Origin of the sequence: Amycolatopsis sacchari (genome assembly GCF_900114035.1) — a bacterium.
In the GTDB taxonomy this organism is placed as follows: domain Bacteria; phylum Actinomycetota; class Actinomycetes; order Mycobacteriales; family Pseudonocardiaceae; genus Amycolatopsis_E; species Amycolatopsis_E sacchari.
Map to the genome: position 1 here is coordinate 222001 of NZ_FORP01000006.1, position 55813 is coordinate 277813.

The following is a 55813-nucleotide window of genomic DNA, read 5'->3' on the forward strand; positions in this document are numbered from 1 at the left end:
CGTGAACAGCACCTGCTTCGGCGCCGCGGCGCTGTAGTCGCGGCCGCTCTGCGTCGCCTTCTCCGTCAGCGCCAGGTCGATCCGGTAGATCATGACCAGGCCGATGCCGTTGAGCAGCGCGACGCTGGGCAGGATCAGCGGGTCCGCGTACGGGGCCCAGCGGCGCACCGCGAAGTGCGCGACCCCGAACAGGCCGAGGTAGGCCAGGCCGTACCAGATGATGGAGAAGGACAGCTCCTGCTCCTGGTTGGCCTGCACCAGCACGAACGCGCACGTCACGATGAACGCGGCGAAACCGAGCATGGCCAGCTCGGTACCCCGCCGCGTGGGCAGCTCCCGTTGCGGGTTGCTCTGGTAGATCGCGGCGGCGGAGTCGGGCGTCGCCTGGCTCATCAGCCACCGCCACCCGGCGGGGGCGTCGTCTGGCAGTCCGTGCCCGTCGGCGCCGGCGACGTGCCCTGGTCGGCCGGCTGGGTGGTGCAGTCCTTGAGCGTCTTGTAGCGCAGGAAGTTGTTGATGTAGTCGCGCGCGGCCTGCAGGGTGTCCTTCTTGACGCCGTTGCGCACGGCGTTCTGCGCGTCCTGCTGCAGCTGCGGCACGGTCAGCACGTCGCACAGCGAGCCGCCCGGCGGGCACGAGCCCTCCGCCTCCTGGTGCAGCTGGACACCCAGGATGCTGCCCGGCACGCCGCGGAAGATCGCGACCTCGTTGTTCGGGCCCTCGCCGACGTAGTACTGGCTCAGCACGAAGTACCGCGTGGCGATGCCGCCGGCGCCCAGCAGGACCAGCACGAGCAGGATGCCGACGAACCAGCGCCAGCGCCTGCGGCGCTTCGCCTTCGGGTCCGGCTCGGGTTCGGAGAGCTGCTGCGGCGGGGGCGGCGGGGGCGCGGTGAGCGCCCTGGCGCGCGCGGCGGGCGAATCGCCCTGGTGGTACTCGTCGCTGCCGTCACCGGCGGCGCCGCCCACGATCGGCGCGTCCTCGCCGAAGTCCACGTCCACCACGTCGGCCACGATCACGGTCACGTTGTCCGTGCCGCCGCCCTTGAGCGCCAGCTCGATCATCCGGTCCGCGCAGTCCTGCGGGTCGGGGATCTGGATCGCCTCGGCGAGCGTCTCGTCGCTGACCATGCCGGACAGCCCGTCCGAGCACAGCAGGTAGCGGTCCCCGGCACGCGCCTCGCGCACCGTCAGGCTCGGCTCGACCTCGTGCCCGGTAAGCGCTTTCAGCAGCAGGGACCGCTGCGGGTGCGTCGCCGCCTGGTCCGCGGTGATCCGGCCCTGCTCGAGCAGCTCGTTCACGAAGCTGTCGTCACGGGTGATCTGCGAGAACTGCCCGTTGCGGTAGAGGTAGGCGCGCGAGTCCCCGACGTGCACCATGCCCATGCGCGAGCCGGAGAACAGCATCGCGGTCAGGGTGGTGCCCATCCCGTCCAGGTCGGGGTCGTTCGCCACCAGCTCCGAGATGGCCGCGTTCCCGCCCGAAACCGCGTCTCTGAGCTGGGAGAGCAGGTCGTCGCCGGGCTCGTCGTCGTCGAGCGGGGCGAGGGACGCGATGACCACCTTGCTGGCGACCTCACCCGCGGCATGGCCACCCATGCCGTCGGCGAGTGCGAGCAGGCGCGGTCCCGCGTAGACCGAGTCCTGGTTGCTCGAACGAACCAGGCCACGGTCGCTTCGGGCCGCGTAGCGAAGAACGAGTGTCATGGGCGAAGCTCGATCACCGTCTTGCCGATCCGGATGGGGACACCGAGTGGAACTCGGAGGGGTGCAGTGACCTTAGCCCGGTCGAGGTAAGTCCCGTTTGTGGAGCCCAGGTCTTCCACGTACCAGTCATTACCCCGCAGGGAGATCCGCGCGTGCCGCGTCGACGCGTAGTCGTCGTCCAGCACCAGCGTCGAATCGTCGGCCCTGCCGATGGTGATCGGCCTGCCGTCGAGCGCTATCCGGGTCCCCGCCAGCACCCCGTGCGTCACGATCAGCTGCCGGGGGGTCTTGCCCGACCCCTTCGGCCGCTGCTTCTCCTTGCCCCGTCGCAGGCCGGGGATCGCCACCTTCAGCCCGGAGGCCGCGTACAGATCGGACCGCACCACCCGCAGCGCGGCCAGCACGAACAGCCAGAGCAGGATCAGAAAGCCCACCCTGGTGAGTTGAACGACCAGCTCTGGCACCTGTTGTGTCAGCTCCCGCCTTCTGTGCTCCCACCCGTGACACCGGTGCGCCACGGGCCCCCGCCGGAGGTAATTCTGCGGGACAGGGGATACCAGCTTCCCAGCGGCTCGGCCAACGGAGGCAGACAGGTGCCCGTGCTGCCGTCCGGATCAGGCCTGCGTGCGGAACACCAGGGACGAGTGGCCCACCCGGATCACGTCACCGTCGGCCAGCTGCCAGGTCTGGACCGGCGTGCCGTTGACGGTGGTGCCGTTGGTGGAGCCGATGTCGGCGAGCGTCGCGCTCTGGCCGTCCCAGGTGATCTCCAGGTGCCTGCGGGACACACCGGTGTCCGGCAGCCGGAAGTCCGCGTCCTGCCCGCGGCCGACCACGTTGCCGCCCTGCTTCAGCGAGTAGGTGCGGTTCGAGCCGTCGTCGAGCTGGAGGGTCGCCTGCAGCTGGCGGTTGCCGCCCTGCACCGCGGGCGGGGCGTAGCCCTGCTGCGCGTACGGGTCCGGCGCGCCCTGCGGCTGGCCGTAGCCGGCCTGGTCGTACCCCGCCGGCGGGGCCTGCCCGTAGCCCTGGTCGTAGCCGCCCTGCGGCGCCTGGCCGTAACCCTGGTCGTAGCCGGGCTGGCCGCCGTAGCCGCCCTGCCCGTACCCGCCCTGGCCGTAACCACCCTGGGGCTGGCCGTAGCCGCCCTGGTCGTAACCGCCCTGGGGGGCCTGCCCGTACCCGCCCTGGTCGTAGCCGGGCTGACCGCCGTAACCGCCCTGGTCGTACCCGCCCTGCGGCTGCTGGCCATAGCCCTGGTCGTAGCCCTGCTGACCGCCGTAACCCTGGTCGTAGCCGGGCTGTCCCTGCTGTCCGTAGCCGTACTGGCCGCCGTGCTGGCCGTACGGGTCACCCTGGTCGTATTGGCCGTAGCCGGGGGGCTGGCTCATTGCTGGGTCTCCTGCGTTGCTGGGTCGAGCTGGCCGTCCTGGACCCGGACCGCCACGCGCGCTGACGTCCGGGTCGACGGATGAACGGATCTTGAATTGTCCAGTATGCAGCGCCTCGTTGCGCTCGAGCGAGACTACGACGTCACCATAGGTGTCCCAGCCGTGCTCGGCGAGGTGCTGCCCCACCGCTTCGGCGAGCACCCCGGTGACGCGTTGTTCGTCGCCGGCCATCCGGTCGTGGTCGGCCGGACCCAACGACACCACGTAGTGGTTCGGGGCCAGGAGCCTACCGCCGGCCAGCTCACGGACGTTGTCCTCGCTCTCCCGTTCCAGGGCTTGCGCCACTTCCTGGGTGACGACGTTGCCGCCGAACATGCGCGCGAAGGTATTGCCCACCAGGCTTTCCAGGCGTCGATCGAACCGTTCAACGCGGCCCACCGGGACTCGTAGCCTCCTTCGCACGTGTGCTTTCGCATCGATCCTATCCGCATCCGGGCCTACGGACACGGCCCCCGGTGAAACCCCTCGAACCGGCCTGATACAGTTTCCTGGCTGCCGCAGTTGAGGCACTCGGGGCGAGTGGCGGAATGGCAGACGCGCACGGTTCAGGTCCGTGTGTCCGAAAGGACGTGAGGGTTCAACTCCCTCCTCGCCCACCCTGTTCAGACCCCCGGCGAACGCCGGGGGTCTTTCCCGTTGTCCTTATCACATCTGGGGGGCGACCCCCCAGACCCCCACGGTGCGTGCTCCTCGCCTTTGGTGGGTGGTGCTTGTTGTCTGGACCAGCTGTGGTTTTTGGTGCTGTCGGGTGCGGTGGGGGGCGGTACGGTTTGGGGGTGCAGAACCAGTTCGGTGGGGAGGCCGAGTCCGTTGTCATGGCACGTGACATCGGGGAGGTGCACTTCCATGAGGTTCGGCGAGGGGCGGCGTTGTGCCAGGTGCCGGTGGTGCCGGCGCACTACACCGACAACGAGCGGCCGCTGGGGGAGCTCGACGAGTGGTTTGCCGCTGGTGGCGGGCCTCGCGTCGCGATCGTGCGTGGGGCGCCCGGGTCGGGGCGCACCACGCTGGTCAACCACTGGGTCGGGCGGCACCGGCACGACTATCCCGACGGGCGGTTCTTCGTGCGGCTCGCGAGCGGGCCCGACGGCGCCGACCGGGAGCGGGCCGCGCTCCGCGAGCTCCTGCTCGCCACCAGCCACCGCCCCGAAGAGATCCCGGCGAGCCTGGACGGACGGGCAGGCTGGTGGCGCTCCTGGACCACGGGCAAGCGCGTCGCCCTCGTCATCGACGACGCGTTGACCGCCTCCCAGGTGCACAGCCTCCTGCCGGGAGAGGGCGCCTCCGCGGTACTGGTCACCGAGGCGGGCCGCCTCACCGGGCTGCTCGCGTCCGCGACGGCCACGCTCGTCGACGTCGACCCGATGGCCGATTCCGCTGCCCGCGAACTCCTCGGCCGGCTCGTGGGCGCGGAGCGGATCGCGGCCGAGCCCGAGGCCGTCGACCGGCTGCTCGCGCGCTGCGAGGGTTCGACGATCGCGTTGTGCGTGGTCGGGGCGCTGCTCAAGGAGTTCCCGGACCGGCCCATCGCCCGGCTCGCCGACAAACTCGCGCACGACGAGCGCGTGCTCCGCGAGCTCTCCCGGGACAGCAGCCTGTCGGTCGCCGTGGTGTTCGACGCCGCGTACGAGCGGCTCGGCGAGCAGGCGCGGCGCTGCTACCAGGCGCTGGGCGCACACCCGGGAACCGGTGAGGTCTCCGTCGACGCCGTCGCGGCCGTGCTCGCGGAACCGGCCGACGACGTGTCGGACGCACTGCAGGAACTCGTGCACGCCAGGCTGGTGAGCACGCCCGAGGAAGACCGCTACCTGATGTCCGGGCTGGTGCGGCGGCACGCGCGGACCAAGGCCGTCGACAGCGACCGGGTGCTGCGCGGGTTCGTCCAGCACTACCTGACGCGCACGGTCGCGGCGGCCGCGTTGCTCATGCCGGACCGGGTGTGGCACCGCGCGCTGCTGCCCCGCGTCACCGCGTCCGGCACGGCGTCGTCCGCGGAGCAGTGGCTGGACGTCGAAGGGCAGAACGTCCGTGCCGCGGTCGAGGTCGCCTCGCGGCTCGGCCTGCTCGACGAGGTCTGCCGGTTCGCGGTCGCGTTGTGGCCCTACTACGAGCGGGGTGGCCACACCCAGGACATGGTGGCGGTCAACGAACTCGGCCTCCGCGCCGCCGGAGCGCGCGGCGACGACCTGTGCCGCGCGGTGCTCGGGTTCCAGCTGGGGTTCGCCCACCTGCAACGCGAGGACACCGACCGCGCCATGGCAGTTCTGCGCGAGGCGCAGGATGCCGCCAGGCGCGCCGGTTCGCTCGAGGCCGAAGCCACCGCGGTCGAGTCGCTCGCGCTGGCCCACCTCGCGCGCGGGGACGCCGAAGCGCTCGGCCTGCTGCGCCGCAACGTCGAACTCGCCGCCGCCACCGCTGACCCGCGGCGTCTCGCGCTCGCCCGGCTCCACCTGGCCAAGGCCGTGCCGCCCGCGGAGGCCCTGCCGCTGCTGGACCAGGCGGCGGAGGGACTGCGGACGGAGGAGTACAACCTCGCGAAGATCGACCTGTGGCGCGGCCGCAAACTGCGTGAGGCCGGCCGGCTGACCGAGGCCGCGCAAGCGCTCGACCGGGTCGGGGCCGGCCACCGCGAGCGGGGTGAAGCGCTGGTCGAACAGGCGGAGCTGGCACTGGCGCTGGGCGAAACCGAGCGTGCCGCGGAGAAACTGCGGGAGGCGGAGGAGCTGTTCCGCCGCCACGGGCTCACCGCGCTCGCGCGCTCGGTGGCCGATCGGCCGGTTTGATCAACGTAGTTTCGGCGCGGTAGCGCTGTCCGCCCACCACGACCGTCAGCGGGCCCGGAACCGCCGAGTGCAGGAGTGCGGCCGCGAACGCGGCGACGGGTCCGGTGACCGGGTCGAGCCGGATGAGCGCGCGGTCGGCCGTGCCGACGAGCCAGCTCGTGGCGGTCAGCCGGGCGACGGCGAGCCGGCAGCCCGGCAGGTTCGCCAGCGTCCGTTCGATCCAGTGCTCCGCGTCGCGGGGGCGGTCGTGGACGAGGACGTCGGCGAGGTCGAGCAGCCGGACGTTCGGTTCCTCCGTGTCCACCACGAGGTGCCCGTCGGGGCACGGTGCGTCGGGGTCACGCAGCACCTCCGCGGGGAAGCAGGTGACCGTCGCCTCGTCGTCGCCCCAGCGCACCTGGACGAGCTGGGCGTGTGCCCGGGGCACCCGCACCTCCGGCACGGGCAGGGCGCGGATCTCCGCGGAGTACCGCGGTGGTGCGAGGTCCAGCCAGCGGTAGATGGTTTCGCGCAGCACGGCCGCCGACTTCCCGGGCAGTGACGTCGTGAGCCCGGTGATCTCGGTCAGATCAACGGGTTCCCGGACGGCCCGTTCCAGCTGCGGACCTGGCGGGGCGTGCGGGTCCAGCCGTGGTGCCACCTCCAGCAGCCTGCCGATCGGGGACCGCGGGTCCACGGCGTCCGCCGGGGCGGCGGCGAGCAGCAGCGGTGTGCCGAGCGCGGCGGAGTAGAAGCTGACCGAGCCGTGGTCGCCGATCGTCACGTCCGCGGCGACGAGCGCCGGGCCCCACAGCCGTTCGCTGGGCAGCACGAGCACGCCGGCCCGTGCGCAGTCGGCCAGCCAGCTGTCCACCTGCCAGCGCGAATGCCGTCCGGCGATGTTCGGGTGCAGCGCCACGGCGAGCCGGTAGGTCCCGAGGTCCAGCCCGGCCGCGAGCCGCGAGACCAGGCCGGGATCGCTGCCGTACAACGAGTTCGCGCCCCACGTCGACGACACGAGCACGAGCCGCTGGTGCGGGCGGACGCCCAGTGCCTGCCGGTAGGTCTCCCGCAGTGGGCGGCTCGCGACGAGCCGGTCGAAGCACGGGTCGCCCGCGACGAGTGCGGCGCCGACGGCCTCGGGACAGGCTTCGGCGAGGCGCGTGAGCTGCTCGGCGTGGGAGAGCACGATGACCGACGGCACCGGCCTGCCGCGGTGCAGCAGCCACGGGCTCGACAGCCCGAAGACGCTCCTGGCCCCGTCCGATTCGAGGTACTTGTTGTAGCCCATGCCGTGCGGCACGACCATGAGCGGCGCGGTGATCTCGTGCAGGTCCCCGCCGTAGCTCGCGGCGATCGCGAAGTCCGGCCGCTGCCGCAGCGCCTGCCGCCACGGCAACAGCCGGGTGATCCCGGCACCGGCGAGGAACGTGTCCGTGCCCGCGGTGAACGCGCTCGAACCCGGGCACGTGAACACGGTCTCGACGCGGGGGTCCTCGGCGAACAGCGGGAGGACGTCGAACAGCCGGGTCGCCGCGGTGGTGTTGTGCACCACGGCCAGTACGGTCCGCTCGGCGCGGACGGTGCTCCAGCTGTCGACCGACACGACGGCCCATCCTAGAACGGGGTCACGGCGTCCAGGTGGTGTTGGCGCCGCAGAGGACGATCGCCGGGAGGGCGCCGGGGACCTGACCGGCCAGCCAGGCGGCGAACGGCGTGGCCGCGGCGGGTTCGACGGCCAGGCGGAACTCCTGCCACAGCACGGTTTGCGCGTCGAGGATCTGCTCGTCCGTGACGCGGAGCGCGTGGACCGGGTGGCTGGTCAGGATCCCGAAGGGCACTTCGCCGATCCGGGTCGCGCCGAGCGCAGACGAGGCGACCGAGGTGGTGTCGGCGTCGACGGGGTGGCCCGCTTCCAGTGCCCGGTTCAGGCAGTCGCAGTGCTCCGGTTCCACCGCGACCGTCAGGCGCCCGCCGCCCAGTGCGATCCCGGCCGCGAGACCGCCGCCGCCCACCGAGACCGCGATGGAGTCCACCTCCGGCACGTCCTCGACCAGTTCCGCCGCGACAGTGCCCTGTCCCGCGACGACGACGGGATCGTTGTAGGCCTCGACGTAGCGGGCACCGGTCACCTCGAGGGCCGCGGCGGCCGCCTCCGAGTAGGTGTCGCCGGCGCGGACCAGCTCGGCGCCCGCCGCCTCGATGCGCTCGGCCTTGCCGTCCGGAATGGACTTCGGGGCGTACACGGTCGCGGGCACGCCGAGGATCGAAGCCGCCGTCGCCACGCCGATGCCGTGGTTGCCGCCCGACGCCGTCACCACGCGTTCCGGCAAAGGACCGCTGAGCAGCGCGTTCAACGCACCCCGCAGTTTGAACGAGCCCGTCCGCTGCAGGTGCTCCAGCTTGAGCACCAGCGGCCGCCCGTCGAACTCGGTGCGCAGGACGGGCGTGCGGCGGACGTACGGGCGGATCCGCTCGGCGGCGGCCGAGACCTCGGAGGCGAGCGTGGCTGTCATACCTCCACTCTGCGCGCCGGAAGCCATTAGCGGATAACGCGGTTCGCTAAGCAGACTTCAGCGATACTTACGACGTGCTGCACGCCGAACGACTGCGGATCCTCGTCGAGGTGGCGCACGCCGGTTCGATCGCGACCGCCGCCCGGCGGCTGGGGTTCACGCCGTCGGCGCTGTCCCAGCAGCTCGCGCGGCTGGAGCGCGAGGTCGGCTGTGCGCTGCTGGAACGCCGTCCTACGGGTGCCTCGCTGACCGAGGCGGGGCGGCTGCTGGTGACCCACGGCGAGGTCGTCGCGGGCGAACTGCGTGCCGCCGAGCAGGCGCTGGCGGCGCTGCGCCGTCAGCCGGTCGCGGACCTGGGCATCGGCACGTTCGCCACGGCCGGTCAGGTGCTGCTGCCGCCCGCGATGCGGGCGTTCCGGACTGCCCACCCGGACACGAGGTTGCGCCTGATCGACCTCGAACCGCCGGACGGCTACGACCTGGTGGTGTCGGGGGAGCTGGACCTGTTGATCACGCACCGCTACCCGGGTGTGGCGCTGCCCCCGGTCCGCGGGCTGGCGCGGCAGCCGTTGCTGGCCGACCGGTTGCGGGTCGTGCTGCCCGCCGACCACCGGCTCGCCGGGGCGCCGCGGCTGCGGTTCGAGGACCTCGCGGACGACGACTGGGTGTCCGGCGACGGGAACGCGCCGAGCCGGATCTGCTTCGAGAGCCTGACCGCCGAGACCGGCATCCGGCCGCGGGTGGCGTACGAGACGCGGGACTACGCGGCGATCCTCGCGCTGGTGCGGGCGGGGCTGGGGGTGGCGTTCGTGCCGCAGAGCCTGCTCGGCAGCGCGGCGCGGGACGGCATCGTGGTGCGCGACCTCGACGGGCGGCGGCCCGTGCGGGAGATCTTCACCGTGCACCGCGCCCGCCCTCCCGGGCAGGTGACCACGATGGTCGACCTGCTCCGGGAGGTGGTGCGGAACAGCCGCCCGTAGGGCGTCCGTTGAGGGTGGCGGTGGGGAAGCGGCTGGCCGCTAGCCGACCTCGACGAGGTCCACCACGAAGATCAGGGTCTCGTTGGGCTTGATCACGCCGCCCGCGCCGCGTTCGCCGTAGGCCAGGTGCGGCGGGATGACCAGCTTGCGCCTGCCGCCGACCTTCATGCCCTGCACGCCCCGGTCCCAGCCGGGGATGACGTGCCCCTGCCCCAGCGGGAAGCGCAGCGGCTGCCCGCGGTCCCACGACGCGTCGAACTGCTCGCCGGTCGAGTGCGAGACGCCGACGTAGTGCACGGACACGACCTTGCCCGCGGTGGCCTCCTCGCCGTCGCCGACGCTCACGTCGGTGATCTCCAGGTCCGCGGGCGGCGGGCCGTCGGGGCGGTCCACCTCGGGCTTGCTCAATGCCATGGTCACTCCTCGTTCTCGGCTCGCTGCACCGTATCGACCCGGTGTCCCGATCGCATTTCCAGTGGTCTCTACGCTCAGGGCATGGACTGGTCACTCCGCACGCGTGCGATCGCCGCGGGCCGCCCCGCGGCTCCGGGCGAGCCGTTGAACACCCCGCTCGTCGCGACGAGCACGTACGTCGCGGGTGGCGACTTCACCTACGCGCGCGAGAGCGGCACGCCGACGTGGGTGGCGCTGGAGGAGGCCGTCGGTTCGCTCGAAGGCGGCTACGCCACGGCCTTCGCCTCGGGGATCGGGGCCATCGCGGCGGTGTTCGAGCTGTTCCCGATCGGCGCCGGCGTGGCGGTGCCCACGGTCAGCTACTCCGGCACGCGCGGACTGCTGGAGCACGCCGAAAAGCAGGGCCGCTTCACCGTGCGGCAGCTCGACCCGGAGGACACCGCGGCGTGGCAGGCGGCGGCCGACGAGGTCGACGTGCTGTGGATCGAGTCGCCCACCAACCCGATGCTGCAGCTCATGGACTACGCGGCGCTCACCGGCCGCCGCGCGAAGGTCGTGGTGGACAACACGTTCGCCACCCCGCTCGTGCAGCGGCCGCTGACGGAGGGCGCGGACGTCGTCGTGCACAGCGCGACGAAGCTCATCGGCGGGCACAGCGACCTCCTGCTCGGCGTGACCATCGCCAAGGACGAGACGCTCGCGCGGGAGCTGCGCGACGCGCGCACGCGGAACGGGGCGACGCCCGGCGCGCTGGAGGCGTGGCTCGCGCTGCGGGGCCTGCGCACGATGCCGGTCCGGCTCGCGGAGCAGTCCAAGACAGCCGCGCTGCTGGCCGAACGGCTGTCGCAGCACGAAGCGGTGACCCGCGTCCGGTACCCGGGGCAGGGAATGATGATCGCCTTCGAACTGGCCGACGCCGAGGCCGCGGACCGGTTCTGCGCCTCGCTCGAACTGATCGTGCACGCGACGAGCCTCGGTGGGGTGGAGAGCCTCGTCGAGCGGCGGTCGATGTACGCGGCCGAATCCCACCTGCCTGCGGGCTTGATCCGCTTCAGTGTCGGGCTGGAAGATCCAGAGGACCTCTGGCGGGATCTGGAGCGGGCACTCGGCTGAGCTTGGAGCGGTGATGAAGGTCCGGACGCTGGCACTGGCGCTGGCGCTGCTGCTGCCCGCGACCGCGTGCTCGGCGGGCTCCACCGCGTCGGTGAGCGGCGGGCCGGACACCCTTTCGGTCGGGTTCGCCGCCGAGCCGCAGAACTTCGACTTCACCCGCACGGACGGGACGGCCATCCCGCAGGCGTTGCTCTACAACGTCTACGAGGGCCTGGTGAAGCTCGACGCGAACGGTGAGATCGTGCCGCTGCTCGCGAAGTCCTGGACGATCAGCCCCGACCGGAAGACGTACGACTTCGAGCTGAGGCCGGACGTGCGGTTCAGCGACGGGGCGCCGTTCTCCGCCTCGGACGTGAAGTTCTCCGTCGAACGCGTCAAGACCGACTGGTCCATCTCGATCAAGTCCAAAATGGACGTCGTGGACCACGTCGAGGTCGTGGACCCGCTGCACGCGCGCGTCGTGCTCAAGAAACCGAGCAACGGCTGGCTGTTCGACATGACCGGGCGCGTCGGCGCGATGTTCAGCCCGACCGGGGTCGCGGACCTGGCGAACAAACCCGTCGGCACCGGGCCGTACGTGGTCGCCGAGCGGCGCCGCGGTGATTCGATCGTGCTGCGGGAGAACCCGGGCTACTGGGGCGCGAAACCGGCGTACCGGACCGTCGTGCTGAAGTACATCAAGGACCCGACTGCGCTGAACAACGCGTTGCTCAGCAACGGGATCGACGTGATCTCCACGATCACGGCACCCGACTCGATCCCGCAGTTCGAGGCCGACACGCGGTTCACCGTCCTGCAGGGCACCACGAACGGCGAGGTCGTGCTGTCGTTCAACGGCACCCGCGCCCCGCTGAACGACGTCCGCGTGCGCCGCGCGCTCACGCTCGCGATCGACCGGAAGGCCTTGCTCGACACGGCGTGGGCCGGCCGGGGCACGCTGATCGGCAGCATGGTGCCGCCCACCGACCCCTGGTACGAGGACCTGTCGACGTACTACCCGTACCGCCCGGACGAGGCGAAGGCGCTCCTCGCGCAGGCCGGGCAGCCGAACCTCTCGCTGCGGCTGCGGATCCCGAACCTGCCGTACGCGGTGTCGGCCGCGCAGGTGGTGCAGTCGGACCTGGCGGAGGTCGGCGTCAAGGTGTCCATCGAGCCGCTCGACTTCCCCGCGGTGTGGCTGAAGCAGGTGTTCACCGACCACGACTTCGACCTGTCGATCGTGCAGCACGTGGAGGCGCGGGACATCACGACGTTCGGGAACCCGAAGTACTACTGGGGTTACGACAGCCCCGAGGTCCGGCGGCTGCTGGCCGAGGCCGACGCGGGCACCCCGCAGCAGCAGGTGGACGACATGAAGCGCGTCGCGCGCACGATCACCACCGATGCCGCGGCCGACTGGCTGTTCCTGTTCCCGAACGTCGTGGTGGCGAAGAAGAAGGTGACCGGGCTGGCGCCGAACCAGGTCAGCGAGTCCTTCGACCTCACGGGTCTGGGGCGCGCATGACCGCGTTGCTGCGCCGGACGGCGATCCTCCTGGTAAGCGCTTTCATCGCGTCGATCGTGGTGTTCGCGTTCCTCGCCGTGCTGCCCGGTGACCCCGCGCAGGTCGCGCTCGGCGTGAACGCGACGCCGGAACTGCTGGCGCAGACGCGGCACGCCTTCGGGCTCGACCGGCCGCTCGTCACGCAGTACTTCAGCTGGCTGGGCGGGGTGCTGCACGGGGATTTCGGGCGCTCCTACGTCACCGGTGAGGCGATCGGGCCGCAGCTGGCCGACCGGCTCGGCGTGACGTTGTGGCTGGTCGGCGCGGGCATGCTCGTGGCGCTGGTGCTGGCGGTGCCGTTCGGCACGCTGGCCGCGACGTGGCACCGCCGGGCGTCCGGCGCGGCGATCTCCGGGGTGTCCCAGCTGGGTGTCGCGGTGCCCGCGTTCCTCGCCGGGATCCTGCTGGTGCAGGTGTTCGCGGTGCGGTTGCGGTGGCTGCCGTCGGGCGGCTGGACGCCACCGGACCAGGACGCCGGCGAGTTCCTGCGCGGGCTCGTGCTGCCCGCGCTTTCGCTCGGGCTCGTGCAGGGCGCCGTGCTCACGCGTTACGTCCGTTCGGCGGTGCTGGACACGCTCGGCCAGGACTACCTGCGCACGGCGCGGTCCAAGGGGCTGCGGCCGTATCCCGCGTTGCTGCGGCACGGGTTGCGCAACGCGGCGGTGCCGGTCGTGACGGTGCTGGGGTTGCAGCTGACGACGTTGCTCATCGGCGCGGTCGTGGTCGAGCGGGTGTTCGTGCTGCCGGGGCTGGGCAGCATGCTGCTGGACGCGGTGTCGTCGCGTGACCTGCTGACGGTGCAGGGGATCGTGCTGGTCCTGGTGGTGCTGGTGCTGCTGGTGAACTACCTGGTGGACGTGCTGTACGTGCTCATCGACCCGAGGTTGCGGGTGAGGCGGTGAACCGGAACCTGTGGGCGGGCTCGGTGCTCGTCGGGCTGGTCGTGCTGGCGGCGCTGGTGTCGTTCGTGTGGACGCCGCACGATCCGCTGCAGGTCGACGCGGCCGTCCGGCTGTCGGGGCCGAGCGCCGACTTTTGGCTCGGTACCGACAAATTCGGCCGGGACGTGTTCTCGCAGCTCATGGTCGGGGCACGCACCACGCTGTACGTCGGGGTGATCGCGGTCGGCGTCGCGGCGGTGGTCGGGACGCCGCTGGGCATCCTCGCCGGGATGTCGCGGCGGTGGCTCGGCGAGTTCGTGATGCGCGTCAACGACCTCGTGCTCGCGTTCCCCGCATTGCTGCTGGCGATCATGTTCGGCGCGGTGTTCGGGGCGAGCACGGTGACCGCCATGATCGCCATCGGTTTCGCCACGATCCCGTCGTTCGCGCGGATCGCGCGCTCGGGGACCTTGCAGGTGATGAGCACCGAGTACGTGCTCGCGGCGCGGTCAGCGGGGCGGTCGCGGCCGTTCGTCGCGCGGCGGCACGTGCTGCCGAACATCGCGGGGCTGGTGATCGTGCAGTGCTCGGTGTCGTTCGCGATCGCCGTGCTGGCCGAGGCGGCGTTGTCGTTCCTCGGGTTCGGCACGCGCCCGCCGACGCCGTCGTGGGGGCGCATGCTGCAGGAGTCGCAGGAACTGCTGGCGGTGCAGCCGCGGCTGGCACTCGTGCCGGGGATCGCGATCGCCATCGCCGTGCTCGGGTTCAACCTGCTCGGCGACGGGCTGCGTGACCGCTTCGACCCACGACTGGAGCGCCGATGATCACCGTCGATGGGCTTTCCGTCTTCGCCGGGGACAAGGCGCTGGTGCGGAACGTGTCGTTCGAGGTCGGCGCGGGTGAACGGGTGGGGCTCATCGGCGAGTCGGGCTCGGGCAAGTCCCTCACCGCGTCCGCGGTCATGGGCCTGCTGCCGGAGGAGCTGCACGCGACGGGCTCGGTGGTGTTCCACGGGAAACAATTGCTGTCGGCGAGCGAGCGCGAGCTGTCGCGGCTGCGGGGGAACGACCTGGCCATGGTGTTCCAGGAGCCGATGTCGGCGCTCAACCCGCTGATGCGCGTGGGCCGTCAGGTCGCGGAGTCGATAAAGCTGCACAACCGCGGAGCGCCCGCGCGGGAGACCGCTCAACGGCTGCTCGAGTCGGTGGGTCTGCCCGACGTCTTCCGCGCGTATCCGCACCAGCTGTCCGGCGGGCAGCGGCAACGCGTGGTGCTCGCGATCGCGCTGGCGAACGACCCGGCGTTGCTGATCTGCGACGAGCCGACGACCGCCCTCGACGTCACCGTGCAGGCGCAGGTGCTCGACCTGATCCTCGTCGGCGTCGCGGAGCGGTCGAGCGCGCTGCTGTTCATCACGCACGACCTCGCCGTCGTGGCCCGCGTCTGCGAACGGCTGCTGGTGATGCTCGACGGGGAGATCGTCGAGGAGGGCACCACGCGGCAGGTGCTGACGGAACCGCGGCACGAGTACACGCGGAAGCTCCTCGCGGCGAGCGACCTGGAGGCGGCGTGATCGAGTTGCGTGACGTGCACCGGCGGTACCAGCGGGTGCACGCGCTGCGCGGGGTTTCGCTGACCGTCGAAGCGGGGCAGCGGTTCGGGATCGTCGGCGAGTCCGGCTCCGGCAAGTCGACGCTGGTGCGCCTGCTCGCCGGACTAGACCGGCCGACGTCCGGTGAGATCTCCTTCCAGGGCAAGCGGATCGACGACCTGCCCGAACGCAGGCTGGGGTTCCTGCGGTCGGAGTTGCAGGTGGTCTTCCAGGACCCGATGGGTTCGCTCGACCCACGGATGCGCGTCCGCGACATCATCAGCGAACCGCTCGGCCGCACGGACCGGGCCCGCGTGGCGGAAATGCTCGCCGCGGTCGGCCTGCCCGCCGACAGCGGCGACCGCTACCCGCACCAGTTCTCCGGCGGACAACGGCAGCGCATCTCGATCGCCCGCGCGCTCGCGCCCCGGCCGAGCGTCCTCGTCGCCGACGAACCGGTGAGCGCGCTGGACGTGTCCGTGCGCAAGCAGATCCTCGACCTGCTCGCGGACCTCGTCGCCCGCTTCGACCTGACGCTCGTGTTCGTCTCGCACGACCTCGGTGTGGTACGCCGGATCTGTGACACGGTCGCGGTGATGCGGCACGGGGAGATCGTGGAGCGGGGCGAGGTCGCCACCGTCTACTCCGCGCCCCGGCACCCGTACACGCGGGAGCTCATCGCGGCCGCGCCGAACCTGCACGCGGAACTGGAGCGGCTGAGAGGGCGATGATGTTCGAGAGCGCGGTCGACCTGCTGGCGCACTACCGGGCGGGCACCCTGTCCCCGGTCGAAGTGACCGAAGCGGTGCTGGCCAGGATCGACCGCCTCGAACCGCGGTTGCACGCCCTGTACGCCTACGAACCCGAGCAGGCCCGCGCGGCGGCGAAGGAGTCGGAACAGCGGTGGCGTTCGGGGCGGGCGGCCGCGCTCGACGGGATTCCGTTGACGCTCAAGGAGAACATCGCCACCCGCGGCACCCCCGTTCCGCTCGGCACCGCCGCCACCGAACTGGTCCCCGCGGCCGAGGACGCTCCCGCGGCGGCCCGCGTCCGGGAGGCCGGTGGCGTGTTGCTGGCGAAGACCACCATGCCGGACTTCGGGATGTTGACATCCGGACTTTCGAGCTTCCACACCCCGACCCGCAACCCGTGGGACCTCGACCGCACGCCGGGCGGGTCGAGCGCGGGCGCGGCGGCGGCCGCGGCGGCGGGGTACGGCCCGCTGCACGTCGGCACGGACATCGGCGGCTCGATCCGGTTGCCCGCGGGGTGGTGCGGGCTCGTCGGGTTCAAGCCGAGCTTCGGGCGCGTGCCCGTCGACCCGCCGTTCCTGGGGCGCGTGGCCGGTCCGCTCACCCGCACGGTCGCGGACACGGCGTTGCTGATGGGTGTGCTGTCGCGGCCGGATACGCGTGACCACCTGAGCCTGCCGCCCGCCGAACTGCCGTGGACGGACCTGGCCTGCGAGGTCAAGGGCCTGCGGATCGGGCTGCAGCTGGAGCCGGGCGCGGGGCTGGCGGTGGAGCCGGAAATCCGGGCGGCGGTCGTCGAAGCCGCGCGGCTGCTGGAGTCGGCGGGTGCGGTCGTCGAGCCGCTGGAACCGTTCCTGACCCGCGAAATGCTCGACGGGCTCGACACGTTCTGGCGGGTTCGCGCCTGGTGCGACCTCACCGCTCTGCCGGAGGAGCGGCAGGCGAAGGTGCTGCCCTACATCGCGGAGTGGGCACGCGGCGGGGCGGACGTTTCCGGTGTCGCGGCCTACCGCGGCTTCTCGCAGATCGACGCGATGAGCGTCGCCGCGCTGCGGGCCACCGAGGTCTTCGATTTCGTGCTGTCCCCGACGTGCCCGGTGTCCCCGCCGCCCGCGGACTGGGCATCCCCGACCAACGACCCGCGACGCCCGTTCGAACACATTCCGTTCACGGTGCCCTACAACATGTCAGGACAACCGGCGGTGTCGCTGAACTGCGGATACACCTCGGAGGGCCTGCCGATCGGCCTGCAGCTGGCCGGACGGCGCTTCGACGACGTCGGCGTGCTCCGCCTCGCTGCAGCATTCGAAGGAATTCGCGGACCGCAACGCTCCGCCCAGGTGTAATCGGCGGCGGAAATTGAGACCATCGTCGGTATGCGCATGGTCTACACCGGAGCTGACGAAGAGGACTTCGTCGACGCCCGCCAGCGCCTGCTCGTCGAGCTCGACGCGTGGTCGCAGATGCGGCAGCGGGTGGTCGACCCCGTGGTCGCCGGTGCCCTGCTCGACTACCGGTTCGAGCGGGACGGGCTGCTCGGCCGGTGGACCCGCGAGGTGCTGCGTGGCGCGCTGCTGACGTGGTTCCCGCGCAAGGTCGTGCTGCTCGACCCGCACTCGTCGGCGGTGCTGTCGACGATCGAGGCGCTGCTGGACTTCTTCGACGACGCCGACCTGTTCGACGACCGCAGCGACCCGCCCGAGGTGCTGCGGGTCTTCCTGCGCGGGGTCGCGGACCGCTTCGACGAGGCGATGCGCGAGCCGGCGAACTTCGGTCTCGCGAAGTTCTGGGCGGTCGTGATGGCCGAGCACGGCGTCGACCCGCTGGACGAGTTCGAGGCGCAGGAGTTCATCGACCGGGTGCAGCAGGGGGAGGTCGAGGTCGACCAGGACCTGCTGCACGAGATCGCGTACCGGCACTACGAGGGTGACGCCGAGGTCGAGCCGCTGGAGCCGACGCCGGTGCTGGCGCTGGCGTCCGAAGAGGAACTGGCGGCCGACGCGGCGGAAACCCGGGTGGTGCGGCGCCTGCGCCGCTTCGTCGACTGGGTCGGCGACGGGCGCGAGCTGGCCGCGAAGGGCAGGCTCGCCGAGCCCGACGCCCGAGACCTCGCCGAGCGGCTGGACGAACCCGACCCGGGAGACCTGGTCTCGCTGGCGAAGACCGCCGGCGTCGTCCGGGTGCTCAAGGGCAGGCTGGTCCGGGTGAAGCGGGCCGCGCCGCTGCTCGCCGATCCGCTGGCGCTGTGGCGGGTGGCGGTGCCGCACGTCATCGCGGGCTACGGCGGTCCGGTCCGCCGCGCCGCCGACCGGCACCTGGCCTACGAACTGCTCGAATCCATCCAGGCCGACAACGACTGCGCCACGGTCCCCATGCTCGTGGAGATCCTCGACGACCTCGGCGAGCTGAGCTGGCGCTGCGCCGACGCCGGCCCGGTGCTGCGGGTGCTGGACCGGCTCGCGGAGTTCGGCCTGGTGGAGCTGTTCCCGGCGACCGAGGAGCACTACGAGGACCTGCTCGACTTCGCCGGGGTGGACTCGGTGGACGACGTGCCCGAGGAGGAACGGCAGGTCGTGCGGATGCGCCCGCTCGGCACGCGCGTGATGTACGACGCCAGGGTCCGCGCCGGTATCCCGACGCTCACCCTCGACGACCTCGCGAGCGAGACGGCGGAGGTGTTCCTCGCCCGGGTCGGTCCGCTGTCGCAGGAGGCGTTCGAGGAGGGCGCGCGGCGGTGGTTGCGGGCGCGGGCGCCCGAGCGGGCGATCGCGGAGCTGACCGAGCTGGCCGCCCGCACGGACGACTTCGGGCACCGGATGCTCGCGTTCCAGCTGCTCGCCGAGTACGGCGAGGACGGCGTGGGGGCGATCTCCTCGCTGCGCGACCACTCCGCGGCGGGCCCCGCGGCGCTGAGCTGGCTGCTCGACGCCGGGCTGATCGACGCGAGCGAGGTCAGCGGCCGCGAACGCACCTACACGATGGTCGACGTCCTCGCCGCGGGCATCCGCTCGGCGGGCCGCAAGAAGGCGCTGGAGGAGTTCGCCGCGCAACCCCGCCCGGCGCAACTGCTGTTCCTCGCGGACGCGACGATCTGCGGCCACCCGCGCACGCGCGAGGTGCTGGAGTCGATGGTCGTCGCGCACCCGGACCGCATGGTGTCCAACGCGGCCCGCAAGGCGCTGGACTGGCTCCACGAGCCGGGCTGCTGAAGGTCAGGGCTCCAGCGCGGCCGCGAGCGCGAGCACCCGCCGTGCCTCGTCGACGTGCAGGTTCTCCACCATGCGGCCGTCGACCGTCACCACGCCGCGGCCCGCCGCCTCGGCTTCGTCGAACGCCTCGATGATCCGGCGCGCCCGCTCGACCTCCTCCGGAGACGGGGCGAAGATCCGGTTGCACGGCTCGATCTGCGACGGGTGGATCAGCGTCTTACCGTCGAAGCCGAACTGCCTGCCCTGCCGGCACTCCGCCTCGAAACCCTCGGCGTCCCGCACGTCGTTGTAGACGCCGTCGAGGATGACCTTCCCCGTGGCGCGCGCGGCGAGCAGGCACAGCGACAGGCTGCCCAGCAGCGGCGCCCGGCCCGGCACGGACTCCGCGTGCAGCTCCTTCGCCAGGTCGTTCGTCCCCAGCACCAGCACGGTCAGCCGGTCGCTCGCCGCCGCGATCTCCTCCGCGTGCAGCACGGCGACGGGCGTCTCCAGCATCGCCCAGATCGCCGTGCGGTCCGGCGCTCCGGCACGCGCCAGCGCCTTCTCGACGTCGTGCACGTCGCGTGCCGAGTTCACCTTGGGCACGACCACCGCCGCCGGACCGGCCTGCGCGGCGGCCCGCAGATCCGCGTCGTGCCAGGCGGTGTCCAGGCCGTTCACGCGGATCGCCACCTCGCGCCTGCCGTAGTCGCCGGACGCGGCGGCGGCACACACGCGCTCGCGCGCGGCGTCCTTCGCGTCCGGGGCGACGGCGTCCTCCAGGTCCAGGACGACCCCGTCGGCGGGCAGCGTCTTCGCCTTCTCCAGTGCCCGCTCGTTCGCGCCCGGCATGTACAGCACGGACCGCCGCGGTTTCAGCTCGGTCATGCCAGCACCCTAATGGGCTCTGACACGCGCAAATCCTCTGAGTAGCACCGTTCGGCCTGCCGTCACCCGTTTAGTCGCAGGGTCGGACTGAAGTCCGATGACCGCTCATCGACCGGCCACCGACCGTCGGGCGCCGCCGATCGCAGCTGGTCCGCCAACCCGAAGACCCGCGGGCCGCGCACTGGTACTCAATTCATGTGCCAGTTTTCACGAGGGGGAACGGCACGCAGGACCAAGCAGGCAAAAGGAGGCGGACTCGTGGCGGTTACACCAGGGCACACCGGGGATGCGGTGGTGGCCGGCGAAACCCGGTCTTTTCCCACCCGCGTGGTGCCGCCGGTCGAGCTGCCGGCGAGCACTTCGTACCTCGCGGGCGCGGCCGCCGCGCAGCTGGGCTGGAAGGGCGTCGTGCTGCCCGAGGTGACCATCCTCGGCCGCCGGGTGTGCGTGGTCGCACGCCTGCGCACCGACGTGCACGCCGAGCGCATCGCCTGCGGCATCGGCCCGGTCGCCGACCGCACCACCGTCGCGACGTGGACCTGGCCCGAGTTCGCGCCGACCGCGCCCCCGCCCGCCGCCGACATCGTCGGGGTGCTGTCGGTGGCCCGCCACTGGCGCACGGGCATGGCCGCGACGGTGCCGTTCGCCCGCTACGGCGAGGCCGCGATGGTGCTGCCGTCCTCGGCGGTGCTGAGCAAGGACTACGTGGACAACTGCCTGCCGCGGGCCCGCTCCTACGGCCTGTCCGTCGTGTCCGCCGACGCCGACGCCACGGTGGCGCTCGACCTGTCGGGTCGCCGCGAGCAGCCGCTGCTGCCGCAGGACCCGGTGTCGCGCTGGATCAACGAGATGGTCTACGAGCAGCTGCTCGCCTCCTACGACCTGCCGGTGGCCTGAGCGCCGCATAAGGTGGCCTCATGCGAGTGGTGATCGCCGGCGGGCACGGGAAGATCGCGATGCACCTGGAGCGGCAGCTGGCCGCGAACGGTGACCAGGCGGTGGGCCTGATCCGGAACCCGGACCAGGCGGCCGACCTGCGGGACTCCAGTGCGGAGCCCGTGGTGCTCGACCTGGAGAGCGCTTCCGTCGAAGAGGTCGCCGAGGTCCTGAAGGGCGCCGACGCCGCGGTGTTCGCCGCCGGCGCGGGCCCGGGCAGCGGCATCGCCCGCAAGGACACCGTGGACCGCGGGGCCGCGGCGTTGTTCGCGGCGGCGGCCGAGCGGGCCGGAGTCCGCAGGCACGTGCAGATCGGCTCGATCGGGGTCGGCAAGCCGCCCCGCCCCGGTACCGACGAGGTGTTCGCCGCGTACCTGGAGGCGAAGGCCGCCGCGGAGGACGACCTGCGCGGGCGCGACCTGGACTGGACCATCCTGCGTCCCGGCCGCCTCACCGACGAACCGCCGACGGGCGAGGTCCACCTCGCCGACGAGGTCGACTACGGCGAGATCTCCCGCGAGGACGTGGCCGCGGTGATCATCGCGATCCTCGAAGAGGGCCGGACGTTCCGCCGCACCCTCGAACTGGTCGGCGGCAACACCCCGATCGCCGAAGCGATCGCGCGGATTTAGGAGCCGAGAACCCTTTCCAGATAAGGGTTGCTGAAGACACCGGCCGGGTCCACTTCGCGGCGTACGCGGACGAAGTCGTCGAAGTGCGGGTACAGCTTCTGCAGCGCCGTGGCGTCCAGGTCGTGCATCTTCCCCCAGTGCGGGCGGCCGCCGACCTCCGCGACGATCGCCGCGAAACCCGCGAAGTACTCGCGGTAGGGCATGCCGACGAACTGGTGGATCGCGATGTACGCGGAGTCCCGGCCGTGTGCGGTGGACAGCCAGATGTCGTCGGCCGCGGCGACGCGGACCTCCACCGGGAAGGCGACCGGGTTTTCCAGCCGTGGCACCAGAGCCCGCAGTTCCGCCAGCACGTGGTGCAGCGACTCCCGCGGCACGGCGAACTCCGACTCGACGAACCGCACCCCGCGGTGCGTCGAGAACACCCGGTGCGACACGTCCGCGTACTCCCGCGACGACAACGCCGCCGACGCGAACCGGCCCAGCGAAGGCATCAGCCGTGGCATGAGGCGACCCGTCCGGCACAGCGTGCCGAACGCGACGTTCTCCATGATCTCGTAGTCCACGAACTCCCGGAGCCGGCTCAGCGGCCGCCGCTCCGCTGTCCGGTTGTTGCGCTTGACCAGCGCGTTCTTGCCGTATGGGAACCAGTAGAACTCGAAGTGGTCGTTCTCCTCGGCGAAGGTGTGGAAGCCCTCCAGCACCTGCTCCAGCGGCTCCGGCCCTTCCTGCGCGTGCAGCACGAACGACGGTTCGCACTGCAGGGTCACCGTCGTGATCACGCCGAGCGCACCGAGGCCGACGCGCGCGGCGCTGAACAACTCGGGCCGTTCGTCCGCCGAGCACTGCACGACGGAACCGTCCGCCAGCACCAGTTCCAGCTCGACGACCTGGGTCGCGAGGCCGCCGAGGCGCGCGCCGGTGCCGTGCGTCCCGGTCGAGATCGCGCCCGCGACCGTCTGCGCGTCGATGTCCCCGAGGTTCGTCATCGCGAGCCCGAGCCGGTCGAGCTCTGCGTTGAGCCGCTTCAGCGTGGTCCCCGACCGCACGGTGACGCGGTGCGTCCCGGCGTCGACCGCTGCGATGCCGGTCCACTCGTTCAGGTCAATCGCGTCGGTTTCGGCGACGGCGATGGGGGTGAACGAATGCCCGCTGCCGCGCGGCCGGACGCGGTGTCCCGCGGCCGCGGAAGCGGCCACGACCTCGGCGATCTCGGCCACGCTGCGCGGCGAATGCACACGCTGGGGGTCGGCGGTCGCGGTACCCGCCCAGTTGCTCCACCGGTTCATCGCTTGCCCGTTCGTGTCGGAATGGCAGAAAGGTAAGTGAAAGATATTCGCTTTTCAACCCCGGTTGTCGTACCGTACTTCGCATGACCTCGCCGGACGTCTTCGACCTGGCCACGAAGGATCTCGATCCGCCACTGGCCGTCGTCGACCTGGCCGCGTTCGACGCCAACGCCGAGGACCTCGTGCGCCGCGCGAACGGTACCCCGATCCGGCTGGTCAGCAAGTCGATCCGCTGCCGCTACCTCATCGACCGCGCGCTGGCCAAACCCGGTTTCGCGGGGCTGATGTGCTACTCGCTGGCCGAGGCGCTGTGGCACGTCGAAAACGGGACCAGCGACGACATCCTCGTCGCGTACCCGACCGTCGACCACGGCGCGCTGCGCAGGCTGGTCCGCGACGAACGCGCCCGCGAGACCGTCACGATCATGATCGACTCGGTTGCGCACCTCGACGTCGTGGACGCGGCGGCGGGCCACGACCACCCGCCGGTCCGCGTCTGCCTGGAACTCGACGCGTCGTGGCGGCCGTTCGGGCTGGTGCACGTCGGCACGCGCCGGTCCCCGGTGTTCAGCCCCCGCCAGGCCGCGGACCTCGCGCGGAAAGTGGTGGCGCGCAAGGGTTTCCGGCTCGTCGGGCTGATGGCGTACGAGGGGCAGATCGCCGGGTTCCCCGACGCGACCGGGTCCCGCACCGACGGTGCGGTGCGCTGGATGCAGCGCCGCTCGGCCGCGGAACTCGCGCGGCGCCGGGCCGCGGCCGTGCGCGCGGTCCGCGAGGTGGCCGAACTGGAGTTCGTCAACGGCGGCGGTTCGGGCAGCATCGAACTCACCAGCGCCGAGCGTGCGGTCACCGAGGTCGCCGCGGGGTCCGGCCTGATCGGTTCGACGCTGTTCGACGGCTACACCCGGTTCCGGCCGCGACCCGCCGCGTTCTTCGCACTACCGGTTGTCCACAAGCCGACCAACAACATCGCCACGCTGTTCTCGGGTGGTTACATCGCGTCCGGGCCGCCGTCGAAATCGCGGCTGCCGGCGCCGTACCTGCCCGCCGGGCTGGAGCTGCTGCCGCTCGAAGGAGCGGGCGAGGTGCAGACCCCCGTCCGCGGAAAAGCGGCCCGTGACCTGCGGTTGGGCGATCGGGTGTGGTTGCGGCACGCGAAGGCGGGGGAGCTCGCGGAGCGGTTCACGCACTACCACATCGTCGTCGACGGCCAGGTGGTGCGCACCGTCCCGACCTACCGCGGCGAGCAGCAGAACTTCGGCTGACCCACCCCGGTTGTCCACAGGGGTGTGGACTACTCGCCCAGCCGGTTCGCGAGGTACAGCTTGATCACGTGCTTGGTCTCGTCGACGATCTCCTGATCGCCCTGCGGGTCCCGCGCGAAGGCGAACTTCAGCAGTGCGTCCGCCATCTCGATGGCCACCGAGACCGCGAGCGCGAGCCGCTCGCCCGGCGTCTCGATGTACCTGCGCACCAGCTCGGTCAGCGAGTCGGCGATGACCTTGTTGTTGTCGCGGCTGTCGTCGAGCAGCTGGCGGTCCACCACGTCACCGAAGTGGACCTTGGCGAAGCCGGGCACCGTGCGGTGCATGTCGAGGTAGATGTCCAGGATGGAGTCGACCACGTCCCACCAGTGCGACGGGTCCTCCGACGCGAGCCGCTCGCTGACCACGGCCATGAACCGGTCGAGGTTGCGTTGCGTCAGCGCCTGCACGACCGCGCGCTTGTCGGGGAAGAACTGGTACAGCGAGCCGACCGCGACGCCCGCGCGCTTCGCGATCAGCGTCGTGGTCAACGCGTCGTACCCGATCTCGTCGATCAGCTGGGCACTGGCGTCCAGCATCTGCTCGACCCGCTTCGCACTGCGCTGCTGCACGGGCTGCCGGCGCAGCGGGGTCGCCTGGGTGTCCGACACGTTGTGCTCCTCCTGTGCTTCTGAACTGCGACTTTAGCGTGCCGAAACGCTTCCCCCCGGTTGAGGGAACGGGCTATCGTATGAGAACTTTTCATGTTTGCTCGGCGAAAGGTCGTGCGGCAGTGGAAAACCTGATCTTCCCGGCGGATTTCGTGTGGGGCGTGTCCACCTCAGCCTTCCAGATCGAGGGGGCTCCCGGCGAGGACGGCCGTGGTCCGTCCATTTGGGACGGTTTCGGCCCGGAGCCCGCCGGCGACGCGACCGACCACTACCACCGCTACGCCGACGATGTCGCGCTGATGGCGGACCTGGGGGTGGACGCCTACCGGATGTCCTTCGCCTGGCCCCGCGTCCAGCCCGGTGGCTCCGGCCCGGCGAACCCCCGTGGCCTGGCCTTTTACGACCGCCTCCTCGACGAGGTGTGCGCTGCCGGGATCGCGCCGGTCGGCACCCTCTACCACTGGGACCTCCCGCTCGAACTGGAGGAAGCGGGCGGCTGGCTGAACCGGGACACCGCCTCGCGGTTCGAGGACTACGCGGCGATCCTCGCCGACGCCTTCGCTGATCGGGTGAAGATGTGGATCCCGCTCAACGAACCCGTGGTCACGACCGTCTACGGGTACGCGATCGGCGAATACGCCCCCGGCAAGGCATTGCTGCTCGACGCGCTGCCGACCGCCCACCACCAGCACCTCGCCCACGGGCTCGCCGTGCGGGTGCTGCGTGCCGCCGGCGCGACGAGCGTCGGCACCGCCAACCACCACTCGCCGGTGTGGCCCGCGAGCGGGAGCGAAGCCGATCGCGCGGCCGCGGACTGGCTGGACGCGCTGCTCAACGGGCTGTTCGCCGATCCCGTGCTGCTCGGCCGCTACCCGGAAGAGCTACTGCCGTACCTGCCGCCGGACTGTGCCGACGACCTGCCCGTGATCGCGCAGCCGCTCGACTTCTACGGGGTCAACTACTACGAACCGCAGGGCGCGGCGGCCCCGGGCGAGGGCAACCCGCTGCCGTTCGAACTACGCCCGATCGAGGGTTTTCCCCGCACCACCAACCATTCGCCGATCGTGCCCGATGGGTTGCGGGAGCTGCTCGTCCGCTTCGCCGCGAGGTACGAACTGCCACCGGTCTACGTGACCGAGAACGGGTGCAGCTTCGACGGGGTGCACGATCCCGAGCGCATCGACTTCCTCGAACGGCACCTCGCGGCACTGCGGGCGGCGATGGACGCGGGGGTCGACGTGCGGGGCTACTTCGTGTGGTCCCTGCTCGACAATTTCGAGTGGTCCAAGGGCTACGCGCCGCGGTTCGGGCTCGTGCACGTGGACTACGAGACGCAGCGCCGCACGCCGAAGGACTCCTTCGCCTGGTACCGGGAACTGGTGAGCCGATGACCGAAACGCAACTGCCCGCGGCGCTGGCCGAACCGGTCACCCGGGTCCGGCCCGGCTGGACGACCCTGTTGTTCCTCGCGAACATCGGGCTCTGGCTGGGGATCTACGCGCCGATCCAGATCCTGCTGCCCGAACAGGCCGAGCTGCTCGACGCGGCGGACAAGGAACTGGTGTTCGGGATCGTCACCGGCGTCGGCGCGGTCGTCTCGCTGATCGCGAACCCGCTGGTGGGCCTCGCTTCGGACCGCACGCGGTCGCGCTTCGGCCGGCGGCACCCGTGGACGCTGCTGGGGGCGGCCGTCGGCGCGGTGGGTCTGGTGGTGCTGGCGCTCGCGCCGAACGTCCTGGTGATGACCATCGGCTGGTGCGTCGTGCAGGCGGGGCTCAACGGGATGCTCGCGACGCTGACGTCGGCGGTGCCCGACCGGGTGCCGGTGGAGCAGCGCGCGCACATCGGTGGTCTGGTCGGGATCAGCCAGATGCTGGGCACGGTGCTCGGCGCGGTGCTGGTGACGGTGGTGGTCACGAGCCTGCCGGGTGGTTACGTCGCGTGCGCCGTGCTGGTGCTGCTCGGTGCGGCGGTGTTCGTGTTCCGGACCCCCGACCTCGCGCTGCCGAGGACTTGGCGACCCCCGCACGGCTGGCGGCAGGTGCTGGCGGAGCTGTGGGTGTCACCGCGTGCCCACCCGGACTTCGCCTGGGCGTGGAGCTGCCACTTCCTGATCAACCTCGGCAACAGCCTCGGCACGTTCTTCCTGCTGTACTTCCTCAAGGACGCCGTCCACTACCCGGATCCGGACACCGGCCTGCTGATCATGATGGGCCTCTACGGCGTGGCACTGGCGATCGGCGGGGTGGCGGTCGGGCACCTGTCCGACAAGACCGGCAGGCGCAAGCCGTACGTGTACCTGTCGGTGGTGGTGATGGCCGCGGCGGCGTTCGCGCTGACGACGTGGCAGACGTGGCCCGCGGCGCTGGCGGCGTCCCCGCTGCTGGGCGTCGGCTTCGGCGCCTACTGGGCGGTGGCGCTGGCGATCCTGACGCAGGTCCTGCCGAAGGCGCAGGACCGCGCGAAGGACCTGGGGGTCATCAACATCGCCAACCTGCTGCCCCAGGTCATCGCGCCCCTGCTGGCGACCGTCATCCTGGCCGACCTGGGTGGCTACCCGGCGCTCTTCGCGGCCGCTGGCCTCGCGACGCTACTGGCCGGAGGCGCCGTGGCGGGGGTGAAAACAGTCCGTTAGCGCGTTCCCCTTTGGCGCAGGTAACGGGACCGAACGGGCCCCAGGCGAGCTCGGCCGGCACCACGTCTCGGGACGCTCACGTTGGAAGGTGCACACCCAACGGAGGTTCCATGAGCGACAGCCAGCACCCGACGCGGTTCGGGGTGTTCCACCCGCCCTTTCACTCGCGCAACGAGAACCCGACGCTCGCGCTGCGGCGTGACGTCGAGTTGATGGAGTACCTCGACCACCTCGGTTTCGACGAAGCCTGGATCGGGGAGCACCACAGCGGTGGGTACGAGACGATCAGCTCGCCCGAGGTGTTCATCGCGGCCGCCGCCGAGCGCACGCGGCGGATCCGGTTCGGCACCGGCGCCATCACGTTGCCGTTCCACCACCCGCTGAACGTCGCGAACAGGATGGTGCTGCTGGACCACCTCACGCGCGGTCGGACCATGCTCGGTGTCGGTCCCGGTTCGCTCCCGGCCGACGCGCACATGCTGGGCGTCGACCTCGGCCGGGCGCGCGACATGATGGAGGAGTCGCTCGAAGCGATCGTGGCGCTGCTCGACGGCGACGAACCCGTGAACCGGAAGACCAGCTGGTTCGAGCTGCGGGACGCCCGGCTGCAGTTGCGGCCCTACACGCGCCCGAGGTTCGAGATCGTGGTGACAGCGGTCGCCTCGCCCTCGGGGCCGAGCCTGGCGGGGAGGTTCGGCGCCGGTCTGTTGTCGGCCGCCGCGACCCAGCCCGAGGGGTTCAACGCGCTGGCCTGGCACTGGGACGTGCTGGGGCAGCGAGCGCGGGAGTTCGGCCAGACCGTGGACCGGAGTTCCTGGCGCCTCGTCTGCCCGGTGCACCTCGCGGAGACCCGCGAACAGGCCGCGGCGAACGTCGCGGCCGGGCTCGAGGACTGGGTCCACGGCTACGTCACCAAGCTGACATCGGCGGCGCTGCCCGACATGAGCGGGGTGAGCGATCTGGTGGAGGCCGTGCGGCAGAGCGGGTTCGCCGTGATCGGCACCCCGGACGACGCGATCGAGCAGATCAACCGGCTCACCGAACAGTCGGGCGGATTCGGGTCGTTCGTGATCTTCGAGGGCAACTGGGCCGACCGGGCGGCGACCCTGCGTTCGTACGAACTGTTCGCCCAGCACGTCGCACCGGTCTTCCAGGGGTCACTGGACAGCCTCCGGGCGAACTACGACTGGGCCACCGCGCTGAAACCCCAGTGGGAACGCGAGTCGCAAGCGGCCCAGTCCGCGGCGTTCGCCAAACACGAGGCCGCGCCAGCGGCCGACTAGGAAGCTGCGCCCGTGTTGGTCCAACGTTCACGTGCCCAGCGCCCGGCAGGGTGAGGAACTCGCACCGTGGGGGTCCGGGGGGTCGCCCCCCGGAAACGATGACCGGCCCGCTCCGCCGCGAAACGAGCGCAGCGAGTGAGTGGGAGTGGGCCCGCGGGCCGGTGCCGGTCGGGGGAGGGGAGTGCAACGGCACCGGCCCGCGGAGTTTCGGGCCGCCCTGTCAGGGGCGGGTATCGGGGCCACCCGGTCAAGGGCGGGGCGGTCGCAAGCTGCGGTCTGCAATTTCGCAACCAGCGACCATGGTGATCAACATAGCGGCGGAGGGGACTGTCCGCCAGAGTCTGGAGCCAGGTTTTTACGATTAATCGACGAGCGGTCAGTGCGCTGCGACCTGCGGTATAAGCGCGTGGCGTCCCGTGGTTTCCGCCTGCGTGGGCTTCGGGGCGCGGGTCTGGGCGGGGACGTTCGCCCTGGTCCGGCGCCACGTGCGCCGCAGGTCCTGCTGGGGAGCGAGGCCGCCGGCGACCAGGTGCTCGTGGGCCACCTGCCACACCGAGCACGGCGCCTTGCAGCGGTGCCACCGGGTCGAGCAGGTGGGGCAGTCGCCCCGCTCGTCCGGTTCGTGCGCCGAGAGCATCGCGCGCCAGCCTTCGGTCAGCCGGGGGAGCTCCGAGCGGGCGACCGACACCAGCGAGTCCGTGTCGGCGCGGGTGGCGAGGTCGGCGAGCATGTCGAGCCGCTCCCACACCGCGTTGCGGAGCACCTGCCCAAGAATCTGGTCCACTTCAGAACTACCTTTCCGTCAGCTTCGCAGCTTCGTTGAGCGCCGCCCGCAGCTGGCCGAGCTGGCCCGCGGTCAGCCGCGCCGTCTCCCCGGGCGGTCCCACCAGCACCACCTGGTCGTCCTGCACGAGCACCGTCACACAACGTTCCCGGTTGATCATGTCGCCGCACTGCACGCGCCACACCAGCTGGCCGCCCTCGTAACGGCGCACCTGCGCGGCACGCGGGTCGGTCACGGCCGGCACCGCGGAGCGGGCCGCCGTCCTCACCGCCCCGACGCGGTGGTGAGCCTGGGCGGCGGTCGCACGTGCTGCCGGGATCGAGTCCATGAACTCCACCGCGTCAACTCCGCTCTGTCGGTCTCGGGCCTGTCCGGGTCTTTCGGTTGCTCTGTGTGATCGCGGGGTGTGCCCGCTCGCTCACGGAGAACTGAGAACTAGATTGCGATGAACCAGACGCGAAGAGAAGCCGCTGCGGCACGGGAGCGGCGACCGGCCCGGGGTACACGGTGAACGGTCAGGAGAGTTCGGCCGGGCTGATCAGACTCGGCAAAGTGGCTTTCGCGCGGTTGAATGAGAATGCCTACGCTGCGAATCGACGCCCGACGTGAACGGTGAGGGGGCGCAATGGACGCCAGTAGCACTGGGGACGCCCGGCAGGGCCACCCGATCAGCGCTGATGTCTGGGAGAAGCGGGAGATGCGCGAAGCGCTGGCCGCGCGCGAGATCAGCGCGGTCTACCGCAACCTCCGCAAGGAGGGCATCTCCCAGCGCCAGATCGCCGCCCTCACCGGACAGTCGCAGTCCGAGGTCTCGGAGATCCTCAAGGGACGGCAGGTCATGGCCTACGACGTGCTGGCCAGGATCGCGGACGGACTGGGCGTCCCCCGTGGATACATGGGCCTCGCCTACGACGAGGCCACCGAGATTCAGGTCGTCGGCGCGGCCGACGAGCAGCAGGCTGAGGAGGACGAGTCCGTGAAACGGCGGAACTTCCTCGCGCATGCCGCCCAGGTCACGATGGGGGCGGCGGTCTTCGGATCGTCCCCGCAGGCCTGGGGGGCGGCTCCCGCGAGGACGCCGGCGCCGGGCCACATCGGCATGACCGACGTGCGCCAGGTGGAGGCAGCGACGAGGGCGCTGCGGGCACTCGATTACCAGTACGGCGGCGGGTTCTGCCGGGACGCCGTGGTGGCGCAGCTGTCGTGGGGGCAGCAGATGCTGGACTCCTCGGCGACGACCCCGGTGAAGTCGAGACTGTTCGTGGCGCTGGCCGACCTGCACAGCCTGGCCGGCTGGACGTCGTTCGACACGGGCCTGATGGACTCGGCCCGCGGCCACTTCGCGAACGCGCTGGAGCTGGCGAAACAGGGCGACAACAACCCGCTGGTGGCCAACATCCTGTACCGGATGGGCCGCGTCTACCTGCACCAGGACGCCCCGAACGACGCGCTGAAGCTGTTCCAGCTGGGGCAGATCGCGGCGCAGGAGTCGGGTTCGGAGCTGGCCATCGCCGTGCTCGCGGCCAACCAGGCGTGGGCCTACGCGATGATGGAGAACGAGGACCAGGCGCTGAAGCTGCTGGGCCTCGCCAAGGACGAGTTCGCCCGCGCGAACCTCGCCGAGGCCGAGGACTGGGTGAAGTTCTTCAACGAGACCGACGTCTACGCGATGATCGGCACCGTGCACACGGTGCTGGCGCGCAGCGTGGACCTCAAGCACACGAAGTACGCGATACCGGCGCTGACCAGGGCAGTCGATGCCTATGGCGAGGACATGCAGCGCAGCAAGACCTTCAACCTGAGCGCGCTGGCGACCAACCACCTGCTCGAGGGCGACATCGACCACGGCGCCCGCGTCGGGCGGGCCGCGCTCGAAGCGGCCGAGGGCCTGAAGTCCGCCCGCGTGCGGGACCGCATGCAGCCGCTCAAGGAAGAGGCGGAGAAGCGGAAGAACAACCCGGACGCGCGCGACCTCGCCGAGCGGCTGGGCATCTTCTTCGCCGCCTGAACCTGCCGCGAAAGGTGGGTGCACGACCATGCCTACCGCGACTCTCGATGGCCGTTTCACCAGGGAAAAGCTGGCCGGTGCGCTGACCGCGGCGGCCGGGCTGCTCGGGCTCGACCCGAGCGGTGCCCGGCTGCTGCGGTTCACCAACAACGCCGTCTACCGGCTGGCGAGCGCACCCGTCGTGCTGCGCATCGTCGGCTCCCGCGCGCTGCGGCACCGGGTCTCCCGGGTGGTGACCGTGGCGCGGCACTTCGAACGGCACGGGGTGCCGGCGATCCGCCTGCTGCCGGGTGTCGAGCAGCCGCTCGTCGTGGGCGAGCACCTCGTCACGGCCTGGGAGTACGTGCCGCCTGCCGCGCGCAGGGCGTCCGCGAAGGACCTCGCGCTGCTGCTGCGGCGCGTGCACGAGCTGCCCGTGCCCGACGGCGTGGGCGAGTGGGCGCCGCTCGCCGACGTGCGGGCGCGGGTGGCCGACGCGGAGGAGCTGGACCCGGGCGACCGGCGGTTCCTGCTGCGGCGCTGCGCCGAGGTCGAAGCGGCGCTCGGCGAGCTGGAGTTCCCGCTGCCCAGCGGCCTGATCCACGGCGACGCGCACCCGGGCAACGTGATCGTGGGGCCGGACGGGCCGGTGCTGTGCGACTTCGACTCGACGACCCACGGGCCGCGCGAGTGGGACCTGACGCCGCTCGCGGTGGGCCGTGAGCGGTTCGGGGACCCGGCGGGCCGGTACCGGATGCTGGCCGACGTCTACGGCTTCGACGTGGCCGCCTGGGACGGGTTTCCGGTGCTCAGGGCGGCGCGGGAGCTGAAGCTGACGACGAGCGTGCTGCCGATCCTGCGCAGCCACCCCCAGGTGCGGGCGGAGCTGCGGCGCCGGCTGGACGACCTGCGGGCCGGGCGCATGGCCGATCCCTGGGCGCGTTACCGCTAGCCGCAGATCGAGACCGTTCGGTGACATTCGCCGCTGACAGGGGACCGCTCGTCGTTTGTGCAAATGCACGTGCATTGAGTAATAAATTCGGCTCGACTAGTCACCCTGATCGGGCGAGTTGCTACTCCCCGCTTGCAAATTGCGGCTACAGGGTGTTATGAGACGGGCGCCCGGGTCAGCACGACGGCGAAGCCGAAGGCCAGCCCCATGACGACGAGCTCCAGGCTCGCCCACGAAGCCAGCGCCGTCCGCTCGTGCCGGACGATCCGGGGCATCAGCCGCCACCGCAGGTTCGCCGCCAGCACGCCGATGGCCACCGCGCACACCACCTTCAGCAGCACCAGCTGCCCGTAGGCCGTGGTGAACAACGCGGGGAAGAACCCGATCGTCGGGTTCAGCAGGATCTCGACGGCGGCGTTGAACAGTCCGGTGACCACGGTCAACGCCAGGCACAGTGTCGCCAGCCTGGAGAACCGGGGCAGCGCGTGCGCGAGCAGCGTCCGGGTGCCGACGAGCAGCACGACCATCGCGCCGAGCCCGCCGGTCCAGGCGACGGCGCTCATGACGTGCAGCTCCATCGAGATCATCGTGTAGTCGTGGTAGTTCCAGTTCGCCGCGTGCCCGGTGACCGGCAGCGGCAGCAGGGCGAACAACGCGAGCCCCACCCGCACCTCGGCGGGCACCTTCTCGCCGTGCCGCAGCGTGAGCACGCCGAGCCCCGCGTGGGCCAGTGCGAGCCCCGCGACGACGAGCAGCGCCTTGCCCGCGCCGATCTGCCCCACGTAGGCGGCGATGTCGCCGAAGGACACCGTCTTCGAGCGAGGGCGGAACTCCACGGTCTGCAGCAGCAGGGTGACGATCGCCGCGGTGGCCCAGACCAGTGCGCTCGCCACCGCGGCGGGCCGGGCCAGCGCGAGCACGGGTTCGGTGAGCTTCGGCCGGTCGTACCCGACCAGCACCGACAGCAGGCCGAGCCCGACGGTCGCCACGGCCGCGAGGTCGAGCAGCACGCGGACGACGGGGATGGCGACCGAGACCACCGCGCCCGCGTCCGTGACGCCCGGCACCGGGCCGGTGGCCGTCAGCGCGACGCCGACGAGCACACCGGCCAGCGCGGCGGCGACCGTCGCGACGGCGGTGGAGTACCGCGTGGGCGAGGTGGTCTCGGTCTTGCTCACTGCGTCTTCTCCCGACCCGTCCTGAGCGCCAGGGTCAGCCCGATCGCCAGCAACACGACCGCGCCGAGGATCCACACCCACACCGGGACCCCGCTGCCGCCCGAGCCGTCGTCGGACTGCTGCGCGGCTCCGGTCGCGGCACCGGCGGTCGCCGGGGTGCCGTTACCGGCCTTGGTGAGGGTGAACGTGTACTCGCCCTCCACCGGGTGCCCGTCCGCGGACAGGATCCGGTAGCCGACGGTGTACGTCCCGGCCGGGCCGAGCGGCCGCACCGGTGCGCTCACGACATTGCTGTTGATCTCCACCGTGCCTTCCGCCCACTGCGAGCGGTCCGGGCCCAGCACCGACACCTGGTTGATGTCGCCGCCCTGGACCGGTGCGTCGAAGGTGAGCGTGATCCTCGCGGGCCCGGTGTCGAGCGCGGCGCCCTTCGCCGGGTCCGTCGAGATCAGCACGTTGTGGGCGAGCGCCGGGGTGGCGGTGGCGACCAGCGCCGCCACCGCCACCACCAGCACGGTCAGTGCCTTGCGCATCTACTTCGCCGTCCTGCGGCTCCGCAGCACGGCACCGGCGCCGGCGCCGAGCCCGAGGGCACCGACCACGAGCCCCGCGCCGCCGAGCCAGCGGGCGGTGGTGTCGGCCGACGTGGTGCTCGCCGCCTCACCCGTGGTCGAGGTGCTCGCGGTGTGCGCGTCGTGCCCGTCGCCCGAGGACGCCGCCGCCAGGTGGACGGTCGGCGCGGGGTGTTCCGGCTCCTCGCCGCCCGGGGCCTCGACCTGGTCCCAGTTCACGACCTGACCGTTGTCGTAGGTCTGGATCGCGGGCAGGACCAGCTCGTCCACGTTGGACGGCAGCGAGTACGCGGTGATCTCGAACTCCTGGAACTGGCTCTCGCCCTTGGCGATGCCCGAACCCGGCTGTGCGGTGAACACGACCTTGGTGACCGGCTCGGTCACGTCGAGGTTCTTCCCGTCCTTCACGGGCGTGGGCAGCGTGGTCTTGACCACCTCGGCGGTCCAGCCCGGGACGGGCTTGTACCGCACCGAGCTGATCCCGTACTCGGGCTTGATGTCGATCTCGACCTTGGTGGTGCCCGCGTCGGCCTCCTCGTTGGGCACGCGGAACACGATGGCGCCGCTGCCGCCCTTCTGGGGTTCGGCGCCGTAGATGTTGGCGGTGACGTGCGCCGACGCGATGCCGGCGCCGAGCAGGCCAGCGGCGCCGAAGGCGGTCGCCAGCACGGTCGCGCGCAGTGCGCGGTGGTGGGACATGGGGTGTTCGCTCCTGAACATGACGAAGGGATCCGGCGTGCGGGTGACACGCCGGTGAGGTGACAGGGGTTCAGGAGCGGGCGGGCGGGCCGCGCCGCCCGTGCACCCGCCGCAGCAGCACCGAGACGAGCGGCACGTCCGGCGCGGGAACGGGCACCGGCACCGGGCCCGCGGCGACCGGCGCCGGGTGCCACACCACGGGCAGCAGCAGCCACAGCCGGGCGACGCCGACCCGCAGCATCGACTCGGCGTGCGAGAGCAGCCCGGCCGTGAGCGCGGTGGCCACGGCGTGCGCGAGGTACATGCCCGGTGTGGCGGTGCCGTGGTCCATCAGCCCGGTGAGCACGAGGTGCATGGCGAGCTGCGCTGTCCCGAGGACGGCGAGCACGCCGAGCGGCCCGCGGGTCCGTTCGGCCAGCGCCGAGCCGATCCAGCCGATCAGCGCGGTCAGCAGGAGCGTGAGCGCGGTGTCGGGCAGGCCGCCGTCGGCGAGGGCGTGCGCGGTGATCGCGAGCCCCGCCGAGGAGAGGGCGAGCAGCGCTCCGCGCGCGACGCGCGACGCGCCGTGTCGTGCCCGGGGCCTGTTCACCGGCCCAGCGTAGGAGACCGTCGCAAAGCCGCGGTAAGCCCGTGCCGTGTGGTGAACCCAACGTTTGGGTACATCCCGGAAAAATTGTGCACAACTGTTGTCTTCCCTGGTCAGCCGTCGTCCTTGTGGGTGACACGCGCGGTGCTGACCAGGGCGGGAAGTTGCTGATCACCGAGGAATGAGGAACGGTGATCAAGCCAAGAACCGGCTCCTTCGCTACGCCGAAAGAGTGACAAACCGGAGGGAGGCCGCCCCGCGTGAACCTGTTCGACTACATCGCGGACCGGTGGAGCAGACTGTCGCTGCAGGCCTGGCTGCACGTGAGCGAGGTCGTCCAGGCGACCGTCGTCGCCGCGGTGCTCGGGGTGCTGATCGGCGTGGCGGTGTACCGCAGCCCCATCGGCTCGGCCCTCGCCACGGCGCTCGCGAGCACGATCCTCACGATCCCGTCCTTCGCGCTCATCGGCCTGCTCATCCCCGTCGTGGGCCTGGGTGTGGCGCCCAGCGTCATCCCGCTCGTCGTGTACGCGCTGCTGCCGATCGTGCGCAACACCATCGTGGGACTGTCCGGAGTGGACCCCGCGGTGACCGACGCGGCACGCGGCATCGGCATGAACCGCCTGCGCGTGCTGACCCGCGTCGAGCTGCGGCTGGCGTGGCCCGCGATCCTCGCCGGGATGCGCGTGGCCACGCAGATGCTGATGGGCATCGCGGTGATCGCCGCCTACGCCAAGGGGCCGGGCCTGGGGTCGGAGGTGTTCTCCGGGCTCACGCGCGCGGGCAGCGCCAACGCCACCAACCAGGCGCTGACCGGCACGATCGGGGTCGTCGTGCTGGCGCTGATCCTCGACGGCATCTACGTCCTCATCGCCCGTTTCACCGTTCCGAGGGGTGTCCGTGTCTGAAACGATCGCCAGTCCGTCGTCCGCCGCGGCGGAGAACGCCGTCTCCGGCGTCGAAATCCAGCTCGAGCACGTCACGAAGCGGTACCCCGGTTCGCGGCAGCCCGCCGTCGACGACGTCACGATGACCATCCCGGCCGGCAAGATCGTGATCCTCGTGGGGCCGTCCGGCTGCGGCAAGACCACGACGATGCGGATGATCAACCGGCTCATCGAGCCGACGTCGGGGAAGATCACCATCGGCGGCGAGGACGCGCTGAAGCTCAACCCCGACCGCCTGCGCCGCAAGGTCGGCTACGCGATCCAGCAGGCGGGGCTGTTCCCGCACTTCACCGTCGCGCAGAACATCGCCGTCGTACCGGGGCTGCTGGGCTGGGACAAGAAGAAGGTCAACGACCGGGTCGAGGAGATGCTGGACCTGGTCGGGCTCGACCCGGCGCAGTTCCGCGACCGCTACCCGCGCCAGCTCTCCGGCGGTCAGCAGCAACGCGTCGGCGTGGCGCGGGCGCTCGCCGCGGACCCGCCGGTGCTGCTGATGGACGAGCCGTTCGGCGCGGTGGACCCGATCACGCGCGGCAACCTGCAGGACGAGCTGCTGCGCCTGCAGTCCGAACTGCACAAGACCATCGTGTTCGTCACGCACGACTTCGACGAGGCGGTCAAGCTCGGCGACAAGATCGCGGTGCTCGGCCCGCAGTCGAAGATCCTGCAGTACGACACGCCGGACGCGATCCTGGCCAACCCCGCCGACGACACGGTCGCCGGCTTCGTCGGGGCCGGCGCCTCGCTGAAGCAGCTGACCCTGCTGCGCGTCCGCGATGTGGAGCTGCGGCAGAGCACGGTGACCGCGAGCGTCGCCGACGCGCCGGCCGACCTGCACCGGAAGCTCACCGAGCAGAACGAGAAGTACGCGCTGGTGCTCGACCAGCGGCGGCGCCCGTTGCGCTGGGTCCACGTGCGTGACCTGCGGAACGCCTCCTCGCTGGCCACGGCCGGCAAACCGCTCGGTGACTCGGTCAGCCTCCAGTCCACCCTGCAGGACGCGCTGGAAGCCATGCTCGTCGAGGGGGGCGCGGTGCCGGTGACCGGTCAGCGCGGCGAGTACGCCGGGATGATCGAGATGGACACGGTGATGGCGGAGATCCAGCGGCTGCGCGAGGAGCACACCGAGTCATGACCACGACCGTAGAAAGCGGTTTCTCCACCGAGTCGGGCTCGCGCCGCGCGGAACGCGGGCGGTTCATCGCCCAGCCGGTCGCCGTCGTGCTCATCGTCGGTGCCGTGCTCGCCTGGGCGCTCACCCGCGACAACGACGCGATCGAGGCGGAGAACCTCAACCTCTCCACGCTGCTCGCCGACACGTGGCGGCACCTGCTGATCACCGTCGCCGTGGCGGCGATCGTCGTCGGGGTCGCGGTGCCGCTCGGCATGCTGCTCACCCGTGGCTGGGCGCGCCGCGTCGCACCGGTGTTCCTGACCATCGCCAACATCGGCCAGGCCGCGCCCGCGCTCGGCATGATCGTGTTGTTCTTCCTGTGGACCAACTGGGAAGGCTTCTGGTGCGCGGTGCTGCCGCTGGCCTTCTACTCGCTGCTCCCGGTGCTGCGCAACACGATCGTCGGCATCGAGGCCGTCGACCCGGCGCTCACCGACGCCGGCCGCGGCATCGGGATGTCCGGCGCGGGGGTGCTGTGGCGCATCGAGATGCCGCTCGCGGTGCCGCTGATCCTCGCCGGGCTGCGCACGTCGCTCGTGCTGGCCGTCGGGACCGCGACGCTGGCGTTCTTCGTCAACGGTGGCGGGCTCGGCGAACTCATCGACACCGGTTACAAGCTCAACCGGATCCCCGTGCTCATCACCGGTGCGGTCCTCGCGGTCGGGCTCGCGCTGCTGGTCGACTGGGTGGGCGCGGTGCTGGAGGAGGTTTTCGGACCGAGGGGGCTCAAGTGAAGCACCGGCTGAAGGCGTTGTTCGGCGCGGTCCTGCTCGCGTCGTCGCTCACGGCGTGCGGGCTGAACGTCAACGCCGCACTGCCCTACGACGTGAAACCCGGCACGATCCGCCCGGTGCCGAGCCTGGAGGGGCTGACCGTGACGGTCGGCTCGAAGGACTTCACCGAGAACATCATCCTCGGCTACCTGGCCGAGCTGGCGCTGTCCGCGGCCGGGGCGAACGTCATCGACCTGACCAACATCAGCGGGTCGAACAGCGCGCGGCAGGCACTGCTCAACGGGCAGATCGACCTGTCGTGGGAGTACACCGGCACCGGCTGGATCTCCTACCAGGGCAACACGCAGCCGATCCCGGACGAGCAACGCCAGTACGACGCGGTCAAGGCGGCCGACGAGCAGCAGTTCGGCATCACCTGGCTGGACTACTCGCCGCTCAACGACACCTACGCCTTCGGCGCGCGTGAGGCCTACGCGGCCGAGCACAACCTCAAGACCAATTCGGACATGACGGCGTTCCTCAAGGAGCACCCGGACCAGGCGGTGTTCTGCGTGGAGACGGAGTTCGCCAGCAGGCAGGACGGCATGCCGGGCGTCACGAAGACCTACGGGTTCCCGACCACGACGGTCAAGACGTTCGGCACCGGGGCGATCTACTCCGCGGTGGCGAACAACACCTGCAACTTCGGCGAGATCTTCACGACGGACGGCCGGATCGCCGGGCTGAACCTCCGGGTGCTGGACGACGACAAGAAGTTCTTCCCGCAGTACAACGCCGCGGTGACGATGAAGAAGTCGTTCCTCCAGGCGCATCCCGCGCTGGCCGACGTGCTGGTGCCCGTCGGCAAGGCGATGGACAACAAGCAGATGGTCGAGCTGTGCAAGCAGGTCGACGTGGACGGCAGGGACGCCGGTGAGGTCGCGCGCGACTGGATGGTGTCGAAGGGCTTTATCAAGTAAGGCCGAGGCGGCGAAGGATTTCGGTCTCCAGCCGCTCCAGCTCCTTCGCCACCGCCTGGTGCGCGGCCTTGCGGCGGGACGCGGGCATCCGCTCCGCCGCGCGGACGGCCGCGGTGAGCTGCTGCAGCGTCGCGTGCGCGTCGGCGGCGAACTTCCGGTCGTCGTCGCTCGCGCGCTCGGCACCGCGGAGGTCGGCGAGCGCGTCGGACACCCCGGCGATGCGCGCGAGCAGGCCGGCGCCGCGGCCGGTGAACTCCGGCAAGCGCTCGACGGGCACCCCGATGCGCCGGGCCTGGTACCGGTCGTAGCCCTCGCGCACGGCGGCCGCCACCTTGATGGCGACCGGCGCGAGCACCGGTGCCACCGCCGGTACCACGACCTTGGCCACGGAGACGGCGTTGCGGGCCCTCTTCGGTGTGAGGCCCTTCTCGACGGAGTCCTTCTTGCGGCTCATTGGGTAAATGTAGCGGCGCGGAGCGCCTCCGTTGAGGGTGGCGGTGGGGAAGCGGCTGGCCCTACTGCATAACGGACGTCCGGACCTTTCTGTCGGTGGGTGCTTCTACAGTGGTTCACGTGGAAACAGAGGTGCTGCTGGATGCCGGAGCGGTGAGCCGTTGCCGGCGTCGCGTGCACCTCGAAGCCGATCCGGCGATGCGCGGTGTGCCGCTGGCGCCGCCCGATCCGGCCGCCGAGCAGCGCATCGCCGACGCCGCCGCGCATCGCGAGGTGATCAGGAAGCGCCTGGTGGAGGCCGTTCCCGGGGCCGGCTGGGTGACGGTGCCGCGTGATCTTCCCGCCGAGGACCGGGTGCGCGTCACCGAGCGGGCGCTGGCCGACGAGGCCGAGTTCATCTGGGGGGCGCTGCTGCCGCCGGACCGCGAGGGTCACCGCCGGGGCGGCGCGGAGCTGCTGGTGCGTTCCGACGGCGGGTACCTGCCGGTGCTCGTGGTGCGCCACCGCGTCACCGATCCGGGCACGGGCGCGGTCACCACCCCGCCGACGGTGCTCGATCCGGGGCGCGCGGTCGTCGACGAGGAGCGCAAGGTCCGTTCGCACGCCCGTGACCAGCTGCGCCTGGCCCACCTGCGCCGGATGCTGCAGACGCTGGGCAGGGCGGCGCACCGGCCGCTGGGCGGGGTCATCGGGCTGGACGCCGACGTGGTGCTGTGGCACGACCTGGCGGCGCCGACGTGGCCGGGCGGCCGCAGCGCGCTCACGGAGTACGACAGCCGCTTCGCCGACCGGGTGGCCGTCGCGCTCGCGGCGGCGAACGGCGAACCCGAGCTGGCGGAGCCGTCGCGGGTGCTGGAGTGCCGCACGTGCCCGTGGTGGCCGACGTGCGAGGCGCGACTGCGGGCGGAGCGGGACGTGAGCCTCGTGGTCCGCGGTGAGGACGCGATGGAACTGCGCCGCGCGGGTGTCTCCACTGTGGACAAGCTGGCGGCGCTGGACCCGGCCGACGAACCGCCGGTCGCGTGGACGTCCGGCCCGTTCGGGGACGCCGTAGCGCTGGCCAGGGCGTGGCTGGCGGACCTGACGGTCGTGCGCCGCGTGCCGGAGGTGACGGTGCCGCGCGGGGACGTCGAGGTCGACGTGGACATGGAGAGCTTCGGCGAGTCCGGGGCGTACCTGTGGGGGTGCCTGCTGTCCGGCGTGGACATCGGCGTGCCGCAGGGGTACCGGGCGTTCGCGACGTGGGACCCACTGCCCACTGTGGATGAAGCGCGCTCGTTCGCGGAGTTCTGGGCGTGGCTGCGCGAGGTGCGGGAGCGCACGCTCGCGGCGGGGCTGACGTTCCGGGCGTACTGCTACAACGCGCTGGCGGAGAACCGCTGGCTCTTCGGCTCGGTCGAGCGCTTCGCGGGCCGCCCCGGTATCCCGTCGCGCCGCGAGGTCCAGTCCTTTGTGGACTCGGACGAGTGGGTGGACCTGTTCCGCGGGGTGACCGACCAGTTCCTGTGCGCCCGGGGCAAGGGGCTCAAGGTGATCGCCCCGGTGGCCGGCTTCACGTGGCGTGACCCGGAGGCGGGCGGCGAGGCGTCGATGCGCTGGTACCGCGACGCGGTGGGCATGGACGGTGGCGTCCCGGATGACACCCAGCGCGAGCGCCTCCTCCGCTACAACGAGGACGACGTCCAGGCCACCCGCGTCCTGCGTGACTGGATGTCCGGCCCCGCCAACGCGATCCCGTACATGGGAGACCTCTAGCCCCAGGTGAGGAACCGGTAGTGCAGGCCGGTCACCGACTCCTGCCACTCCCCGGCGGAGTCCGGCGCGCGCCCGACGTCCGGCGCGTGCGTGTCGCCGTCGAAGTGCTCCTGGAGTTCGGTGACCACGATCCGGTCCGCGAACGGCAGTGCCGCCCGGTACACCGCAGCGCCGCCGATCACCCACACGTCGCCGGTCACCGCCGCGAACGCCCGGGGCAGGTCGGGGAACGTCTCCACGCCCTCCTGCGGGGTACGCGACAGCACGAGGTTGCGCCTGCCCGGCAGCGGCCGGAACCGCGGCGGCAGCGACTCCCACGTCCGGCGGCCCATCACCACGGCGGCGCCCGCGGTCAGCGTGCGGAAGTGCTTGAGGTCCTCGGGCAGGTGCCACGGCAGCGCGCCGTCCCGGCCGATGACCCCGTTCGCCGACTGCGCCCAGACCAGCCCGATCACACCGCCACCGGCGCCTTGATGGCGGGATGCGGGTCGTAGCCGTCGATCGTGATGTGCTCGTAGGTGTAGTCGAACAGGCTGTCCGCCGGCTTCAGCCGCAGCGTGGGGAACGGGCGCGCCTCGCGGGCGAGCTGCGTCCGCACCTGCTCGACGTGGTTGTCGTAGATGTGGCAGTCGCCGCCGGTCCAGATGAAGTCACCCGCGCGCAGGCCCACCTGTTCGGCGATCATGTGCGTCAGCAGCGCGTAACTGGCGATGTTGAACGGCACGCCGAGGAACAGGTCGGCGCTGCGCTGGTACAGCTGGCAGGACAGCTCGCCGTCGGCGACGTAGAACTGGAAGAACGCGTGGCACGGCGGCAGTGCCATCCGCGGGATGTCGGCGACGTTCCACGCGGACACGATGATCCGCCGCGAATCCGGGTTCTCGCGCAGCGTCCGCAGCACCTCGGAGATCTGGTCGACGTGCCCGCCGTCCGGCGTGGGCCACGAACGCCACTGCACGCCGTAGACCGGGCCCAGCTCGCCGTCCGGCGCCGCCCACTCGTCCCAGATCGTGACGCCGTTGTCCCGCAGCCAGCCGATGTTCGAGTCACCACGCAGGAACCACAGCAGCTCGTACGCGACCGAGCGGAAGTGCACCTTCTTCGTCGTGATGAGCGGGAAGCCGTCGGACAGCCGGTACCGCAGCTGGTGCCCGAAGACCGACCGCGTACCCGTCCCGGTGCGGTCGGCCTTCCGTGCACCAGTGTCGAGCACGCGGCGGAGCAGGTCTTCGTACTGCGTATCCGGCATGCCCGCGAGCCTAACTACCGCGGCGCCATCCGCAACGAGCCGTCCATGCGGATGACCTCGCCGTTGAGGTAGTCGTGGTCGATGATGGACAGGGCGAGCTGCGCGTACTCGTCCGGGCGCGCGAGGCGCTTCGGGAACGGCACGCCCGCCGCCAGCCCCGCGCGGAACTCCTCGCTCACCGTCGCCAGCATCGGGGTGTCCACGATGCCCGGCGCGATCGTCATGACGCGGATGCCCTGCGAGGCGAGGTCGCGGGCCGCGGGCAGGGTCAGCCCGACCACACCGCCCTTCGACGCCGAGTACGCCACCTGCCCGATCTGCCCGTCGAACGCCGCCACGGACGCGGTGTTGATGATGACGCCGCGGGCGTCGTGCTCCAGGGGTTCGGTCTGGGCGATCGCCTCGGCGGCCAGCGTGATGACGTTGAACGTGCCGATCAGGTTGACCTCGATGACCTTCTTGAACAGGCCGAGGTCGTGCGTGCCCTTGCGGGACAGGATGCGGGCCGACGGGCCGATGCCCGCGCAGTTGACGACGGTGCGCAGCGGGACGCCCGCCCCCGCGGCCTGCTCGACGGCGGCCTTCACCTGCTCGGGGTCGGTGACGTCGGTGCCGACGTAGGTCACGCCGTCGACCTCGGGCGCCTTCTCGATCCCCGCCGGGAGGTCGAACGCGAAGACCCGCGCGCCCCGCTCCGCCAGCGCCTTCGCCGTCGCACCGCCGAGTCCGGAAGCCCCGCCGGTGACGATCGCCGCCGTGTCCGTGATCCGCATGTCGTTCCCTTCCTCGCCACACTGCCAGGCCCTCAGGTTAACGGTCGTTCGCATCGCCGCCTGGTGGTCCTCCTCACCGTCGCGCGGAGTATTCGGCCACGACCACCGGCGTTAGCACGGGCGTCAACTCCGGATGCGACCTTCGCAGCATGGGCTCAGCTCGGATCGTCGTCATCGGCACCGGATACGTAGGCCTCACCACGGGAGCTTGCCTGGCGAGCCTCGGCCACCAGGTCACCTGCGTGGACGTGGACGCCGTGAAGGTCGCGAGACTCGCGGCCGGCCGGGTGGACATCCTCGAACCCGGACTGGAGGAGCTGGTCGCGCGCGGGCTGGCGGCCGGACGGCTCACCTTCGTCGTCGGATCGCGGCAGGCGGTCGCCGACGCCGAGGCCGTGTTCCTCTGCGTGCCGACGCCGATGGGTGCCGGCGGGGCCGCCGACCTGCGTGCGGTGGAGGCGGTGATCGACGAGATCGCGGGCTCGCTGCCGCCGGGCTGCGCCGTGATCACCAAGTCGACCGTGCCCGTCGGGACGCGCAGCGCATCCGCGCCCTCCTCGGCCGCCCGGACGTGCCGGTCGTGGCGAACCCCGAGTTCCTGCGCGAGGGCACCGCGGTCGCCGACTTCCTCAACCCGGACCGGATCGTCGTGGGCGCGGACGACGAGGCCGCCGCGCAGTGGGTGGCCGGGCTCTACGCCGACCTGGCCGCGCCGAGCGTCGTGACCGACGCCGCCAGCGCCGAACTGGTGAAGTACGCGGCGAACTGCTTCCTCGCCATGAAACTGTCCTACGTCAACGCGATCGCCGAGCTGTGCGAGCGGCTGGGCGCCGACATCGAGTCGGTGACCGAGGGCATGGGCTACGACCGCCGCATCGGCCGCTCGTTCCTCAAGCCCGGCCCCGGCTGGGGCGGCTCGTGCCTGCCGAAGGACACCCACGCGCTCGTGCAGGTCGCCGAATCCGTCGGGTTCGACTTCTCGCTGCTGTCCGCGGCGATCCAGGAGAACATCGCCCAGCGGGACCGGATCGTCGCGAAGATCGCGGGCACCGTCGGCACCCTGGCGGGCGCGCGGATCGGGGTGCTGGGGCTGGCGTTCAAGGCGGGCACCAGCGATCTGCGGGACTCGCCCGCGCTGTCGGTGACCGCGATGCTCGCCGCCCACGGAGCCGAGGTGACCGCTTACGACCCCGCGGTCGGCGGCGAGCTGCCCGGCATGCGGGTGGTGGACGACCCGTACCAGACGGCGAAGGGCGCGGACGCGCTCGTCGTGCTGACCGAGTGGGACGAGTTCCGCAGGCTCGACTGGAACTACGTGGCGGAGCTGATGCACGGCGACTCCGTCGTCGACACCCGCAACCTGCTCGACCCGCGCTCGGTGCTGGCGGCGGGCCTGTCGTGGCTGGGCCTCGGCAGGCCGCGCGCCCGCGCCCTCGCCGGTTAGGGCTGCCAGAGCCAGAACTCGATGCCCTGGTTGTCCACGCAGTCCGCGGACAGCCCGTACGGCTGACGCTCCACTTCACCGGCCTGGCCGCCCAGTTCGCGGACGCGGGCGAGTGCGGCGTCCAGGTCGTCGACCGCGTACATGAGCTTCCAGCCGACCTGGCGCCCCGGTCCGCCCCACAGACCGCCGAAAAGCCCGGAACCTTCGACGTTCCAACCACCTTCGACGCGGCCCGGCGCGAACTGCCAGCCGAGCACGCCGCCGTAGAACGCCTTGGCCGCCTCGTCGTCGGGCACCTGGAACGTGAAGTACCCGGCTTCCCCGTGCCGCGGGCGCGTGCCCTGCGGCGTCCGGACCGGGGCCTGCGCGACGAGCCACCGCTGGCCGAACGGGTCGCGGATCGCGCCGCTCAGCCCGTGCCCGGTGTCGGCGACCGGGCGCAGCACCTCCGCGCCCCGGTCCACCGCCCTGCGCACGCAATCCTCCACATCGGACACTTCGACGCGGACGGACGCGCCACCGGGCGCCGCGACGTGGCCGATGTCCTCGAACTCCTCGGCGAGCATCAGCACCGAGTCGCCGATGGCCAGTTCCGCGTGCCCGATGCGGCCGTCCGGCATGACGATCGGCTCCGCGCGGCGGGTCGCGCCGAACACCTCGACGTAGAAGTCGAGCGCGCGACGGGCGTCGGACACGGCGAGGTACGGGGTCAGGGAGTGCAGCCGCGCTTCCGCGGGCGCTTCGGTCGTGGTCATGTCTCCTCCGTTCAGAACGGCACGCTGCAACCTCTCGCGTAGTTCGGCGGCGAACCGCGGATCGGGCTCGGCCGGGCGCACCGGCTCGCGGAGGGCGTCGAACGGGTCAGTCATGGCGGCCCTCCTTCCCCCGGTAGGCGGCGCGGAACGCGGCTTTCGCCCGCACCAGCAGTGCTTCCGTCGCGTGCACCGTGCGTCCGAGCAGGCGCGCGACCTCGGGGACCGGCAGCCCGTCGAGGTACCGCAACGTCAGCGCCGCGCGGTGGTGCCCGCCGAGTTCGGCGAGCACCTCCCGGGCCAGCAAGGCATCGACCTCGGAATCCCAGGGGTCGACGGCCTCGGTCTCGTGCACCAGCCGCAGCCCGCGTTCCTCCCGCTCCCGGCGCCGCCAGTGGTCGACCAGCTTGTGCCGGGCCACCCCGATCAGCCACCGGGTGCTCACCGGCGGCGCTCCCGGGGTGCGGCAGGCGGACACGGCGCCGAGGAACGTCTCCGACGTCAGCTCCTCGGCGACCGCCCGGTTCCCGCAGCGGGACAGCAGGTAGCCGTACACCTCCGGCAGCGCCTCCTCGTACACGTCGAGCAGCGCGAAGGCCGGGTCCGGTCTCACCCGCGGTTCGCTCACATCCCCATCGTCGTCCGGCGCCGGGGTTTTCCGACGCCCCGAACCGGACTTTTTTCAGCCGCGCGGATCGGGCAGCCGCCGCGCCGCGAACGCGATCCCGGCGACCAGCAGCGCCTGCACCAGCGTCACCGTGACCAGCCCGCGTTCGAAGTCGAAGGCGGAGAACAGCGTGCCCAGCAGGGCGACGCCGAGCGCGAGGCACGTCTGCTGCGTGGTGGTGAGCATCCCGCTGCCGACGCCCGCGCTGGAGGCGGGCACGCGCGACAGGATGACGCGGAACATCGTCGGCGCGGTCAGGCCCTGCCCGATGCCGCACAGCAGGGTGCCGGGCACGAGGGCGAGCGCGTTCACGTCCGGCCAGGCCAGCAGCACCGTGGTGACCAGCGTCAGCAGGCCGAGCAGCTGCGTGCTCGCGCCGAGCACGACCACCCGGTGCCCGAGCCGGGCCACGAGCCTGCTGCTGAGCAGGGACGCGCCGAGGAACGCGACCGCGAGCGGGGTGAGCGCGAGCCCGGACTCCAGCGGCCCGAGGTGCAGACCGTCCTGCAGGGTCAGCGCGTAGACGAACAGGAAACCGCCGAAGCCGACGAAGAACGGTGCCGCGATGCCGAGCCCGCGCCGCATGGTCGGGGTGCGCAGCAGCGACATCGGCAGCAGCGGTACGCCACCCGCCGCCTCTACCCGGCGTTCGACGGCGACGAAAGCGGCCGCCGCGACCGGCGACAGGGCGAGCAGCACCCAGCACCACACGGGCCAGCCGAGCGCGCGGCCCTCCATCAGCGGGATCAGCAGCGCCAGCAGTGCGGTGCCGAGGAGCGCGGTCCCGGCGCGGTCCACCGGCATCGGGTGTTCGGCGCGGGTCTCCGGCAGGGTGCGGCGCGCCAGCACGACGCCGAGCACGCCGATCGGCACGTTCACCAGGAAGATCGGCCGCCAGCCCGAGCCGCCGAGGTCCGCCGACACGAGGACGCCGCCGAGCAGCTGCCCGACGACCATGGCGATGCCCCCGGTCGCGCCGTAGTAGCCGAGCGTGCGGGCCCGGTGCTCGCCGGTGGTGGTGGCCTGGATGATCGACAGCACCTGCGGCACCAGCATCGCCGCGGCCGCGCCCTGCGCCGCCCTGGCGAGCACGAGGGTGGTGGCGTCCGGGGCGATCCCGCAGACCAGTGACAGCAGGGTGAACGCGGAGAGCCCGGCGATGAACATCCTGCGGCGGCCGAAGGCGTCCCCCAGGCGGCCGCCGACGACGAGCAGCAGCGCGAACGCGATGCCGTACCCGGCGACGATCCACTCCAGTGTCGCGGTGGAGGCGTGCAGGTCGGCGTCGATGGTGGGCAGTGCGACGTTGACGATGAACAGGTCGATGGGGGCCAGCGCCGCGCCGAGCAGCACGGTCGCCAGCCCGGCTCGCGACAGCGTCCGGGTCCCGGGCGCCGCGAGTGGCAGAACAGTCGTCATGGAACCCACGGTCGGCCGCCGCGGATCGTGGTACCAGAGCGTGGTTATCCAGGTATCCGCACCACCTGGTAACCGGCTGCGGGCTGTGTGACAGTGGCAGCATGACCACCGCTGTGCGCCTGTCCGCCGACGAGATCCGCCGTCGTGAGCTGGCGGCCTTCCTGCGCAGCCGCCGCGAGCGCATCACCCCGGAGCAGGTCGGTCTGCCGGTGGGCGGCAGGCGGCGCACGCCGGGGCTGCGGCGGGAGGAGGTCGCGCACCTCGCCGGCGTCGGGGTGACCTGGTACACGTGGCTGGAACAGGGGCGCGACATCAACGCCTCCGAGCAGGTGCTGCGTGCCGTCGCGAAGACGCTGCGGCTCGACCCGCACGAGCGCTCGCACCTGTTCACCCTCGCCGGGCTGCCGGAGCCGGTGGACGAGCGGGAGTGCGCCGCGGTGACCCCGGCGGTCCGCGCGATGCTCGAGAAGCTGGAGCCCTACCCGGCGGCGGTGTACAACGCGCGCACCGACATCCTCGCCTTCAACCGCGTGTACGACTGGCTCTTCGACGTGAGTGCCGTGCCCTTCGACGAGCGCAACTCGATCCTGCAGTGCTTCACCAACCCCGCCTGGCAGGCGCGGATGGTCGACTGGAAGACGAACGAGGCCCGCTCGGTCGCGCAGCTGCGGGCCTCGATGGCGGAGCACGTCGACGAGCCGGCCTGGAAGCAGCTGGTCAAACGGCTGAACCGCGAGTCGCCGGAGTTCGCGGCGCTGGGTCAAGTCCCTGGGCGTGGTGTAAGTGGGCGGTCACCGGTGATCCGGTTCGGGTCAGGCGGTGAGGGCTGGTGGGGTGGGTTCCTCCTGTTCGGCGGGATGGGTTTCGGTCGTGGTGGTGGCGCGGGAGCGGGTGAGGACGTCCAGGCTGAGGTAGCGGCGTCCTTCGATCCATTCGTCGTGTTGCTCGGCGAGGACGGCGCCGACGAGCCGGATGATCGCGCTGCGGTCGGGGAAGATGCCGACGACGTCGGTTCGGCGGCGGATCTCCTTGTTCAGTCGTTCCTGGGGGTTGTTGCTCCAGATCTGGCGCCAGATCTGTTTCGGGAACGCGGTGAACGCCAGCAGATCCGCCCGGGCGGTGTCCAGGTGCTCAGCGACGTTCGGCAGCTTCCCGCTCAGGGTGTCGAGCATCCGATCGTATTGCGCGGCAACGGATTCGGCGTCGGCTTGGTCGAACACCGAGTGCAGCAAGGTCCGCACCCACGGCCAGGAGGACTTCGGGCAGACCGACATCAGGTTGACCGTGTAGTGGGTGCGGCAACGCTGCCACGACGCCCCCGGCAGGGTGGCGCCGATCGCCGCGACGAGGCCGGCATGGGCATCGCTGGTGACCAGCTGGACACCGGTCAGGCCGCGGGCGAGCAGGTCGCGGAAGAATGCCAGCCAGCCGGCGCCGTCCTCGCCGGAGGTGACCTGGATGCCGAGGATCTCGCGGTAGCCCTCGGCGTTGACGCCGGTGGCGATCAAGCAGTGCACGTTGACCACGCGGCCGTTCTCGCGCACCTTGAGCACGAGCGCATCGGCGGCGACGAACGTGTACGGGCCCTGATCCAGCGGACGGGTGCGGAACGCCTCGACCTGGGCATCCAGGTCGCGGGCCATCATGGACACCTGCGACTTGGACAAGCTGGTGATGCCGAGGGACTCGACGAGTTTCTCCATTCGCCGGGTGGAGACACCGAGCAGGTAGCAGGTCGCGACCACGCTGGTGAGCGCGCGTTCGGCGCGTTTGCGGCGCTCGAGCAGCCAGTCCGGGAAGTAGCTGCCCGAGCGCAGCTTCGGGATCGCGAGGTCGATCGTGCCAACGCGGGTGTCGAAGTCGCGGTGGCGATAGCCGTTGCGGGAGTTGAGACGCTCGGCATTGCGCTGGCCGTATTCGGCGCCGCAGACCGCGTCGGCCTCGGCGCCCATCAGCGACTGGATAAACGTCGAGAGCATGTCGCGCAGCAGATCAGAACTGCTCGCGGCGAGTTGGTCGGCCAACGGCTTGTTCGGGTCGATAGGCTGCATACTGGTCATCGCGTGAAGGCTTCCTTCGTGGACTTTGGTCGGTCCTGTGAAGGATCACGCGGTGACCGCCTCATCTCCGGCTACGACACGCTCAGCACTCGCTGGCGGCGCTGGTACACCACTCTGCCGGACACAACCCGGCGCTGTGGCACCGGCACGACGTCCAGCCGATGCGCAACCTGACCAAGCGGGTGCGCCACCCCGAGGCGGGGCTGCTCAGCTTCGACTCGACCCACATGTGGTTCGGCCGCCGCTCGGAGACGCGGCTGACCACGTTCGTGCCCGCCGACGACGAGACCGAGCGCAAGCTGCGCCTGCACAACGCGTAGCCGGGGAAGCCGCTTTTCGACGGACGCGCGGACGGCCGCGGGTGCCGTAGTTTTCTGTGCGTGTGGCGAGTGAGCGGGTATGCGCGTGACCTGCTGCTGACGTTCGTGCCGATGGTGTTCGTGCTCGGCGCGACGACGGCGGCCGGGCGCATGCGGCCCGGTTCGGAGCCGCTGGAGCTGCCCGGGTACCTGTGGCTGATCGGTGCGGCGCTGCCGCTGCTGCTGGTGCGCCGGTTCCCGCTGCCGGTGTTCCTCGTGACGGGGTCGGTGGTGGTGGCCTACTACCGCATGCCGTACCCGGACGGCCCGGCGCTGCTGCTGCCGACGATCGCGTTGTTCATCCTGACCCGGCGCCGGGGTCCGCTCGTCGCCGGGATCACCGGCGGCGCCGCGCTGCTGGCCGCGCTCGCCGTGTACTTCGGCACCGGCGGCAGGCTCGCGGCGAACACCCCGGTGGGGCTGCTCGTCGTCTGGCTCGCGGCGGTGCTGGGCATCGGCACGGCGGTGCGCAACCGGGCGGCCGCCGTCCACGCGGCGCGGGAGCGCGCGGCGGAGCACCAGTCCCGGATGGCCGAACGGGAACGGCTGCTCATCGCGCGCGAGGTGCACGACGTCGTGGCGCACAGCCTGGCGATGATCAACGTGCAGGCCGGGGTCGCGGCGCACGTCGCGGACCGGCGGCCGGAGCAGGCGGTCGCCGCACTGCTGGCGATCAAGGAGGCGAGCGCGGCGGCGCTCGCGGACCTGCGGGCGACGGTCGCGGTGCTGCGGTCGGGGCAGGGGCTCGCGCCGGCGCCGAGCCTGCGGCAGCTGGACGACCTGCTCGACCGCGCCAGGGCGACCGGTCTGCGGGTCGAGGTGCACGGCTCCCCGGGGGAGCTGCCCGCCCCCGTCGACGGCACGGCGTACCGGATACTGCAGGAGTCCCTGACGAACGTGGTGCGGCACGCGACCGATCCGTCCAGAGTGGACATCCACTTCGGACGCAGTGACGGCAGGTTCGCGCTGGCGGTGCGGGACGACGGCCGTGCACCGCAGGAAGCGGTGGCGGGCAACGGACTGCGGGGCATGGCGGAACGGGCCGCGGCGCTCGGTGGCCGAGTCACCGCGGGACCGGTCGAAGGTGGGTTCGAGGTGCGGGCGGAGCTGCCCGCCGAGGAGGTCTCATGACGATCCGCGTGGTGCTCGCCGACGACCAGGCACTGGTGCGCGCCGGTTTCCGGGTGCTGCTGGAGACCGAGGACGGCTTCGAGGTGTGCGGCGAAGCGAGCGACGGCGGCGAGGCGGTGGAGCTGACGCGCGCGCACCGCCCGGACGTCGTGGTGATGGACGTCCGGATGCCCGGGGTGGACGGCCTGGAGGCGACGCGCCGCATCACCGCGGACGAGGAGCTGGCGGCGGTGAAGGTGCTGGTGCTGACCACGTTCGACGTCGACGAGTACGTCTACGAGGCGTTGCGCGCGGGCGCGAGCGGCTTCCTGCTCAAGGACACCGAACCGGTCGAGCTGCTGCGGGCCCTGCGCGTGGTGGCCGCGGGGGAGTCGCTGCTGGCCCCCACGGTGACCCGCAGGCTGATCGCCGAGTTCGTCACGAGACCCGAAAACCGCCACGTCGACCGCGACGCCGTCCGCCAGATCACCGACCGCGAACGCGAGGTGCTGGCACTGGTGGCGAGCGGCCTGTCCAACGACGAGATCGCGGCCCACCTGGTGATCTCCACCGCCACGGCCCGCACGCACGTCAGCCGCATCATGACGAAGGTCGGCGCCCGCGACCGCGCCCAGCTGGTGGTACTGGCCTACGAGTCCGGCCTGGTCACCCCGGGGCGGTGAGGGTCAGGAGTTGCGCTGCGTCGGCGGGGCGTGGTCGACCTGCTCCTGCAGGAGCGACGTGAACAGCGACTGCACAGCCGGCCGGTCCGGGCCGAACGTCTCGACGATGATCACCCGGTCGTACAGGACGTAGACCGCGCGGAACACCGCCTGCGACGACTTCGCCGACGTGCTGAACACCGGCACGCCCTGCAGCGCCAGGTCGCGGTTGGCGGACAGCCCGCCCTTCCGCTGCGTGTCGGCGTACGCGTTCGCGACGGTCGTCGCGGCCGACGGGCTCGGCAGGGTGAGCGAGAACAGGCCCACCGTCGACGACGTCTGGGTGGAGGTGTTCAGCCGGCCGCTGACCATCCCGCCCTGCTGCAGCGCGGAGATCACGGTGTCCGGCAGGAGCCTGCCGCTCTGCAGCTGGGCGAGTGAGAAGTCCCCGCCGCCGTTGCGCGGCGTGCCCGGCGCGGTGATCAGCGCGTCCGCGTCACTGCTCGGCTCCGGCTTGGCCGGCGGCGGTTCCGGCAGTGCCTTCGTGCTCGTCGCGGCGGGGGGCTGCTGACCCGGGTCAGCGGTGTTGACCTGCTCGGTGTTGTCACGGCCGAACAGCAGCCACACGGCGACCGCGAGCCCGGCGACCACGACCACGGCGATCGACGAGAACAGGATCTTCTTCCCGTTGCCGCCCTTGGACTTGGCGGACTCGGTCTGCTCCGGGCCCTGGGACACCCAGTCGAAGCTGCCCTGCGGAGCGATCGGCGGCAGGTCGCCGCCGCCCCACGGCGGGGTCGAGTCGGCCTGCCCGGCGTGCCACGCCGGCGGCTGCTGGAACCCGGCGGGCGGGGACTGCATCCCCTGCGCGGGGTGGGCGCCGCCCTGGTACTGGCCCTGCCACGGCGGCACCGCCTGCGTGCGCTCCGCCGAGGAGTCGTAGCCGGGCACGACCTGGGTCGCCTCGGAGTTCGGCGGAACCGGGCCCGCCTGCTGCGGCGGCTGGTTCTGCTGCACCGGCGGCTGGGGGGTGCCGCTCGGCGGCGAAACCGGCTCGATGATCTGGGTGGAGTCGCTCTCGCCGGTGGCGGAGGGGGCTTCCGGAGGGGCGGCGGTGACCGCGGCGGACAGGATCTGGTCCCGCCGCTGGCGGTAGGCGTCGGCCGAGAGCGTGCCGTTCGCCAGGTCCTCGTCGAGCTTGCGCAGCTCTTCCTGCCAGGTCACCCCGGCACCCCCTTCGGGATAGATGTTGCGATGCTTGCGGGCCCGCCGCTGAAACGGGAACGTAGCCGCACCCGGGCTACGGCATATTGTGCACCCCGGCCTCACCCCGGTCCCCGCTACCTGGGGTGACTCGCCAGTACCGCGGCGATCTGGTCGATCACGGAATTCCGCAGCAAGGGGCTGGCGCCACCCACCGCGTTCCGCTCCGCGAGTTCCACCACGACCACGTCTCGATCGGCCAACAATCGTGCCGCGTTGTCCGCCGTGTGCTGCGCCATGGTTTCCGGGTGCACGATGGTCAGGTCCTGGAAGGCCGCGGCGAGGAACGGGCTCGCGAACTGCGTGAAGGAGTCCGCGATCACGGCGGTCCTGCCGCCGATCACGCCCTGCGCCGGAGCGCCGTCGCCCTGCCGGAGCTGCAGCGGCGCCCGGAAATCGCTGGCCACGTACTTGGCGCGGTCGGTCTTCCCGTCCGGAGCCAGCGTGTAGGTCTGCAACTGGCGGTACTCCGACTTTCCGAGCAGCGTCGGCAGGTCCGCGGGCCACGCGTTGACCTGCCGCTTGCCGGTCACCCACGTGGACGTGATCCCCGGTGAGAGCCGGTCGGCGAGTGCGTAGGTCATGGTCAGCCCGCCCTCGTACGTCCAGTGGGTGTCGTACGCGTCGTAGAGCGGGTGCCCGACCTGGCCGGCGGTGGCCTTGAGACTCGGCCGGACGTCGATGTCACCGAGCTTCGTGGTCGCGTTGCGCCAGAACAGGTCGGAGGCGGCCTTCGCGCAGTCCTTCCCGGCGTACGTCGGCGGGAGGTGGTCCGGCATGGCGGTGGACTTGTCCGGCGCGATGATCAGCTCGAACCGCCGGCCCGAGGACTCGACCGCGGTCCGCAGCCGCTGGAAGGCGGCGACGACCTGGTCCGGCGCGAGCAGCGGGACGCACTTGTTGCTCATGTCGGCGCCGAGGTAGAGCCAGTCGTCCGAGCCGTAGACCAGCGGCGGGTAGCCGCCGGGCGGCAGGGTGTCCTTGGGGGCGGAATTGGTCTTCGGTTCCAGCCCGATCGGGCCGCCCGTGTCCGTCTGCCCGGTCTGCGGGGGGTCGCCGAAGAGCCCCGAGCTGATCGCCCCGGCGGCGTCGACCCCGGCCTTGCGCAGCGGGAGGTGGTCGGTCGCCCAGCCGGAGAGCCCGGTGAAGAAGTCCCAGCCGTCCGACACGGACGGGAAGCCGTGCAGTGCGCGGTTTTCGAACGCCGTGGGCCGCACCCCGGCGACGAACGCGAGCGCCGGTGCGAGGAAGAAGACCACCGCGCACGTGAGTGCCGTGCGCTGGCGGCGGCTGTGCCGCGGCCGGTAGAGGCTGTGTTCGCGGGGCAGGAACGATTCCGGCGTGGGTGGCAGCCCTCCCGGCGGCTGCTCCTGCGCTCCGGGGCCTGCCTTCATGCTGCGTAGGGTACCGAGCGCCCGGGGACGGCGTGGCCGTTCCCGCTAACCTGCTCCCCATGGACGCGGGGAGCCCGGGCGAGCACCTGATCGAGTGGACCGGTGAGCGGTGCGTGCCGTGGACGGACGATCACCAGGTCATCTACGAGCACTACCACCGCTACGCCTTCGCCCTGCGTTACGTGGCGGGCAAACGGGTGCTGGACCTGGCCAGCGGTGAGGGCTACGGGGCCGCGTTGCTCGCGGAACCGGCCGCCGCCGTGGTCGGGCTCGAGATCGACCCGCTCACGGTCGAGCACGCGAGCCGCAGGTACGGGTCGGACAAGCTGAGCTTCGCCGTCGGGTCCATCGAGGACGTGGACGCGCTGCCCGGCGCGGCGCCCTTCGACGTGATCACCTGCTTCGAGGCCATCGAGCACGTCGAGCACCAGGACCTCGTGCTGCGGCTGGTCCGCAGGCTGCTGGCGCCCGGCGGTGTCTTCCTGTGCAGCACCCCGGACGTCGAGGTCTACACCCACGACCACGGCAACGAGAACCCGTTCCACGTGCGCGAGCTCGACGAGCACGGGTTCCGCGAGCTGCTCGGGAGCGCCTTCCCGCACGTGGCGATGCTGAGGCAGAACGTCGCGGTGGGTTCGCTGATAGTCGGCGACGGCCCGGGTGCCGACCTGCACACCCTGCAGCAGTCGTCGGCCGACGACTGGCGGGTGCGCGAAGGCGTGCCGCACACCTATTTCCTCGCGGTAGCGTCCGACGAACCCGTCGAGGTGCCCGGCACGTCCGTGCTCGCCGACGAGAAGCTGACGCTCGTCGCCCGTGCTCTCGCCGGCCGGGCCGCGGCGGCCGCCGAAGCGGACCGGGCCGCTGAGCGGGCACAGCGGCTCGAAGCCGACCTGGCGGCGAAGTCGGCGCGGGCCGAGCAGCTGGCGGCCGACCTCACCGACGCCGCGCGGGAGCGCGACGCCGCGCAGGAACTCCTCCGGCAGGTGCGTCGCGCGCACACCGCGCTCGCGGGGGAGCTGGACCGCGAGCGGCGCAAGGCGGAGCACGACCTCGCGCGGCTGTCGTGGCTGGACGAGACCAACGGCAGGCTCCGGCAGACCGTGCACGAGCTGTCGACCGAAAACGCGCGCCTGCGCGAAGAGGTGTCCGCGCTCGGGCAGCGGCTGATCAGCAAGTACCGCGCTTCGATCGAGCGCTACGCCCCGCGCGGGACGCGGCGCCGGGACGTCTACGAGCGTGCGCTCGGGCGCCCCGCAGGGGTGCTGCCGGGCGTGGCGCCCGAACCCGGCCCGGTGGCGGTCACGACCAGCGAGCAGCCCATCGTCAGCGTGGTCATCCCGGTCTACGGGCACTGGGACTACACCCGCCGCTGCCTCGAGTCGATCGAACTTTCGCGGCCCCGCACG

General features: G+C 71.5%; 53 protein-coding genes, 1 tRNA gene and 2 pseudogenes (2 of these 56 running past the window's edge). 30 read left to right on the plus strand and 26 right to left on the minus strand.

Annotation, left to right across the window (positions count from 1 at the left end; genetic code table 11):
• The 4 genes from BMZ92_RS13235 to BMZ92_RS13250 form a co-directional block, all read right to left on the minus strand.
• Nucleotides 1–393: the start of an FtsW/RodA/SpoVE family cell cycle protein gene (locus BMZ92_RS13235; RefSeq protein ID WP_091506753.1), read on the minus strand. 1095 nt of this gene lie to the left of the window's left edge; 393 of the gene's 1488 nt are visible here — the first part of the coding sequence; the start codon lies at nt 391–393; its stop codon lies off the left edge, out of view.
• Nucleotides 393–1706 (minus strand): PP2C family protein-serine/threonine phosphatase, encoded by a 1314-nt coding sequence (locus tag BMZ92_RS13240; protein ID WP_091506755.1) that lies wholly within the window; start codon nt 1704–1706, stop codon nt 393–395. The genes BMZ92_RS13235 and BMZ92_RS13240 overlap by 1 nt, the downstream gene beginning before the upstream one ends.
• Nucleotides 1703–2170 (minus strand): FHA domain-containing protein FhaB/FipA, encoded by a 468-nt coding sequence (locus BMZ92_RS13245; protein ID WP_091506757.1) that lies wholly within the window; start codon nt 2168–2170, stop codon nt 1703–1705. The genes BMZ92_RS13240 and BMZ92_RS13245 overlap by 4 nt, the downstream gene beginning before the upstream one ends.
• Before the next feature lie 150 nt (nt 2171–2320).
• Nucleotides 2321–3532: an FHA domain-containing protein gene (locus tag BMZ92_RS13250; RefSeq protein ID WP_091506759.1), complete on the minus strand. Its 1212-nt coding sequence runs from the start codon at nt 3530–3532 to the stop codon at nt 2321–2323.
• Nucleotides 3533–3667: 135 nt separating this feature from the next.
• Here BMZ92_RS13250 and BMZ92_RS13255 point away from each other — a divergent pair.
• Together BMZ92_RS13255 and BMZ92_RS13260 are read left to right on the plus strand one after the other, a co-directional pair.
• A tRNA-Leu gene (locus tag BMZ92_RS13255) sits at nt 3668–3750 on the plus strand.
• Between the two features lie 180 nt (nt 3751–3930).
• Nucleotides 3931–5937, plus strand: coding sequence for a hypothetical protein (locus BMZ92_RS13260; RefSeq protein WP_091506761.1), 2007 nt, complete (start codon nt 3931–3933; stop codon nt 5935–5937).
• Here the strand turns inward: BMZ92_RS13260 and BMZ92_RS13265 are convergent.
• Nucleotides 5897–7522, minus strand: a complete 1626-nt coding sequence (locus BMZ92_RS13265; RefSeq protein ID WP_091506764.1) for a hypothetical protein — start codon at nt 7520–7522, stop codon at nt 5897–5899. The genes BMZ92_RS13260 and BMZ92_RS13265 overlap by 41 nt on opposite strands.
• A gap of 22 nt (nt 7523–7544) precedes the next feature.
• On the minus strand, nt 7545–8432 hold the full coding sequence (locus BMZ92_RS13270) for a serine/threonine dehydratase (RefSeq protein WP_091506766.1): 888 nt from the start codon (nt 8430–8432) through the stop codon (nt 7545–7547).
• Nucleotides 8433–8506: 74 nt separating this feature from the next.
• Here BMZ92_RS13270 and BMZ92_RS13275 point away from each other — a divergent pair, with 74 nt between their 5' ends.
• Nucleotides 8507–9412, plus strand: coding sequence for a LysR family transcriptional regulator (locus BMZ92_RS13275; RefSeq protein ID WP_091506769.1), 906 nt, complete (start codon nt 8507–8509; stop codon nt 9410–9412).
• A gap of 39 nt (nt 9413–9451) precedes the next feature.
• Here the strand turns inward: BMZ92_RS13275 and BMZ92_RS13280 are convergent, their stop codons facing one another.
• Nucleotides 9452–9826, minus strand: coding sequence for an FKBP-type peptidyl-prolyl cis-trans isomerase (locus BMZ92_RS13280; RefSeq protein ID WP_091506771.1), 375 nt, complete (start codon nt 9824–9826; stop codon nt 9452–9454).
• Between the two features lie 81 nt (nt 9827–9907).
• On the opposite strand from BMZ92_RS13280, the gene BMZ92_RS13285 reads away from it, so the two are divergent.
• Genes BMZ92_RS13285 through BMZ92_RS13320 form a run of 8 tightly spaced genes read left to right on the plus strand, consistent with a single transcriptional unit; the run spans nt 9908 to nt 18915 of the window.
• Entirely contained in the window at nt 9908–10939 is a 1032-nt protein-coding gene (locus BMZ92_RS13285; RefSeq protein ID WP_091506773.1) for a trans-sulfuration enzyme family protein, read from the plus strand.
• A 13-nt stretch (nt 10940–10952) separates the two neighbouring features.
• Complete coding sequence (locus tag BMZ92_RS13290) at nt 10953–12443, plus strand: ABC transporter substrate-binding protein (protein WP_177228670.1); 1491 nt, start codon at nt 10953–10955, stop codon at nt 12441–12443.
• The gene (locus BMZ92_RS13295; RefSeq protein ID WP_091506776.1) at nt 12440–13384 is read left to right on the plus strand and encodes an ABC transporter permease; all 945 of its coding nucleotides are present in this window, start codon (nt 12440–12442) and stop codon (nt 13382–13384) included. The genes BMZ92_RS13290 and BMZ92_RS13295 overlap by 4 nt, the downstream gene beginning before the upstream one ends.
• Nucleotides 13381–14187 carry an ABC transporter permease gene (locus BMZ92_RS13300; RefSeq protein ID WP_091506777.1) on the plus strand — a complete coding sequence of 269 codons (807 nt, stop codon included), beginning with the start codon at nt 13381–13383 and terminating at the stop codon, nt 14185–14187. The genes BMZ92_RS13295 and BMZ92_RS13300 overlap by 4 nt, the downstream gene beginning before the upstream one ends.
• Nucleotides 14184–14936 (plus strand): ATP-binding cassette domain-containing protein, encoded by a 753-nt coding sequence (locus tag BMZ92_RS13305; RefSeq protein ID WP_091506780.1) that lies wholly within the window; start codon nt 14184–14186, stop codon nt 14934–14936. Before BMZ92_RS13300 ends, BMZ92_RS13305 begins: the two co-directional genes overlap by 4 nt.
• Entirely contained in the window at nt 14933–15685 is a 753-nt protein-coding gene (locus BMZ92_RS13310) for an ABC transporter ATP-binding protein (RefSeq protein WP_091506783.1), read from the plus strand. The genes BMZ92_RS13305 and BMZ92_RS13310 overlap by 4 nt, the downstream gene beginning before the upstream one ends.
• Nucleotides 15682–17052 carry an amidase gene (locus BMZ92_RS13315; protein WP_091506785.1) on the plus strand — a complete coding sequence of 457 codons (1371 nt, stop codon included), beginning with the start codon at nt 15682–15684 and terminating at the stop codon, nt 17050–17052. The genes BMZ92_RS13310 and BMZ92_RS13315 overlap by 4 nt, the downstream gene beginning before the upstream one ends.
• A 30-nt stretch (nt 17053–17082) precedes the next feature.
• Nucleotides 17083–18915 carry a hypothetical protein gene (locus tag BMZ92_RS13320; RefSeq protein WP_091506788.1) on the plus strand — a complete coding sequence of 611 codons (1833 nt, stop codon included), beginning with the start codon at nt 17083–17085 and terminating at the stop codon, nt 18913–18915.
• Nucleotides 18916–18918: 3 nt separating this feature from the next.
• On the opposite strand, the gene BMZ92_RS13325 is transcribed toward BMZ92_RS13320, so the two are convergent.
• Nucleotides 18919–19782, minus strand: a complete 864-nt coding sequence (locus BMZ92_RS13325; protein ID WP_091506791.1) for an HpcH/HpaI aldolase/citrate lyase family protein — start codon at nt 19780–19782, stop codon at nt 18919–18921.
• Nucleotides 19783–20040: 258 nt separating this feature from the next.
• On the opposite strand from BMZ92_RS13325, the gene BMZ92_RS13330 reads away from it, so the two are divergent.
• Together BMZ92_RS13330 and BMZ92_RS13335 are read left to right on the plus strand one after the other, a co-directional pair.
• Nucleotides 20041–20679 carry a hypothetical protein gene (locus BMZ92_RS13330; protein ID WP_091506794.1) on the plus strand — a complete coding sequence of 213 codons (639 nt, stop codon included), beginning with the start codon at nt 20041–20043 and terminating at the stop codon, nt 20677–20679.
• Between the two features lie 20 nt (nt 20680–20699).
• Nucleotides 20700–21350, plus strand: a complete 651-nt coding sequence (locus BMZ92_RS13335) for an NAD(P)H-binding protein (protein WP_091506797.1) — start codon at nt 20700–20702, stop codon at nt 21348–21350.
• Here the strand turns inward: BMZ92_RS13335 and BMZ92_RS13340 are convergent.
• A complete protein-coding gene (locus BMZ92_RS13340; RefSeq protein WP_091506799.1) occupies nt 21347–22639 on the minus strand; it encodes a D-arabinono-1,4-lactone oxidase in 1293 nt (430 codons plus the stop codon). The genes BMZ92_RS13335 and BMZ92_RS13340 overlap by 4 nt on opposite strands.
• Before the next feature lie 83 nt (nt 22640–22722).
• Between BMZ92_RS13340 and BMZ92_RS13345 the strand changes: the two genes are divergently transcribed.
• Nucleotides 22723–23904: an amino acid deaminase/aldolase gene (locus BMZ92_RS13345; protein ID WP_091506802.1), complete on the plus strand. Its 1182-nt coding sequence runs from the start codon at nt 22723–22725 to the stop codon at nt 23902–23904.
• Nucleotides 23905–23933: 29 nt separating this feature from the next.
• On the opposite strand, the gene BMZ92_RS13350 is transcribed toward BMZ92_RS13345, so the two are convergent.
• Nucleotides 23934–24554 (minus strand): TetR/AcrR family transcriptional regulator, encoded by a 621-nt coding sequence (locus tag BMZ92_RS13350; RefSeq protein ID WP_091506804.1) that lies wholly within the window; start codon nt 24552–24554, stop codon nt 23934–23936.
• 122 nt (nt 24555–24676) lie between these two features.
• On the opposite strand from BMZ92_RS13350, the gene BMZ92_RS13355 reads away from it, so the two are divergent.
• The 3 genes from BMZ92_RS13355 (at nt 24677) to BMZ92_RS13365 (ending at nt 28472) form a co-directional block, all read left to right on the plus strand.
• Nucleotides 24677–25945: a GH1 family beta-glucosidase gene (locus tag BMZ92_RS13355; RefSeq protein ID WP_091506806.1), complete on the plus strand. Its 1269-nt coding sequence runs from the start codon at nt 24677–24679 to the stop codon at nt 25943–25945.
• Nucleotides 25942–27189, plus strand: a complete 1248-nt coding sequence (locus BMZ92_RS13360) for an MFS transporter (protein ID WP_091506809.1) — start codon at nt 25942–25944, stop codon at nt 27187–27189. The genes BMZ92_RS13355 and BMZ92_RS13360 overlap by 4 nt, the downstream gene beginning before the upstream one ends.
• 110 nt (nt 27190–27299) lie before the next feature.
• A complete protein-coding gene (locus tag BMZ92_RS13365) occupies nt 27300–28472 on the plus strand; it encodes an LLM class flavin-dependent oxidoreductase (RefSeq protein WP_091506811.1) in 1173 nt (390 codons plus the stop codon).
• 376 nt (nt 28473–28848) lie between these two features.
• Here the strand turns inward: BMZ92_RS13365 and BMZ92_RS13370 are convergent, their stop codons facing one another.
• Nucleotides 28849–29256, minus strand: a complete 408-nt coding sequence (locus BMZ92_RS13370; protein WP_091506813.1) for a hypothetical protein — start codon at nt 29254–29256, stop codon at nt 28849–28851.
• A gap of 7 nt (nt 29257–29263) precedes the next feature.
• Nucleotides 29264–29593, minus strand: coding sequence for a hypothetical protein (locus BMZ92_RS38160; RefSeq protein ID WP_091506815.1), 330 nt, complete (start codon nt 29591–29593; stop codon nt 29264–29266).
• Between the two features lie 288 nt (nt 29594–29881).
• Here BMZ92_RS38160 and BMZ92_RS13380 point away from each other — a divergent pair, with 288 nt between their 5' ends.
• Entirely contained in the window at nt 29882–31264 is a 1383-nt protein-coding gene (locus BMZ92_RS13380) for a helix-turn-helix transcriptional regulator (protein ID WP_091506817.1), read from the plus strand.
• A gap of 28 nt (nt 31265–31292) precedes the next feature.
• Nucleotides 31293–32195, plus strand: coding sequence for a phosphotransferase enzyme family protein (locus BMZ92_RS13385; RefSeq protein ID WP_091506820.1), 903 nt, complete (start codon nt 31293–31295; stop codon nt 32193–32195).
• Nucleotides 32196–32350: 155 nt separating this feature from the next.
• Here BMZ92_RS13385 and BMZ92_RS13390 read toward each other — a convergent pair whose 3' ends face one another.
• The 4 genes from BMZ92_RS13390 to BMZ92_RS13405 all read right to left on the minus strand — a co-directional run bounded on the left by BMZ92_RS13390 (nt 32351) and on the right by BMZ92_RS13405 (nt 35233).
• A complete protein-coding gene (locus BMZ92_RS13390; RefSeq protein WP_091506821.1) occupies nt 32351–33373 on the minus strand; it encodes a copper resistance D family protein in 1023 nt (340 codons plus the stop codon).
• Nucleotides 33370–33906, minus strand: a complete 537-nt coding sequence (locus BMZ92_RS13395) for a copper resistance CopC family protein (protein ID WP_091506824.1) — start codon at nt 33904–33906, stop codon at nt 33370–33372. The genes BMZ92_RS13390 and BMZ92_RS13395 overlap by 4 nt, the downstream gene beginning before the upstream one ends.
• Nucleotides 33907–34644, minus strand: coding sequence for a YcnI family copper-binding membrane protein (locus BMZ92_RS13400; protein WP_091506827.1), 738 nt, complete (start codon nt 34642–34644; stop codon nt 33907–33909).
• Between the two features lie 70 nt (nt 34645–34714).
• Nucleotides 34715–35233: a hypothetical protein gene (locus BMZ92_RS13405; protein ID WP_091506829.1), complete on the minus strand. Its 519-nt coding sequence runs from the start codon at nt 35231–35233 to the stop codon at nt 34715–34717.
• Between the two features lie 257 nt (nt 35234–35490).
• Between BMZ92_RS13405 and BMZ92_RS13410 the strand changes: the two genes are divergently transcribed.
• From BMZ92_RS13410 to BMZ92_RS13425, 4 genes are read left to right on the plus strand one after another with little or no spacing between them, the layout of a single operon-like run.
• On the plus strand, nt 35491–36138 hold the full coding sequence (locus BMZ92_RS13410) for an ABC transporter permease (protein ID WP_091506832.1): 648 nt from the start codon (nt 35491–35493) through the stop codon (nt 36136–36138).
• Nucleotides 36131–37312: an ABC transporter ATP-binding protein gene (locus BMZ92_RS13415; RefSeq protein ID WP_425425804.1), complete on the plus strand. Its 1182-nt coding sequence runs from the start codon at nt 36131–36133 to the stop codon at nt 37310–37312. The genes BMZ92_RS13410 and BMZ92_RS13415 overlap by 8 nt, the downstream gene beginning before the upstream one ends.
• A complete protein-coding gene (locus BMZ92_RS13420) occupies nt 37309–38085 on the plus strand; it encodes an ABC transporter permease (RefSeq protein ID WP_091506834.1) in 777 nt (258 codons plus the stop codon). The genes BMZ92_RS13415 and BMZ92_RS13420 overlap by 4 nt, the downstream gene beginning before the upstream one ends.
• Nucleotides 38082–39044 (plus strand): glycine betaine ABC transporter substrate-binding protein, encoded by a 963-nt coding sequence (locus BMZ92_RS13425; RefSeq protein WP_091506836.1) that lies wholly within the window; start codon nt 38082–38084, stop codon nt 39042–39044. Before BMZ92_RS13420 ends, BMZ92_RS13425 begins: the two co-directional genes overlap by 4 nt.
• Here BMZ92_RS13425 and BMZ92_RS13430 read toward each other — a convergent pair.
• Nucleotides 39037–39498, minus strand: coding sequence for a DUF6474 family protein (locus BMZ92_RS13430; protein WP_091506838.1), 462 nt, complete (start codon nt 39496–39498; stop codon nt 39037–39039). The genes BMZ92_RS13425 and BMZ92_RS13430 overlap by 8 nt on opposite strands.
• Nucleotides 39499–39617: 119 nt before the next feature.
• Between BMZ92_RS13430 and BMZ92_RS13435 the strand changes: the two genes are divergently transcribed.
• On the plus strand, nt 39618–41252 hold the full coding sequence (locus tag BMZ92_RS13435) for a TM0106 family RecB-like putative nuclease (protein WP_177228672.1): 1635 nt from the start codon (nt 39618–39620) through the stop codon (nt 41250–41252).
• Here BMZ92_RS13435 and BMZ92_RS13440 read toward each other — a convergent pair.
• From BMZ92_RS13440 to BMZ92_RS13450, 3 genes are read right to left on the minus strand one after another with little or no spacing between them, the layout of a single operon-like run.
• Nucleotides 41249–41707: a dihydrofolate reductase gene (locus BMZ92_RS13440; protein WP_091506843.1), complete on the minus strand. Its 459-nt coding sequence runs from the start codon at nt 41705–41707 to the stop codon at nt 41249–41251. The genes BMZ92_RS13435 and BMZ92_RS13440 overlap by 4 nt on opposite strands.
• Nucleotides 41704–42501, minus strand: a complete 798-nt coding sequence (locus BMZ92_RS13445) for a thymidylate synthase (protein ID WP_091506845.1) — start codon at nt 42499–42501, stop codon at nt 41704–41706. The genes BMZ92_RS13440 and BMZ92_RS13445 overlap by 4 nt, the downstream gene beginning before the upstream one ends.
• A 14-nt stretch (nt 42502–42515) precedes the next feature.
• The gene (locus BMZ92_RS13450) at nt 42516–43274 is read right to left on the minus strand and encodes an SDR family NAD(P)-dependent oxidoreductase (protein ID WP_091506848.1); all 759 of its coding nucleotides are present in this window, start codon (nt 43272–43274) and stop codon (nt 42516–42518) included.
• Between the two features lie 149 nt (nt 43275–43423).
• Between BMZ92_RS13450 and BMZ92_RS13455 the strand changes: the two are divergent.
• A pseudogene (locus tag BMZ92_RS13455) lies at nt 43424–44718 on the plus strand (UDP-glucose dehydrogenase family protein).
• Here the strand turns inward: BMZ92_RS13455 and BMZ92_RS13460 are convergent.
• The 3 genes from BMZ92_RS13460 to BMZ92_RS13470 are packed head-to-tail and all read right to left on the minus strand — an operon-like array spanning nt 44715 to nt 47556.
• On the minus strand, nt 44715–45587 hold the full coding sequence (locus BMZ92_RS13460; RefSeq protein ID WP_091506851.1) for a VOC family protein: 873 nt from the start codon (nt 45585–45587) through the stop codon (nt 44715–44717). The pseudogene BMZ92_RS13455 and the gene BMZ92_RS13460 overlap by 4 nt on opposite strands.
• A complete protein-coding gene (locus BMZ92_RS13465; RefSeq protein ID WP_091506854.1) occupies nt 45580–46098 on the minus strand; it encodes an RNA polymerase sigma factor in 519 nt (172 codons plus the stop codon). Before BMZ92_RS13465 ends, BMZ92_RS13460 begins: the two co-directional genes overlap by 8 nt.
• Nucleotides 46099–46152: 54 nt before the next feature.
• Entirely contained in the window at nt 46153–47556 is a 1404-nt protein-coding gene (locus tag BMZ92_RS13470) for an MFS transporter (protein ID WP_091506856.1), read from the minus strand.
• A gap of 101 nt (nt 47557–47657) precedes the next feature.
• On the opposite strand from BMZ92_RS13470, the pseudogene BMZ92_RS13475 reads away from it, so the two are divergent.
• A pseudogene (locus BMZ92_RS13475) lies at nt 47658–48314 on the plus strand (helix-turn-helix transcriptional regulator); the annotation flags it as partial.
• Nucleotides 48315–48368: 54 nt separating this feature from the next.
• On the opposite strand, the gene BMZ92_RS13480 reads toward BMZ92_RS13475, so the two are convergent.
• The gene (locus BMZ92_RS13480; RefSeq protein WP_091506859.1) at nt 48369–49616 is read right to left on the minus strand and encodes an IS256 family transposase; all 1248 of its coding nucleotides are present in this window, start codon (nt 49614–49616) and stop codon (nt 48369–48371) included.
• A 92-nt stretch (nt 49617–49708) separates the two neighbouring features.
• Here BMZ92_RS13480 and BMZ92_RS13485 point away from each other — a divergent pair, with 92 nt between their 5' ends.
• The 3 genes from BMZ92_RS13485 (at nt 49709) to BMZ92_RS13495 (ending at nt 51768) form a co-directional block, all read left to right on the plus strand.
• A complete protein-coding gene (locus BMZ92_RS13485) occupies nt 49709–49936 on the plus strand; it encodes an MmyB family transcriptional regulator (protein ID WP_177228685.1) in 228 nt (75 codons plus the stop codon).
• A 111-nt stretch (nt 49937–50047) separates the two neighbouring features.
• Complete coding sequence (locus tag BMZ92_RS13490; RefSeq protein WP_091507088.1) at nt 50048–51106, plus strand: sensor histidine kinase; 1059 nt, start codon at nt 50048–50050, stop codon at nt 51104–51106.
• Entirely contained in the window at nt 51103–51768 is a 666-nt protein-coding gene (locus BMZ92_RS13495; protein WP_091506862.1) for a response regulator, read from the plus strand. The genes BMZ92_RS13490 and BMZ92_RS13495 overlap by 4 nt, the downstream gene beginning before the upstream one ends.
• 3 nt (nt 51769–51771) lie before the next feature.
• On the opposite strand, the gene BMZ92_RS13500 is transcribed toward BMZ92_RS13495, so the two are convergent.
• Both BMZ92_RS13500 and BMZ92_RS13505 read right to left on the minus strand, forming a co-directional pair.
• The gene (locus tag BMZ92_RS13500) at nt 51772–52971 is read right to left on the minus strand and encodes a flagellar basal body-associated protein FliL (protein ID WP_091506863.1); all 1200 of its coding nucleotides are present in this window, start codon (nt 52969–52971) and stop codon (nt 51772–51774) included.
• 116 nt (nt 52972–53087) lie between these two features.
• Nucleotides 53088–54404, minus strand: coding sequence for an alginate O-acetyltransferase AlgX-related protein (locus BMZ92_RS13505; RefSeq protein WP_091506866.1), 1317 nt, complete (start codon nt 54402–54404; stop codon nt 53088–53090).
• A 59-nt stretch (nt 54405–54463) separates the two neighbouring features.
• Between BMZ92_RS13505 and BMZ92_RS13510 the strand changes: the two genes are divergently transcribed.
• Nucleotides 54464–55813, plus strand: partial view of a glycosyltransferase gene (locus BMZ92_RS13510; RefSeq protein WP_091506868.1) — the start only. Its footprint extends 1818 nt past the window's final position; 1350 of the gene's 3168 nt are visible here — the first part of the coding sequence; the start codon lies at nt 54464–54466; its stop codon lies beyond the right edge, outside the window.

Excerpts from the sequence above, each read along its gene's own strand:
- BMZ92_RS13240 (WP_091506755.1), bottom strand. The coding sequence starts at position 1,706 with ATGACACTCGTTCTTCGCTACGCGGCCCGAAGCGACCGTGGCCTGGTT.
- BMZ92_RS13270 (WP_091506766.1), bottom strand. The coding sequence starts at position 8,432 with ATGACAGCCACGCTCGCCTCCGAGGTCTCGGCCGCCGCCGAGCGGATC.
- BMZ92_RS13280 (WP_091506771.1), bottom strand. The coding sequence starts at position 9,826 with ATGGCATTGAGCAAGCCCGAGGTGGACCGCCCCGACGGCCCGCCGCCC.
- BMZ92_RS13285 (WP_091506773.1), top strand. The coding sequence starts at position 9,908 with ATGGACTGGTCACTCCGCACGCGTGCGATCGCCGCGGGCCGCCCCGCG.
- BMZ92_RS13290 (WP_177228670.1), top strand. The coding sequence starts at position 10,953 with ATGAAGGTCCGGACGCTGGCACTGGCGCTGGCGCTGCTGCTGCCCGCG.
- BMZ92_RS13295 (WP_091506776.1), top strand. The coding sequence starts at position 12,440 with ATGACCGCGTTGCTGCGCCGGACGGCGATCCTCCTGGTAAGCGCTTTC.
- BMZ92_RS13305 (WP_091506780.1), top strand. The coding sequence starts at position 14,184 with ATGATCACCGTCGATGGGCTTTCCGTCTTCGCCGGGGACAAGGCGCTG.
- BMZ92_RS13315 (WP_091506785.1), top strand. The coding sequence starts at position 15,682 with ATGATGTTCGAGAGCGCGGTCGACCTGCTGGCGCACTACCGGGCGGGC.
- BMZ92_RS13320 (WP_091506788.1), top strand. The coding sequence starts at position 17,083 with ATGCGCATGGTCTACACCGGAGCTGACGAAGAGGACTTCGTCGACGCC.
- BMZ92_RS13325 (WP_091506791.1), bottom strand. The coding sequence starts at position 19,782 with ATGACCGAGCTGAAACCGCGGCGGTCCGTGCTGTACATGCCGGGCGCG.
- BMZ92_RS13335 (WP_091506797.1), top strand. The coding sequence starts at position 20,700 with ATGCGAGTGGTGATCGCCGGCGGGCACGGGAAGATCGCGATGCACCTG.
- BMZ92_RS13340 (WP_091506799.1), bottom strand. The coding sequence starts at position 22,639 with ATGAACCGGTGGAGCAACTGGGCGGGTACCGCGACCGCCGACCCCCAG.
- BMZ92_RS13345 (WP_091506802.1), top strand. The coding sequence starts at position 22,723 with ATGACCTCGCCGGACGTCTTCGACCTGGCCACGAAGGATCTCGATCCG.
- BMZ92_RS13360 (WP_091506809.1), top strand. The coding sequence starts at position 25,942 with ATGACCGAAACGCAACTGCCCGCGGCGCTGGCCGAACCGGTCACCCGG.
- BMZ92_RS13365 (WP_091506811.1), top strand. The coding sequence starts at position 27,300 with ATGAGCGACAGCCAGCACCCGACGCGGTTCGGGGTGTTCCACCCGCCC.
- BMZ92_RS13380 (WP_091506817.1), top strand. The coding sequence starts at position 29,882 with ATGGACGCCAGTAGCACTGGGGACGCCCGGCAGGGCCACCCGATCAGC.
- BMZ92_RS13385 (WP_091506820.1), top strand. The coding sequence starts at position 31,293 with ATGCCTACCGCGACTCTCGATGGCCGTTTCACCAGGGAAAAGCTGGCC.
- BMZ92_RS13395 (WP_091506824.1), bottom strand. The coding sequence starts at position 33,906 with ATGCGCAAGGCACTGACCGTGCTGGTGGTGGCGGTGGCGGCGCTGGTC.
- BMZ92_RS13400 (WP_091506827.1), bottom strand. The coding sequence starts at position 34,644 with ATGTCCCACCACCGCGCACTGCGCGCGACCGTGCTGGCGACCGCCTTC.
- BMZ92_RS13420 (WP_091506834.1), top strand. The coding sequence starts at position 37,309 with ATGACCACGACCGTAGAAAGCGGTTTCTCCACCGAGTCGGGCTCGCGC.
- BMZ92_RS13430 (WP_091506838.1), bottom strand. The coding sequence starts at position 39,498 with ATGAGCCGCAAGAAGGACTCCGTCGAGAAGGGCCTCACACCGAAGAGG.
- BMZ92_RS13445 (WP_091506845.1), bottom strand. The coding sequence starts at position 42,501 with ATGCCGGATACGCAGTACGAAGACCTGCTCCGCCGCGTGCTCGACACT.
- BMZ92_RS13450 (WP_091506848.1), bottom strand. The coding sequence starts at position 43,274 with ATGCGGATCACGGACACGGCGGCGATCGTCACCGGCGGGGCTTCCGGA.
- BMZ92_RS13460 (WP_091506851.1), bottom strand. The coding sequence starts at position 45,587 with ATGACTGACCCGTTCGACGCCCTCCGCGAGCCGGTGCGCCCGGCCGAG.
- BMZ92_RS13470 (WP_091506856.1), bottom strand. The coding sequence starts at position 47,556 with ATGACGACTGTTCTGCCACTCGCGGCGCCCGGGACCCGGACGCTGTCG.
- BMZ92_RS13480 (WP_091506859.1), bottom strand. The coding sequence starts at position 49,616 with ATGACCAGTATGCAGCCTATCGACCCGAACAAGCCGTTGGCCGACCAA.
- BMZ92_RS13490 (WP_091507088.1), top strand. The coding sequence starts at position 50,048 with ATGGTGTTCGTGCTCGGCGCGACGACGGCGGCCGGGCGCATGCGGCCC.
- BMZ92_RS13495 (WP_091506862.1), top strand. The coding sequence starts at position 51,103 with ATGACGATCCGCGTGGTGCTCGCCGACGACCAGGCACTGGTGCGCGCC.
- BMZ92_RS13505 (WP_091506866.1), bottom strand. The coding sequence starts at position 54,404 with ATGAAGGCAGGCCCCGGAGCGCAGGAGCAGCCGCCGGGAGGGCTGCCA.